Here is a 57,671-nt window from a genome sequence, read left to right on the forward strand (position 1 = left end):
TACCCTGTTTTAAAAGACGATAAATTAACGATTTCAACTATTTGGAAGGGACATATAATCTCTAACCAAAGTTTTGAATTCTATCAAGCAGCAAGGATTGGTGGTAAGAATGGATTAAGAGGTTTTAGAAATGAACGCTTTTCTGGGCAAACATCCTACTATCAAAACACCGATTTACGTTGGAATATTACACGTTTTAATGCAGGAATACTTCCAGCTAAGTTAGGTGCCTTTACAGGGTTTGACTATGGACGGGTTTGGTTAAAAAATGACAATTCTAACAAATGGCATACAGCTTATGGCGGCGGTTTATACGTAAACACTGCTGGACTTTTTACGTTTCAAACCTCCTACTTTTCATCAGATGATGGCGGTCGATTTATGTTTGGGTTAGGTTTTGGATTTTAATCTGCAGGATATTAAAACAGCAACTTTATATTAAAAAATAATTTATACTATATGAAACCGAGAGAAATTTTCATTGCATTTGCAACATTTACTTTACTCACAATCGGGATGGTTTCTATATTTTGGAGCTCCGTTTTATGGAGTTTAATTGTCTTTTTACCAATAATAATTATAGGCGTTTATGATATTATACAAAGAAAGCATGCCATAAAAAACAATTTTCCGGTAATAGGGCGTTTAAGATATCTTTTGGAAACGTTTCGACCAGAAATTCAACAGTATTTTGTAGAAACAGAGACGGAAGGTACTCCTATAAACCGAATGTTTCGTTCGTTAATTTACACTCGTGCCAAAAACCAAAACGATACTACACCTTTTGGGACTAAATCAGATGTTTATCGAGTTGGGTATGAATGTATGGCACATTCCATGTATCCAAAACATCACGATGAAGTAGAACAAAACCCAAGAGTTCTGTTTGGTGGAAAAGACTGCAAACAACCTTATAATGCGAGTCTTTTAAATATTTCTGCTATGAGCTTTGGCTCTTTAAGTAAAAATGCCATTTTAGCCTTGAGTAAAGGTGCTAAATTAGGTGGTTTTGCTCATAATACGGGAGAAGGAGGATTAAGTCCATACCATTTAGAAGGCGGTGGCGATTTAATTTGGCAAATTGGTACAGCATATTTTGGATGCAGAACGAAAGACGGAAATTTCTGTCCAGACACTTTTAAGAAAAAGTCTTTATTAGATAATGTGAAAATGATTGAAATCAAACTTTCACAAGGTGCCAAACCAGGTCATGGAGGTATTTTGCCAGCATCAAAAAATACGGAGGAAATAGCCAAGATAAGAGATGTAGAACCGCATACAGAGATACTTTCGCCTACTTATCATAAGGCTTTTAATAATGCTGAGGGCTTATTGCATTTTGTGCAGCAATTGCGAGAACTTTCAGGAGGAAAACCTGTCGGGTTTAAACTTTGTGTAGGTAGTAAAGAGGAGTTTATTGAAGTTTGTGAGGCCATGAAAAAAACACAAATATTGCCAGATTTTATAACCGTTGATGGTGGTGAAGGTGGTACAGGAGCCGCACCTATCGAGTTTACTAATTCAATAGGGTTGCCACTTCGCGAAGGTTTGTCATTTGTAGTGGATAGTCTTATTAGGTATAACTTTAAAGACAATGTTAGAGTCATTGCTTCAGGAAGAGTTTTTTCGGCTTTTCACATAATCCGATTAATTGCTTTGGGAGCAGATACGGTTAACAGCGCTCGCGCCATGATGATGGCTATTGGTTGTATTCAAGCCTTGCAGTGCAATACCAACACATGCCCTACAGGTGTAGCAACGCAAGATAAAAGTTTAATGAAAGGTCTAGACGTAAATGATAAATATGTTCGAGTAGCTAATTTTCATAAAAAGACTGTAGATAGTTATTCAGAAATGATTGCTGCCGCAGGATTGAGTAATGGCGACGAGATTCAACGAAAACACATTTTGCATCGTTTAGGACCAAATAAGATGGTTACTTATAACGAATTATATCCAGAACTTCAATATTAAAAAAATGAAAAATATACTATTAATTTTACTTGTAGTTATAGCCATAGCCATGGTGATAATTGGGATTATTGGAAAAATACTTCCTCCAATTTTTACTGGAATAGGGTTTATTATTATTTCAATTTTATTGCATAAACGAAACTAATGAAAACAACTGTAATTCCATCGGAACTTTCTTGGTTGTATTTTAATCAATGCATTATTGATGAAGCGGCCAATGTTAATAATCCGCTATACGAACGTATTAAGTTTCTGTCTATTTTTTCTTCAAATTTAGATGAGTTTTTTAGAGTAAAAGTAAATCATTTAGCAAGTCATAAAAGTATTAGAAAAAGTGAGCTTTTTAACACAATTTTGAACGAAATTAATCTGCAGCAAGAACAATTTGGTACAATATGGGGATCTCAAATTATTCCCGAGTTACTTCAAAATAATATTATTGTTTATCAAGGACAATCTATTGAAATCTGTCATTTAAAAGAAGTTGAACGCTATTTCAAAAGTGAGGTATTATCTTTTATTCAAGTTGTTTTTATTAAAAATGGAATCAATAAAGTTTATTTTTTAGATAATAGAACCTTATATTTTTTGGTTAAATTAAAAAATAACGATAATCAGTTTGAATATGCATATATCAATATCCCATCAGATAAATTAAACCGATTTAAACTACTTTCAAAAAAAGATAACGCACATTATATTATTTCTTTAGATGAAATTATAAAATCGTGCTTACACTTGATTTTTGCAAACGATACTATTGTTTCTTGCTTTGCTATTAAAATAAACCGCGATGAAGATTATGAAATTGAAGATGAGGATTCAGGTAATTTAATACTTAAAATTAAGCATAAAATTGAAGAACGAAAAACAGGCTTGCCAACGCGTTTTTTATATGATGCTACAATGCCTGTTGAAGATGTTAGAATATGTAAAGACACATTTCAACTTAAAAAGCGTGAGATGATTGCAGGTGGAACCTATCATAATTTATTTGATTTGTTCAAATTTCCAAACCCAATAAAGCCAAAACTTCAAAATCTCGATTATCCAGCTCTAGAACATGCAACTTTTGAAAATTCAAATTCAGTTTTTGATGTTATTGATTCAAAAAACCAACTCTTGCATTTTCCATATCATTCCTATCATTATGTACTTCAATTTTTTAATCAGGCGGCAATAGATAGTAGAGTTACAAAAATTATGGTTACTCTATATAGAATTTCTACTCGGTCCTTAATAGCAAATGCGTTGATAAGCGCTGCGAAAAACGGAAAAAAAATAACTGTTTTTGTAGAAGTAAAAGCCCGTTTTGACGAAAACAACAATTTGCATTGGGCAAATGAAATGAAAAAAGCGGGAATCAAAATTATTTATAGTATGCCCAATTTAAAAGTTCACGCCAAAATTGCACTAGTTACTATGAAAGTTGATGCTAAAATTACTAAAAACTACGCCTATTTAGCTACGGGTAATTTTAACGAAAATACGGCGACAATTTATGCAGATCATGGTTTTTTTACTGCTGAAAAGAAATACACTTCTGATATTGAAAAGGTATTTAAGTTTCTTAAAACGAAAGAAAAACATTGTGAAATGGATACGCTTTTAGTAGCTGGTTTTAATATGAAGGAGAAAATTATGAATATGATTGACAACGAAATCCAAAATCATAAAAGCGGTAAATCGTCAGGAATCTTTCTAAAAGTAAACGGGATTGATGAAAAGGATATCATTAGTAAACTCTATGAAGCAAGTCAAAAAGGAGTCGAAATTACAATAATAGTTAGAGGGATTTGCATGTTGTTACCAGGTATAAAGGGCGTAAGCGAAAATATAAAAGCCTATAAAATTGTGGATATGTTTTTAGAACATGCGAGAATATACAAATTCAATAATGCGGGAAATGAGAACATTTTTTTGGCCTCTGCAGATATGATGAACCGGAATTTGAACAGTAGAATTGAAGTTGGTTTCCCTATTGAAGATGATAACTTAAAAGCTGAAATTAATAAAATTATTCAATTTCAATTAGATGATAACACAAAAAAAAGGACAATTAATTCACATGGAAAAAACGGATTAGTTCCAAACATAAAAGCACCAAGAAGAGCACAAGTGGATAGTTATAATTGGATAAAAGAACGTATTACATGATAAAAAAAAATCTTTGTATCGCAATTCTTAGTGTCAGTCTCTCTTGCATTACCAATTCGCAAACATCATTTGATTTAAGTAAACATTACGATTTAAAAAAACCTTCAGAATATTTTGAAATGCCTTATGAACTAAGAGAAATATCTGGAATTGATACTATAAACGCACATCAACTTATAACTCACAATGATGAAAAAGGTGAAATATTTATTTATGATTTGAATAATGAATCTATCAAAAAAACAATTTCTTTTGGTAAAAAAGGTGATTATGAGAATATTACAATCGTAGGAAAAACGGCTTTTGTATTACGTTCAGATGGGACTATTTATGAAGTAAAAAATTATCTAGAAAATCCAATAACAACTATCCATAAAACTTTTTTATCAAAAAAAGATAACGTAGAAAGTCTATGCTATGACCAAGAAAATAATCAATTATTATTAGCAACCAAAGGAAATAAAGTGAAGAAAATATATGCTTTTTCTCTTGAAAATAATGAGCTGATCTCAAAGCCTATTTTTGAAATAAACCCTAAAATCATCAAAAAACATTATCACACTAAGAATGATTTTTCACCAAGTGCCATTGCCATTCAACCTATTACTAAAAATTATATTATACTTTCTTCCATAGGAAAAATGCTTGTTGAGTTTGATAATGAAGGACAATTGATACACGTATTTAATATAAACTACGCCTATTTTAGACAACCAGAGGGCTTGTGTTTTTCTAAAAACGGCGACATGTATATTTCCAATGAATCTAAAAACAGTAAAGCAAATATTCTAAAATTTGATTATTTACCATGAAAAAAATAATTTTCACCCTTTTAGTTCTAAATATATTCTGGGCTTATGCACAAAAAGATACAACTGCGGTGTACTGCGTTCCCGTTTTAAAAGACCTTCCTATTGGAAAAGGTCTTGTAATAGAATACCAAAACGTTTCAAATATTTCAATGGAAACCATTGATAAAACTGGCAATTTCACAAACACCAAAAGCAACATTAAATCAAATACTCATTTTCTGGCAAAACTTGAAATTCCTGTTGTAAATAAAGATTATTTAAGAATCATGGCAGGATTAAAATACAATAAAGAAGAATTTCATTTTAATGATGCAGAATTAAATCCATTTTATAAAAATTTAGAAGATAGAGGACTACAAAGTATAGGAATGAATGTTTCTATGGTAAAACCTACAAAATCTAATAAGTTTTGGATTTTAAGAGCAAGTGCCGATTTAAATGGTGATTTTGAGGCTTTAAATTCGTTTTCCGATTATTTAAAATTTTCAATATCTCCAGCATTAGGTTGGAAAGTCAATGATAATTTTTCGTATGCATTAGGGGCTAGTTATAATTTTCGTTTCGGAGATCCTCTTATTGTTCCTGTTGTTGCTTTAAATACTATTTTTAATAAAAAATGGGATATGGAAGCTATTTTACCTTTGTTTATAAGATTGAGATATCAATATAATAGTGGGCTAATTTGGAGAAACACAGTAGAACTTGATGGGGCATCGTATAAAATGAATAATTTTGGAGACGAATTTTCGCAATATACCAATTTACATTTGCATCGTTCCGATATACAATTTTCTACAAGAGTGGAAAAAAAATTAGTAGGCTGGCTTTGGGCAGCATCAGAAATAGGTTTTAGAGAAAATTTAACTTACAATTTAACCAATTCAAACAAATCAAGTAACGATGTAATCTTTGATAATACACTTAAAACTGCCTTATTGTTTAATGTATCTTTATTTATATCACCAAGAAAATAATTTGAGCTATGCAAAAAGCAATTTACTTTATGCCTGATATTAGTGGATTTACAAATTTTGTAAATAACACCGAAGTAGAGCATAGTATACATATTATTGCCGAATTACTTGAAATTTTACTCGATAATAACACTTTAGATTTGCAGTTGGTCGAAATTGAAGGAGATGCCTTGTTTATGTATGTCACTAATATTCCGAATTATGATGAACTGATGCAACAAGTAACTATAATGCATGAAGCATTTCATAAACATACTCAAAACTATGATTCTTTGCGTATCTGTAATTGCGGTTCGTGTAAAACAACTACCAATTTAGAGCTTAAATTTTTGGTTCATTATGGTGATTTAAATTTTATAAAGGTGAAGCATATAACCAAACCTTATGGAAGGGATGTTATTAAAATTCATAGACTATTAAAAAATAAAATTACCTATGATGAATATGTTCTTTTTACCAATTCTGTTTTTGAATTATTTGAAAATCAAATACATGATAGTTGGGAAAAAACGACCGAAGACTATGATTTGATTAGTTTGGATTACTTTTATAAAAATTTAGGATCTGTAAAATTTAAAATTCAAAAGTTAAATCCTTTATCAGAAGAACATATTGATAAACCTATTTTAACTATAGAAAAAACATTCAATGCCAATATTGAAACTATTTATAGTTATATAACAGAGTTAAAACATCGGCATCTTTGGGACAAAGAAGTCAAACGAATTGAATATGATGCTAGCAAAGTGAATCGCATTGGAACAGAACATAACTGCATTTTAAATTTGGGAAGTTTAAAGTTTGAAACGATTACTGAACCTTCTTCGGATAGTTTAACTTATGGAGAAAAAACGAAGGAAATGAAGTTTACCCGTGATTTTTCATATCTTATCAAGCTTAATAAAATTGATGCCAACAACACTAAAATCGTCTTAAACATCTATATAACATTTTCAACTATTGGGACTTTTATGAAAAATAATATTTTAAAATTAGTTACTAAAATGTGGAATAAAAAATTAGATGATTTACACGAAATAACGAAAAATGAAAATTCAATAATAAATAGTCACAATGAATAAAGTAGTTCAAAACGCATCACAATATGTGCTTGAGTATTTAAACAATCATTTAAATACAAGTTTTATTTATCATAATTATAAACACACGCATTATGTAGTTTCAAAAATAGAAGAATTACTTCAATCTATTGACTTTACAACTGAAGAAAAAGAAATTATACTTTTAGCAGGTTGGTTTCATGATATGGGATATACCGTAAATAAAGCCAAACATGAAGATCATAGTATGGCTATTGCAAAAAAATATTTAGAAGCGCAGAATTATGATGCTGCTAAAACGGCTCAAGTTTTAGCGTGTATTAATGCTACAAAACTTGGTGAAAAACCATCTAATTTATTAGAAGAAATTATTTCTGATGCAGATTTTGCCCATTTAGCAGATACCAATTATAAAAACATATCAGAAAATCTTCGATTAGAATTTGCCAACACCGATTGTGGTATGTATTCTAATGAAGAATGGCTTGAGGAAAACATAAAAGTTTTTACTAACCATAAATACTATACCAAAGAGGCTAATTTGAAATGGAGTTCTGTAAAAAATGAAAACCTAAAAGCATTACATAAGCAATTAAAGAAACAGGTTAAAAAGGCAAAAAGCAAAACAAATTCAGATAATCGTTCGGAGCGTAGTGTAGATACTTTGTTTAGAGTCACTTTAAAAAATCATATAACATTAAGCGATATTGCTGATACAAAAGCTAATATTTTACTATCAGTAAATGCAATCATTATTTCAATAGCTTTGTCCAATTTAATTCCAAAGTTTGATAATCCTAAAAATGCTTTTTTAATATATCCAACTATTATTTTTGTAGTGTTTAGTGTTGTTGCAATAATTTTATCCGTGATTGCTACAAGACCAAGTATAACTTCTGGAAAATTCACTAAAGAAGATGTGGCCAACAAAAAAGTAAATCTTTTATTCTTTGGAAATTTTCATAAAATGACCTTACCCGACTTTGAAGAAGGCATCACTCAAGTCATGAATGATAAAGATTATTTATATGGTTCCATGACTAAAGACTTATATTTTTTAGGTAAAGTTTTAGATAGGAAATATCGAATTTTAAGATGGACCTATTCAATTTTTATGATCGGAATTATTGTTTCTGTAATAGCATTTGCTGTTTCTTATAAATATTTATGTGTAGTAGTATGATTTCTAAAAAAGTAACATTCAAAAATAATAAAGGTCAAATTTTAGCTGCTCGACTAGAACTGCCTGAAAATGAAACACCAAGAGCATTTGCGCTTTTTGCGCATTGTTTTACATGTAATAAAAATTTAACGGCAGTTAGAACCATTGGAAAAACTTTAACACAAAAAAAAATTGCTGTTTTACGTTTCGATTTTACAGGTTTAGGCGAAAGCGAAGGTGATTTTGAACATACCAATTTTTCGTCAAATGTCGAAGATTTGTATAGTGCAGCTCAATTTTTGGAAGAAAATTATCAATCACCTTCGTTATTAATAGGTCATTCGCTTGGTGGTGCTGCGGTTTTGTTTGCTTCAGCAAAGATGCCATCAGTTAAAGCAATTGCAACGATAGGAGCGCCTTCAAACCCTGAGCATGTGGCACATCTTTTTAAAAATAGCGTTGACGAAATTAATGCCTCAGGAAAAGCGCTTGTATCCATTGGAGGAAGAGAATTCACCATTCAAAAACATTTTTTAGATGATATTCAAGATAAAAACATAAAGCATAGTTTAGACGAATTTAGAAATTCAATTCTCATTATGCACTCTCCTCAAGATACAACCGTAGGAATAGATAATGCAGCAGAAATTTATAAAGCTGCACGTCATCCAAAAAGTTTTGTGTCTTTAAATGGAGCTGATCATTTATTATCAGACAAAAGAGACTCTGAATATGTTGGCAATATTATATCAACTTGGGCAGATAGGTATTTGTAATGTGTTGGGCTAGTGAAGTTGAGTGTCGCAGTCGCAATAACTAATTAATTTTAAGAAGTAACCAATATATGATGGCGCTGCAAATTGCTGCAATAGGTAGTGTTAATAACCAAGACAACAGAATATTTTGTATAACCTTAAAATCGGCCTTTTTTGTAACTGTTCCTATACCAAAAATAGAACCAACAGATACATGGGTTGTTGAAACTGGTAGACCATGTATACTTGCCGTTGTAACTAAAAGCCCTGTGATTAAATTTGCAGTAAACCCTTGACCACTATTCATTGGAGTAATCTTTTTACTCATCATTTCTCCTACTTTTTTTGCGTTTAATAATCCTCCAATAGCCATTGCTACGGCCACAGTTAGCATGCCCCATTTAACGTCTAATGTGTTGATTACAAGCAATAATCCAACAATCTTTGGTGTGTCATTTAGCCCTCTTGCAAAACTTACAATTCCTGCACTTATATAATGAGCAAGGTCTAACATTTTTTGTGAATTGATGCCAATAAAATCACCTTGATACCTTTCAATGCACTCCTGTTCATTACTTATTCTAGAGACTGTATGAGTTTCAGTTTCTGCTGTAATCAATCCATTAAAGTTCATAGTGCTTGTTATAGGTATATATTCTTTGCCAACACAAATACAAGTTTTCTTTGTTACTCCTAATGAGACCCTCAATTTCCTAAAAATAGTATATGTTATTAGACTAACCATTGCTGCCATAAGCGGGCTTACAATTAAAGGCATTAAAAATGTTCCACCAAGTTTGGTAAAATTAAATGAAGCACCAACAGCAACCACTCCACTTCCAAATAAGGCACCTACTAAACTATGTGTTGTCGAAATTGGCATTCCAATTTTAGTTGCAAAAAAAACGGTTATAGCAGCACCCAAGGCAATAGATATGGCAAATTCTGGTGATTGGATTAATGTGTCAGGAACTAAACCTTTTCCCGAAAAGTTTTTGACTAAAGTGCTTGCAAAAAAAATAGCCGCAATGGAGCCTGAAATAGTGGTTAATGTTGCCCAAGTTATAGCTCCTTTATAGTTTGTAGTTCCACTACCAAATAGTGTTGCAACTCCTTTAAAATTATCATTTGCTCCATTACTAAAGGCTAGAAAACAAGCTGCTAAAAAAAGAAAAATTAAAATCATATGTTATTATAATGTATGAGTAGCCGTTTAGCCTGAACAGAATTAAAATAGTAGTCGAAGTAGAGCAAGATTAATTACATTTTTAAGAATTGTCAGTATTTAAGTTTTCACACGTCTGTTATTAAAAGAACAAACTAATGAAAGCACTCGTAATTTCTGGTGGTGCTAGTAAGGGCGCTTTTGCTGGAGGTGTGGCAGAGTACCTTATCGACGATTGTTGTCATCATTACGATTTGTTTGTTGGTTGTTCTACAGGTAGTTTGCTCATGTCTCATTTGGCAATTGGGAAAATAGACAAAATTAAAAAAGTTTATACTTCTGTTTCTCAAAATGATATTTTTAGCATTAATCCCTTCAAGATAAAAAAAACAAAAACAGGCTATAAAACCTCTATACATCATTTTAATACCATTAGAACATTTATAAAAGGATGTCCAACATTTGGTGAAAGTGATAACTTAAGACAGCTAATTAGAAACAGCATATCAAGCGAAGATTTTAACGCTATAAAAGAAAAAAATAAAAAAGTGATTTTTACGGTTTCAAATCTTTCGTTAGATACGATTGAATATTATAATTCAGACGATTGCACCTATGATGACTATTGTGATTGGGCTTGGGCTTCCTGTAATTTTACGCCTTTCATGAGTATCTTGGATAAAAATAATTATCAATATGCAGATGGTGGTTTCGGCAGTTATGTGCCAATTTTATGCGCAATTGAGAACGGAGCCTGTGATATCGATGTCATCATTTTAGAAAATGAAAATAGAAATACAAAATATCCTGTAATTACAAATCCATTCTCATTATTATTTAGAACCTTTAAATTTATGAACCATCAAAATAGTACAAAAGATATTATAATTGGGAAGCTCATTGGATTAAATAGAAAAGTGAATATCAATTTTTATTATACACCTTATCAGTTAACAGATAATCCTTTAATTTTTGATGCGGAACAAATGACACAATGGTGGAATGATGGGTTTGAATTCGCCAAATCAAGAAACCCCGTTAGTTTTTGCCACATCCCAAATATTAACTATTAAATATGATAAATAAAACTCCGAATCCTTTAGTAGCACTTTCAGGTGCATTATTGCTTCATGTAAAATTAAATAAGGATACTACTGCTTTAGAACAAAAATTAGGTGAATTCACTTTAGAAGAATTACAGCGCCAGTTAAGCAGTGATGAAGCCAAAAAGACCTTTTGGATTAACATATACAACGCCTATTTTCAGATGCTGTCTAATTCAAAAAAAGTTAAAAGGAAAACTATTTTCAAAGTAAAATCAATTGAAATTGCTCAAAAATCATTTAGTTTAGATGATATAGAACATGGCATTTTGAGAAGATACAGAATGAAACAGAGTTTTGGATATCTGCATAATCCTTTTGTGTCATCATTAATCAAAGTTTTAGCAGTAAAAAAATTAGATTACCGTATTCATTTCGCCCTAAATTGCGGTGCCAAAAGCTGTCCACCAATAGCTTTTTATACCCTCGAAAAGTTAGATGAAGAATTAAATTTTGTCATGGAATCATTCCTTGATTCTGAAACTTCTATTGACGAGAATAATAAAACCATATCCACATCAAAATTACTGTATTGGTATTGTGCGGATTTTGGTGGTTATTTCAAAATAAAAAATGTTCTGAAAGATGTTTTAAATCGAGATTTCACGAACTATAAACTCTCATTTAAGGAGTATAGTTGGGATACTCAACTTAACAATTATTTATAGCCAATAAAAATTCTTTTAACAAACTAAATGATGCAAAATAGTCTTCAAAGCAAAAACATATTAGTAACCGCGGGTCCAACTCGAGAATATCTAGATCCCGTGCGTTTTCTTACTAATGAATCTACCGGAAAAATGGGTTACGCCATTGCTGAAGCTTTACAAAATTTAAACGCCAATGTCTATTTAGTAAGTGGTCCTGTTTCGATTCAATCAAATTTCCCAAAAGAAAAAATTATTAATGTAAAAACAGGAAAACAAATGTACCATGCTTGTGAGCAACTATTTGGTACTATTGATATTGCCATTTTTTGTGCTGCGATTGCCGATTATACTCCAAAAGTTACCTGCGATTGTAAAATAAAGAAAATAGATAATGAAATTTCAATGGAATTTGTTAAGAATGTTGACATTGCTTTTGAATTTGGAAAAGTTAAAAGCAAGCATCAAAAATCAATAGGGTTTGCTTTAGAAACTAACAATGTTTTAGAAAATGCAGCAGCTAAATTAAAAAAGAAACACTTTGATTGTATTGTCGCAAATTCACCAAATAAAAATGAAGGATTTGGTTTTGATACCAATAAAATTGCCATAATTAAAACCGATTTATCAGTTACCGAATTCCCTTTAAAAAGCAAACAAGACGTGGCAAAAGATATTGTGAATACCATTATTGACATGTATAATCCCGTAGCTGCAACAGTAAATGGATAGATTTAATTAGGATGTCTTTTTCTTGTAAAATAGTATGTTCCATTTTTTATTTGTTTTTATTTCACAATGATTTAAAAGCGCAAGAAATTGTTGAGTCTTTTTATCAAGATAGCTTAACTAATGGCGAATTCTCAAATTTAAAATCAGAATTCGGGAATCATAAAACCGTGATTGCAGATTATGAAAAGCAAATGCTCATTGCGTTGTCTTATTTTCCTGAGCTTAAGGATGTTAAAATCGTATTTAGATTAAGAAATAGAAAAACGCCCTTAGCCACCAGACCTACTTTTTTTAGTATGTTTTGTTCGGCTAAAAAACGAACATATGTTATTACAATTAGTAAAAAAAGCACCAACTATCTCAATACTATTATTTTCAAAAACTTAAATTATAATGCCCAAATAGGTGTTTTAGGACATGAGTTGAGTCATATTTCAGATTACTTAAATAAAGGTTTTGGTAAAATGGTTGTCATCGCAAAAAACGAATTATTGTCTCCTACGGAAGTCGATAAGAGAGAATTTAACACGGATTTAGACTGTATTAATCATGGTCTGGGTTTTCAACTTTTAGATTGGAGTATCAATGTTAGAGAAAATCTCAAAAGAGCAAATTGGCTTGGCGCAGTTAATTTATCAAATGATGAAAAAAGTGAACGGTATATGAATCCATCCACCATAATGGAAGTACTTTCAAAACACCCTCTTTACCAGGAACATTAAAAAATGATTAGTGATTGTCAGGATTGAAACGTTTGTCAGTCTGTTTATAAAATAAGTTATTTTTTACAGATGCAACTCACTTTTCAGACCTTATGGCAAAAAATTAAACAACCTTTTAGACAAGGGTTAGGTAGAAATGAAATTGCAAAAGCCATAATTGTGAGTTTATTGGTCACGGTGCTTCCAATATTTGGCGTTACTACAATTATTTTAACTTTTTTAGCAGTTAAATTTAAACTTAACTTACCAATTATGGTTGCAGTCAGTTATATAGCAACCCCTTTGCAGTTTATATTTTTTATGCCATTTATTCATGTCGGAGAGGCTATTTTTAATACAAAGCATACATTATTAACAGTTATTGAAATTAAAAATGCTTTTGAATCCTCGTTTTTCCATACTATAAAACAACTTATTTTCGAATTAGTTTGTGGAGTTAGTGGATGGTTATTATTGGCTCTACCAATTGCTTTGGTGAGTATCCTGTTAATTAACAAAATAAATTATTCTAAAAATGAAACAATCTAAAGTTATAAGCATTTTCTTTTTCATAGTGTTATTACATGCTGTTTCAAGTTTTTCTCAGCAACAATTATCTGTTAAAGCGTTTGAAAAAGGAATTCAAAATGATGTTCAATTAATAGATGTTCGCACAAAAAACGAATATGATTCAGGGCATATAAAAAATGCGAGGTTAGCCAATTGGTATGATAAGGTTGAATTTTCAAAAAACACAAATTCATTAAATAAATCAATACCCATATATCTTTATTGTAAATCGGGAGTTAGAAGTGGAGAAGCTTCAAAGCTTTTAGCTTCAAAAGGATTTAAGGTTTTTGAACTTAAAGAAGGAATTGATCAATGGATTTCAGAATCAAAAAAAATAGTTTATTAATTTTTAAAATTACGGTATTCAATAAAATATAGCACATGCAACTCACAAAAAATTTAGGGTATCTAGGTCTTCTAGGAGCAATATTAGTAGGGATAGGCGAATTCTATTTACATTATTCCCCTCATATTTTAGATAGCGCAACAGATTATTATTTTTTCAAACTTGTATCACTTGAAAACTTAACAACAGGGCATTTTCTTGCCGTTATTGGTTTGCCTTTTTATTTTGCCGGTTACATTCATATTTACAGAATGCTTAAATCTGGTAACGAAACTTTGGCTAGAATAGTTTTAGGATTAGGGTTTGTGTCTTTTGCAATAGGGGGTATTTGGATTGGTTCTCGCGCTTCAATAGGGAATATTGTTCATTTAAAAGACGCCTTAGATGTAGTGAATTATCAAAATCTTATAGACCATTATACCAATCATATGGAGGTTCTAGTAAAAGCACTTCGCGTTGTTATTGCCGTACTTTCCATAGTTTTTGTTTTAACGGTTTTAAAAGGAGGCACATATTATAAAAAATGGATGGCCATTTTTAACCCTATAGCCATTCTCTTATTATTAGTTATCTTAGGGAAACTCATTCCTACTATTGGTAAATATTTGTTGCCAATATTAATGAATGTAACACATTTTATACTCTTTTCACTTTCACTTTATCAATTAAATAAACTAACTAAAACCAATATAAAAAATGTTTAGGAAAAACACAAAAAACTTAATTATCGTCTTTAAAAAAACCTTTATGGTTATAGGAATTATACTATTAGCACTTATTGCAGTGGTAATTTATTTTTTCTGGAATGATGCCGTTTCAGATAAATATGATATTACCATTAGTGAAGATAAAATACCCGTTTTTAGTCTAGTAGAATTGGGTTTTGTCCATCAATATAATGGAGATAAATCGCTTCCAATTGCACCTTCAGCGTTAATAGATATAGATAATGATAACGTTGATGAAGTGTTTTTTGGAGGAGGAATGAATCAGGAAGATGCCATTTTTGCTTATAGAAATAACAAATTTGTAAATATTTCTTCTGAAGTCAATTTACCTAAAAAAGGAACGGAAACCACGAGTACTGGTGTAGTTTCAGCCGATTTTGACAATAATGGATTTACAGATTTGCTATTGGGTCGTGAAGATGGTCTTAGAATTTACTACAACTTCGATGGCAAATTCATCGAAAAAATTATTGATACACCAATGAATGAAAAATCTATCCCAGCAGGGTTAACTGTTGGAGACATTGACAAAGATGGTGATTTAGATATTTTTATGTCCACATATCTAAAAAAGAACTTGATGGAAGGTCAAACCATTTTTGAAGATAAAACTTATGGTTCTACAAGTGAATTGTTGTTAAATGATGGCCATGAAAATTTTACCAGTATCACTAAACAAGCAGGACTTGAATATGTACATAACACATTTATGGCTGTTTTTGTAGATATAGATAATGATACCAATATAGACTTAGTTGTAGCACATGATACAGGAGAAGTAAGAACATATAAAAACAATGGAAATCTGACGTTTACAATGAAAGAGAACCCAACAACAAACAAATTTGCGTATCCTATGGGGATTGCTGTTGGGGATTACAATAATGATGGATTGGTAGATTTTATGTTCTCTAACACAGGAAGCACCTTGCCAAGGGCATTGGCAAAAGGAGATATTAAAGATGCCTCAAAATTTAATGAAAAATGGATTTTATTTCGCAATGATGGTAATTTTAAATTTACCGATGTTGCTGCTGAAACTAAAATAGCCGATTACGAATTTTCTTGGGGCTGTACATTTGCCGACATGAACAATGATGGTCTTCAGGATTTAATGGTGGCCGAAAATTACGTGGACTTGGCTCCAAATAAAATATTTCGATTAAAAAGTCGGTTTTTAGTGCAAAAAGAAGATGGCACATTTGCACCTACTGAGGAGAAAAGTGGCGTTGTAAATCCACATTTTGGAATTACGGCTTTGGTGAGTGATTTTAATAAAGATGGTTATTTAGATATGATTTGGACCAATATTGATTCACCATCATTAGCCTACATTAATAAAGGAGGTGTCAATAATTTTATTCAAATAGATTTAGAAGATGCTGCTAAAGACCAAGGAGCGAAAGTCACCATAACAACAGCGACAAAAACATTAACCGAGTGGTTAGTAACTGGTGAAGGTTTAGCAAGTGACCAAACAGCCTTGTTACATTTTGGTTTAGGACAAGATACCGAAGTAAAAAGGGTTCTGGTACAATATTTAAATGGAAAAACTGACGAAGTAATTAATCCTAAAATCAATACGATTTTAAATATAAAATCTGAAAGAGAAAAACTGAAAATTAAAGATTCGATTAATCTAAATTGAAATTAATTATTAAGAAATGACTACAAAAAAAGTATTATCGTTTGCTATAACAATTCTACTGCTCATAGGTATTTGGGGAACAGGTGGTTTGGTATGGAATGAAATCCAAACTGGAAATGGATGCCCTAAAATCTGGATTATCCCTGCCTGTGTTATTGTGTTTATTTGCTTTTTAATTCCTCTTGTTGTACATAATTTAAATAAATGGAATCGATTATATTTTGTTTTTACAGGACTTGCGGTAACTATTGCCATTGTTGCATCTATCATGCAATTTACAGGCAATGGAGAATGCCCAAAATTAGATAATGGAACACCAATGTGTTACTTGTCATTACTTATATTTTCTGCGTTAATCGGATTAAAAGTAACCTTGTTGAATAAAGAAAACCACTAATATGAAATCGTTTAAATTATTCAAGAAACTATAATAATATTAAAAACTTACTAAATGAATACAATACAATTTTTTGGAGCCGATTGGTGTCCAGATTGCCAAAGAGCAAAGGCATATTTAAAAGAAAATAATATTAATTTTAATTTCGTTGATGTTGATTTAGATAAAGATGCAACAGCTAGGGTTGAAGCAATAAACAAAGGAAAACGGATAATTCCTACCATAATTATTAATGATAAACCATTCACAAATCCTGATAACGCTATACTTGCTAATACATTAGGAATCAATAAAAATGGAAGAGTGTTACTATATGGGGCCAACTGGTGTCCGGATTGTCAACGTGCAAAAGCATATTTACAGGACAACCATATTAATTTTCAATTTATTGAAGTAGATAAACACGATTGGGCTGCAAAATTGGTTGAAGAAACCAATAAAGGAAAACGCATTATTCCAACAATTTTCATAGATGATGTTGCGTATACCAATCCAGACAATGCTGTTTTGAAAGACGTTTTATCAATTGGTCATGAAACAGAAAAAAGGGTGTATGATAGTATTATTGTGGGCGCCGGAGCTGCTGGTTTAACGGCATCTATTTATATTCAAAGAGATCGATTTAATTCATTGATCCTTGAAAAGAAGAACATTGGCGGGAATGCTTTTCTAACTGAAAAAATTGAAAACTATCCAGGTTTCACAACTATTTCTGGACCGGAGCTTACACAAAAAATGGCCGAACAGGCTAAAACCTACGGTGCAAAAATTGAAACAGGAGTTTCAGTAAACGCTATTAAAAAAACAGGAACAACCTTTTCTGTAACAACAAATATGGGGCAATACGAAAGTAAAACCGTTGTATTGGCATTGGGTTCAACATATCGCAAATTAGGAATTCCAAATGAGGAAGATCTAATTGGTGCGGGCATTCATTTTTGTGCAACTTGTGATGGTGCATTTTATAGAGATAGGGAGATTATCGTAATTGGCGGTGGAAATAGCGCTTTAGAAGAAGGGGTGTTTTTAGCTAAATTTTGTAAAAAAGTCACTATTGTAAACCGAGGTACTGAATTTACTGCGTCACAGACTTATATCGAAAAGCTGACTTCAATTAAAAATATCGAAACCTATATGAACAAGGAGTCTGTGGAGTTTATTAAAAATGATAAAGGCAATTTCAAAGGGTTAAAGGTAAAAGACAGAACAACTGGAGAAACACAAGAATTATATGCCGACGGCACTTTTATATTCATTGGGCTTATTCCAAATACTGACAGTATAAAAGATTTAATCCAACTTAGCGAACGAGGTTTTATCACCACAACAGGATTGGCAGAGACCAATGTAAAAGGCATATTTGCCGCTGGAGATTGTCGGGAAGGTGCCATTGCACAAGTAGCAGCTGCTACGGGAGAAGGTGTTTTGGCAAGTTATGGTGTACGCCAATATTTTAACTAGAATGTTGCCTCCTTTGAGTTAATTCATGTTGAAATAATTACAACGAGTATTCCTTTAATAATTGAAATAAAATAAAGGGAGAAAGTGATTTTTTAACAATAGATATAGACTAAAGAAAAATAACTTAGAATTTAATAATACTAAAAATAAACAAGATGATACAAAACTTAAAAAGCGGTGTAGCCATACGAGGTTACGATGTGGTATCTTTTTTTAATGGAACACCAGAAAAAGGAAATTTAAGCCATGTTATAGACTATAATGATGCTAAATATCTTTTTTTTTCAGAATTAAATAAGGTAAAATTTAAGGCTTCACCAGAAAAATTCATACCACAATATGGTGGTTTTTGTGCATTTGCAATGTCTGAAGGAAAAGAAGTAATTCCAAATCCCAAAAGTTGGAAAATACAAGATGGAAAACTTTATTTTTTTACACGAATGCTTTTTGGAGTTATAGATGCGAAAAGACAATGGATAAAGGATCCTGCCAGCAAACTAAACCTTGCGAATGAAGCATGGAAAAAAATGAATACCTAAATTATAAATTACAGATGAATTAGCAGTTAAATGAAACTTATAATGCCATATGCTTAAAATAATAGTATTGCTTCAAAAATTAATGAAATAAGACAATATGTTTAATTCGAATTTTAAAGACTTGATATATGAAAACACTATCATTAGTATTGACATTGATCCTTTGTTCCTATGTAAATGCACAGGATGTTTCGACTTTATTTGAACAATTGGACCCTACGGTTGTAACGATTGAAGTAACCGAATATAAGATTAAAAACCAAAAACTTTCAGCTTCTGAAGGTTTAGGTTCCGGAGTGATCATTAGTTCAGACGGATTGATTCTAACAGCAGCCCATGTTGTTGAATCGGCAAATGAGGTGCTCGTCAAACTTCAAAATGAGACTTCGTTTGGGGCTGATGTATTATCAAGTTCTTCTGCTGCCGATGTAGCACTTATTAAGCTACGAAATCCACCAAAAAATTTAATGTTTGCAAAACCCGGAAATTCAGATACAGCCAAAATAGGAGAACAAATTTTGATTATTGGTGCACCACTTGGATTGGAACATTCTCTATCTGTAGGATACATAAGTAGAAAGATGAAAAAAAACATGATTACCAATGGCGAGATGGCTGGGTTTATTCAAACAGATGCTTCTATAAATCACGGCAACTCAGGTGGCCCAATGTTTATTTAATATGAATGGAGAGCTAATAGGGATCGTTAGTTTTATTTTGTCTCAAAGTGGTGGTTTTGAGGGCTTGGGGTTTGCGACAGATATCAACACCGCAAAAAAAACCTTATTTGATATCAATAGTTTTTGGACAGGTTTTGATGGCATCTTTTTAAGTGAAGCATTAGCAGGAATATTTAATACACCACAAAAATCTGGGGTTTTAATACAACATGTAACCCCTAATTCATTTGCAGATGCTATTGGAACTAAAGGCGGTTACTTACAAAGCGAAATTTTAGGTCAGAAATTGTGGCTTGGTGGAGATATTATATTAAGTATTCAAGGCTTGAGTTGTAATGAGCCTCACGATTTAGGAAACATAAAACAGCAAATAGAAAACCTTAAAGTTGGAGATCGAGTATTAATTGAGGTTTTTCGAAAAGATCAAATTGTAGTATTAGAAGGGAATTTCACAAATTAAATTATTAAAAAGGAGATTAAAAATAAAAACAGATTACTTGGAGCAGGATTACTCACAGCATTTACTGCTTCCTTATGTTGTATAACGCCAGTTTTGGCTCTTATAGCAGGTACAAGGGGAATTGCATCAACTTTTACTTGGATTGAACCCATCAGACCCTTTTTACTTGGCATTACAGTTTTTGTATTAGGTTTTGCTTGGTATCAAAAGTTAAAACCAAGAACTGCTGAAGAAATTCAATGTGCTTGTGAAGAAAATGAGAAACAACCTTTTATGCAAACCAAAACATTTTTAGGGGGTGTAACTGTATTTGCATTTCTAATGATGGCTTTTCCTTATTATGCACAGATCTTTTATCCGCTGTAGGTGGCTCACCTTGTCCGCCCTATCCATTGTAGCCACTTTTCAGACTCAAAATTTTGCGAGAGTGTATGCTACTTATGGTGGGGTTTTTATTGTAATGTCGCTATTATGGTCAATGAAATTTGACGATTACACACCTGACAAATACGATATTATCGGAGCATTAATTGCTTTATTGGGAGTTGGCATTATTTATTACGCACCTAGAAATTGAAAAAAAATATAAAATCTTAAATATATAAGCTATTCAAATCAACAGATAGAGGTCAGTAGTTAGTTGCATATAATTTGTTTGTGATATACTTTCTCTTTGTTGACCATTTTGGTTATTAGATTATTGAAGATAAATGGAAGTACTACGCTGTTTGAATTGCAAATCTTGTATCTGATTATTTCAGCTCTCATTCTAAAAATATTCGTAATATTGTATATGTTCAATTTTCGCTTAAAAGTTTTTTATACCGTCGCCAGAAGACTTAATTTCACTAAGGCTTCTGAAGAATTGCTCATATCTCAACCTGCTGTAACCAAACATGTCAAGGAATTGGAAAGCCAGTTCAACCTTGCTCTATTTGATAGGAAAGGAAACAAAGTTACATTATCTCCTGCTGGAAAAGTGTTACTTAAACATACCGAGGAAATACAAGAAATTTATCGCCAAATAGAATTTGATTTAAATCAGTTTAATCAGACCTTAAAAGGAACATTACATGTAGGTTCAAGTACCTCTATCACACAATACGTCCTACCTCCACTACTTGCGAAATTTCATAGCATTCATCAAGATATAAAGGTAGAGTTGCTCAATGGTAATTCAGAACAGATAGAACAAGCACTGCTGAATAAGAACATAGAACTAGGTATAATAGAAAGCAAATCCAAAAGACGCGAAATCCATTATACACCATTTTTAAAAGATGAGATTGTTCTTGTCTGTAGTAGTAAAAATCAATTGATCAAAAAGGACGAAATAAATCCTAAAGATTTAAAAAACATCCAACTACTTATGAGAGAGCCAGGATCAGGTACTTTGGAGGTTATAGCCGCTGCGTTAAAACAAAAAGGAATTAGCCTGTCTGACCTCAAGGTGGAAATGCAACTGGGAAGTACAGAAGCTATCAAATCATACTTACAACATTCCGACTGCATGGCTTTTATCTCTTTACACGCCATATTTAAAGAACTAAAAAATAATACACTTAAAATAATTGAAATTAAAAAATTACCAATTCATAGACATTTTTACTTTATCACCCCTCAAGGTCCAGAAGGGGGGTTGTCAGCCTTATTAGTCCAGTTTTTAATACGGAATCATAAATTTTGATTATATAAGTGACCATTATTTTAAAATACTTTCTTACCTTTTTTCTATTACTTTCATTACAAAAATCATATTTAAGCTATAACTTAAGGTTATACTAAATAAAAATTAGCTATTGGCGATTCGTTTTCTTGCTGCATATCTTTGAAGTACTAAAAAATTAGTACAATATTTTTATTGTTTAACTTAAAATTTAAAAAAATGAGTTTACGAATTGGAGACGACGCACCAAATTTTACTGCCCAAACAACACTGGGAGTAATCGATTTTCATCAATGGTTAGGAGATACTTGGGGAATCATTTATTCACATCCTGCCGATTTCACCCCCGTTTGCACAACCGAACTTGGACGTACCGCACAGTTAAAGGATGAATTTTCAAAAAGAGACACTAAGGTAGTTGCCGTTAGTACAGACGATCTTGAAGCCCATAAGGGTTGGATTAACGACATCAACGAAACACAAAATACCAAAGTGGAATTCCCTATTATCGCTGATACGGATAAAAATGTAGCCACACTTTATAATATGATTCATCCTAATTTCTCTACAACAGCAACAGTACGATCTGTGTATTTTATCAACCCTGCCAAAAAAATTCAGGCAATTATTACCTATCCAGCTTCTACAGGAAGGAACTTTACAGAAATATTACGCGTACTGGACTCCTTGCAACTAACTGCTGGACATAGTGTTGCCACACCTGTGGATTGGGAAGTGGGACAAGATGTAATCATTTCTCCTTCAGTAAAGCAGGAAGATGTTGAGGTTAAATTTCCTAAAGGACACCGTGTTATAAAACCATATTTAAGATATACACCACAGCCAAATAAATAATTTCAATTCATTCTTAAAATAATGGAATTAAAAAAGGGATTAGAAAGAGGTCCGTTTAATGATAAGCAGGCTGAAGAACTCAATAATGCATTGTCTGGACTTGATTCTGAACAGCTTCATTGGTTAAGCGGTTATTTTTCGGGTTTCACACAGACTGTTTCAGCAGTAATGGCAACAACTGGTAACGAATCGACTGTATCTTTAAACGCTATCGCCGATGTCAAATCAGAAAAAATAAACATTCTATTCGGTAGCCATACAGGAAACAGTGAAGTTCTGGCTATGAACCTTGCTACACAGGCAAAGGAAAGGGGGCTTGAAGTAAACGTTTCAGACATGGCCTCTTTTAAAACAAGAGATCTGAAAACAATCAAAAATTTAGCGATTGTTGTAAGTACTCATGGTTTGGGAGAACCGCCAGTACAGGCCGAAGACCTTCATAAATATCTTCATGGTAAAAAAGCCCCAAATCTTTCCCATGTCAATTTTTCTGTTCTGGGTCTTGGTGATAGTAGTTATGTCGATTTTTGCCAGACCGGCAAGGATTTTGATGCCGTTCTTGAAAAATTAGGTGCTAAACGACTTGCTCCACGTCAGGATTGTGATGTGGACTATGAGGAGGAAGCAGAAGTTTGGCAAAAGGTATTTTTGGATGCTATCGCACAAACATCTGGGGAAGTTTCCACTTCAGAGAATCAGAATGGTGTAACCGTCCCAGTTAACGGAATAAAATACGACAAGAAAAACCTTTTTGAAGCCACCATTCTGGAAAAGATCAATCTTAATGCTACGGGGTCTTCCAAGGAAACTATACACTTGGAATTAGACTTAGCAGGATCTGGCATAACATACGAACCAGGTGACGCTTTGGGTGTGTATGGCAGTAATTCCTCTAAACTTGTCCAAGCGGTTTTGGAAGCTACAAATTTGGAAGGAAGAGAAATTGTAATAACGGACAAAGGCGAAAAAACCTTGCTTGATGCCCTTACTTATGATTACGAGTTGACTCCCTTATCCAAAACCACATTGTCTAAATATGCCGAGTTAACGAACAGTACACGGTTGAAAAAAATATTGACAGACAATAAAGTTCTTACTCAATTTCTTCCTGGGCGTGACATTCTGGATTTGGTAGAAGAGGAGCCTTATAGGTTTTTGCCCAATGAATTGATTTCGGTCTTAAGAAAAAATACGCCACGCATGTATTCCATTGCCTCCTCTCAGGAGGCGGTGGAAGACGAGGTACATCTGCTGGTATCGGTAGTTCGTTATAATGCCTTTGGCAGGGATAAGGAAGGACTTTGTTCTGCTAGCCTTGCAGACCAGTTTGAAGTTGACGATAAAGTGAAAGTTTTTGTAGATAAAAATACTCGTTTTAAACTTCCAAAGAATCCTGACGCGCCAATCATTATGGTAGGCCCAGGAACTGGTATCGCCCCTTTCAGAGCATTTATGCAGCACCTCGAAGTGTCTGAAAAAAGAGCACCTTCATGGCTTTTCTTTGGTGATCGGAATTTCACAACGGATTTCCTATATCAAACCGAGTGGCAACAGTACCTTAAAGAAGGGGTTCTGACGAAAGTCGACGTTGCTTTTTCCAGAGACCAGGCAAACAAACAGTATGTACAGCACAGAATGTTGGAAAATAGTAAAGAGTTGTACTACTGGTTAGAAAATGGTGCTCATTTTTATGTTTGCGGGGATGCCAAAAAAATGGCCAAGGACGTGGATCTGGCATTAAAACAAATCATTCAGCAACAGGGAGGTGTAACACTCGAAAAGGCCGAAGAATATATTAAAAACCTCCAATTGTCAAATCGATATCAAGCGGATATTTATTAATTTGGTTCAGTATCGGTTCTGATACCCTAAAAACTTACTTATGGACAAACAAATTGCGCAAGATAATTTATCGGAAGACGAACATATCAAAGATAAAAGTGATTTCCTTCGGGGAACGATCAAGGAAAGCCTACTGAATCCCTTGACTGGCGGCTTGGATCCAGATGATGTAAAGCTTATAAAATACCATGGTTCATATCAGCAATATGATAGGGATCAGGAAAGCGAAAGGAAGCAGAAAAAACTAGAGCCCTTATACCAGTTTATGGTAAGGGTAAGAGTTGCTGGAGGTATTACCACTCCTAAGCAATGGCTTGCTCTCGATGAGCTTTCAGACTTACATGGAAATGGCACCATGAAATTAACTACTAGACAATCGTTTCAGTTTCATGGTATACTAAAGCGAGGTTTAAAGTCTACTATTCAAACAGTGAACGAAGTATTGTTAAGTACGCTTGCAACTTGTGGCGATGTGAACAGGAACGTGATGTGCAATCCCAATCCTTATCAGTCGCAGATCCATGAAGAATTGTATGGCCTTGCTGGCGAGATAAGTGATTATTTTCTTCCTAAAACCACTGCATATCATGAAATCTGGTTGAATAAAGAAAAAGTGGCGGGAACTCCTGATTTTGAACCTTTATACCATCATACGTATTTGCCGCGAAAATTCAAAATAGCATTGGTTATTCCACCGAACAACGATATTGATGTTTTTGCCAATGACCTCGGTCTTATAGCCATCGAAGAAAACAATAAAATCAAGGGATTTAATATTTGTGTTGGTGGAGGATTAGGGAATACTTTTGGTAATGATGCTACGTATCCGCGACTGGCGGATGTGATAGGTTTTGCACCAAAGGAAAAAGTAATCGAAGTTGCTGAAACGGTTATTGGAATTCAGAGAGATTATGGAAACCGATCGGATAGAAAATTATCGAGATTGAAACACACCATCGATGATAGAGGGTTGGGATGGTTTGTGAAGGAACTAAATACCCGTCTTGGATGGAATCTTGCCAGTCCTCTACCTTATAAATTCATATCAAATGGAGATAAGTATGGCTGGGTGAAAGGAATAAACAATAAATGGTTCTATACGCTATTTGTAGAACATGGAAGAGTGAAAAATGAAGATGGTTATGCCCTAAAAAAGGCTTTAAGGGAAATAGCCCATATTCATAAAGGCGAGTTTCGATTAACAGGAAACCAAAATCTTATTATTGGAAATGTAGAAGAAAAAGACAAAAAGGGAATTGAAACTATTTTAGATAAAAATGGAGTTAAAGACCATTCCAAACTAACAGGGCTTCGGAAAAGTTCTATGGCATGTGTGGCATTGGGTACTTGCCCGCTTGCTTTTGCAGAATCTGAACGTTATTTGCCTTCATTAATTGATAAGCTGGATGTAATAATGCAAAAAAATAATCTTGAAGAAGATGAAATTACTATCAGAATGACTGGCTGTCCCAATAACTGTGCGCGTTCGTCCCTTGGAGAGATCGGTTTTGTGGGTCGTGCCATTGGGCGGTATAATCTTTATTTGGGAGCCAGCCATAACGGTGACAGATTAAATACACTTTACAAGGAAATGTTATCTGAGGAAGATATTCTCAAAGAGTTAGAGCCCCTAATAGCAGCTTATGCACAGGAAAGAGAAGAAAGAGAGTATTTTGGAGACTTTGTCATAAGGAAAAAAATAGTTAAAGCCACGGACCGCCCTATACAGATACTCTCCTAATAAATATATAGGTATGGGCACTTAATTCATATCCAGTTTCTCTATATACTCCATTTTGTCATGACAAAAAGCTGAAGAGGAATTAGTATTAATGTGAGAGAACACTAGACCGTTTCAATATCTATAGGGAAATTCGTGTGTTTAAGTCATATAAGGAAAAACTTGGACTTATGTAAAACTATTACAATGGGATAGCGTAGGAATGTTTAATTACTCCCAAAACAAACGTACTGTGAGCACTTCCTATATTCTTAATTGAACCAAGATCATTTATGACAAAATTTTGATAATGCTTCATGTCCTGCACAACTATTTTGAGAAGAAAATCATAGTCTCCCGAAATATTGTAACGCCTTATGTTTTTCAAAATGAAACTGAGAAAAAGATTTTATATTTCGTGGGTTGGGTTGCGGGGTGCAGTCCCTATTGTGTTTGCCACTTATCCGCTTTTGGCGGGAATTGACAAAGCTCACATGATTTTTAATATTGTGTTTTTCATTTCAGTTACTTCCATATTAATTCAAGGGACTACCCTTCCGTCGTAGCTAAATGGTTACATGTAGGATTACCGGAAAAACAAAAGAGATTGACCACTACTGATTTGCTATTGGCAGAAAATCCCAAAGCTGAAATGAAAGAACTCTTAATAACTTCAGACTGCTTTGCAGTAGATAAGAAAATCGTGGAATTAGGCTTTCCGAAAAATGCGATAATAGCAATGATTAAAAGAGATGACAGCTATATAATTCCAAACGGATTAACAAAAATTGAAGAACAAGACATACTGATTGTCCTTGCTGACAGACCTAAAATTTTTGATGAAGTTTACAAAACACTTAAAACACAGAAAATATAAGAGGCCTAGGCTTAAATATTTATCGTCTGGTATTTACACTTGTTACCAATTGGGTGGTTTTTTTATCTTTGATTGTTTTAGTTAGTGTTTATCATTATTGAAACTGCTAAGATGCGACGATTTTAAAAGTATTTGTCAGGTAGGGATTGCCTATGAGTTGGCAATTTTCCCTACCTAACGTTTATACTTATACGGTTGCGGTTTCAAGCTCAGGAACGATTGGGAAATCAATTTCAACTTGAGTTAAATTGTGTATGTAATTAGTGACACTAACGGCGTTAACAGCTAAGATAATATCTACCAAACTTCCTTTTGTATAGCCTGTATTAAAAAAGGTTTCCAAAGTTGCGTCGTCAACTTTTCCATTGTTTAAAGTAATTTGTTTCGCAGTTTTAACGAGTGCGTCGTATTTTTTATCCGAAGAGTAAAATCCTTGTCTTAATTCTAAAACCTGTTCGTCTGTAAAACCGTTTAATTTTCCAATGGCAGTGTGAGCCGATTGACAATATCTACAGCCATTTACTTGACTGGTAATTAAATTAATCACTTCTTTTTCTTTATTAGAAAGTGAAGATTTTGCACTTTCGAATGGTAAGTAATTGCCTAAAGCGGTTTCTGAATATGCAACAGTTGCATAAATATTAGGCACAAAACCTACTGCTTTTTTTAGGTTGTCAAAAATTGCTTGATTATTTGAAGAAACATCTTCTCTTGTTGGTACTTTAAAAGTTGTCATAATATTCTGTTTTTATTATTGTTTATCATTATTGATAGTGCAAAGATGCGAACAGAATAGAGTACTTTGTTAGGTAGGTTTTCCTTGTTAGTTGGCAATTTATCCCGAATGGGTTTTTTCGCGATATTTTGAAGGAGAGCTACCTTCTTGATTCTTAAAAAACCTACTGAACGATTGGATATCTTCATAGCCAATTTCATAAGCAATTTCTTTTATTGGCTTATCCGAATAGTACAGCAAACGTTTTGCTTCCAACATAATTCGCTCTTGAATATATTTTAAGGGCGATTTAGGACTTATTTTTGAAAAAATGTTAGATATCGTTTTTGGTGATTTATGAAGTAAATCGGCATATTCAGCAACAGTGTGTTTTGTTTTAAAATGTTGTTCCACCAAGAAATTAAATTCCCTGATCACATCCGTTTCATTTTTTTCATTGGGGAATTGTTTTTGAAGTTTATATAGTCGGGTACAAAGAATCAAATATCTTTTTAACATCATTTGCAACATACTTATTTGGAGGTTGTCTTTTGATTTCATTTCTATAGTAAACATTTTCCAAAGGGTTTCAAAATGCTCTATTTCTTCATCTGGAATTTGAATGATAGGTAATTGAGATGAACCAAAAAATAAGACTCCCTTACAGCTTACTTCTGTATCGTGGTCGATAATACAATAAAAAGGTCTATTAAATCTCAAATAGTTTGTTTCTCCCTTTTTATTAACGGTAACCTTATGAAATTCAGTTAAAAAAATAATTTGATTTTTAGAAAAGGCATACGTTTGACCGTCAATAATGAATTCATTATGATCTGCTCGAAACCAAAGTATGGTTAAGCTACTTGGTTCTGGGTTTTTAAAAATTGAGCGAGAATCATAACTGAGTTCTGTCATCTCAATAAATTCGTCTGTATTTCCTGTTATTTTCATGTTATCGTTATCGGAATGACAATCTGCTAATGGTTAAACGTAGTTCTGATTTGTGAATGAAAAGATAATAAATTATTGGTTGTCAATTAAACCCACAATGCGGGACGTTGATTGTCGAGAATATTGGATTTGAAATTCGAGAACAGGATCAAGTTACATTTTTTTTTAATGAATAATAGCACTTAAGAATACCTAACTAAAATATCTGTTACCTTTTGTAAATCAGATGCTACAATTTCGGTTTTTGGTGCCAATGGAAATAATTGTTGCCCGGGTCTGTTGATAAACGCAGCACGCCAACCTGCCCAAAGAGCACCTGCAACATCCCATCCGTGAGCTGCAATAAGCATGCATTCTTCAGGCGTTACACCCATTTTTCGAGCTCCCCAATCATAGGTGTCTCTAAATGGTTTGAATTTTCCAACATCTTCTATGCTCAATCGTTCATCAAAATACGTTGTCAAGCCAGCACTTTCAAACTGTTTTTTTACGCCTTCATTGGAGGAGTTTGTAAACGATACCAATTTGTAACCATCATTTTTCAATTCAGACAATGCATTTTTAACTTCTGGATGTGCCGGCAAACCTCTTAAAGATTGAACAATGGTTTTTCGCGCTTCTGATTCCGAAATGGAAATACCATTATTGGCTGCTACCATTTGTAGTGTAGCTGCACCTATATTGCCAAAATGCTCGTATTGTCCACTTGCTGAAGTGACTAAAGAGTATTGTAACATCGTGGTAAACCATAATGACATTAAGTCTTCTCTTCCTCCCAATGCCTCACCCACTTGTTTTTTCATTTGAGCGAGGTCAAGTAGCGTTTCGTTTACATCAAAGAATAAAACTTTAGGTCTTATTTTTTGGATGTTCATATTTTTGTTTTCTTGTGTACTTCCCAAAATATCATTTGGTAATAGTATTCCTGCTGTTCCCATAATTCCTATATTTTTTATAAAGTTTCTTCTGTTGTTTTTCATTATATTGTTTAGTTAAAAGCTTGCTTAATGGTTCTTAATCTATAAATAGCTAACGTTGCTAGTATTACAGCTATAACTACTAATGTTATTATAGGTTTTGGTCTCACAAAAAATTCCAATGTTAACGCTGTTATCATAGTAATTAATAAAAAAGAAAAGGCTATTTTTCCAATTATTTTGTTCTTATTGATTGCAAAAACTAGCACAAGAATGGCTAGCCCTAATTCTGAAAAACCCGTAAACATTCGAAAAAAATCAGCATCTAAATGAATGACATTTTCAAATTGCTTAAAACCAGCAATACTTTGTGGTTTTCCCAATAATTTAGGTATTGCAAAAAAAGTCATTACAAGTATTGTAATACTATTGATAATTTGATCTTTGATGTTTTTCATTTTATTTATTATTTTTAATTGCTTCAGTTAAAACTCGTTTAAATACATCAACAGGTTGTGCGCCTGTAACGGCACTTTTTTTGTTAAAAACTATAGTTGGAACAGATCTTACCCCTAAACTTTGCCAATAACTTTCTTTGCTTTTTACCTCGTAACGTGCGTCTTCATCATCTAGTTTTGCTAAAGCTTCTTCGGCATTTAAACCCACATCCAGTAAAGCTTGTTTTAAAATAGCTCTATTTGATACATCTTTTCGTTCACCAAAAAAGGCTGTTGTTAAACGCATATTTAATTCGGTTTGCTTTCCAAAATCTTTAGCATATTCCAGTAATACGTGTGCGTCAAAGGTGTTTCCCATACGCATATCGTCAAAATAGTCGAATGTAAAACCTAGTTCAGCACCGGTTTCTATCATGAACTGTTGTGATTCTTTTTGCTGTTCTATGCTCGAACCATATTTTTCTGCTAGATGCTCTTGTACATTTTGTCCTTCAGAAGACATGTTTGGATTCAACTCAAAAGGTTGCCACTCAATTTCTACTTGATCTTCAATGCCTAGTTCTGAAATGGCTTTTTCCAATCGTTTGTAACCGATGGTACACCAAGGGCATACCACATCAGAAACGATATCTATTTTTAATTTCTCTTTCATTTTTTAATAATTTTTAAATAAACCTTCCCAAATTTTTGTAGAAGGTTTAAAGCTATCAATAATATCAGTATTTATTAAAATTTTAAAAACGATTTAGACGTGAGCCTGTCGTTTTCTAGTTTCGTAATTAGCAATAACAATTGCGGCTACTATAGCTACCACCATTACAATTAAAGAAGCAGATGAATATATAATAGAAGCACTGTATTTTTCTATAAGTTGCCCATTAATTTGTGTACCTAATGCTGCACCTAAAAACAAATTAAATGATGCTAATGACATCACTGTTCCTTTCATTTCTGCCAATTCTTCCTGGACTGCAGCAAGAATTGTTGATTGAAAAAATATAAAAGTCATACCCAATCCGAATAGTCCAATTCCCAAAATAATGATATTGCTTGAATATGCTAGTAAACTCAAAGCTGTAAATCCTATAAATCCAGTAGCAACTAAAAACCCATTTTTTAATCGTTTTTTTAATTGTGGTGCTACTCGTCCTCCATATACAGTTCCAACGCCGTAAAGCGATAATAGTAAGCCAACAATAAATACATTATAACCAGTTCTTTCCATTGTGGTTATTCCTGTGTACGTAAAACATCCAAGTATAGCAAATCCCATAAAAAATATAAGACTAATCTTAGTCAAGAACCGACCATTTGAAAGTGCGATTTTATAAGAAGAAAAAGTCTTTAATTCATTGGTTACGGGTTTATCTTTTACCAAGGTTTTTAGCATCACTATTGCCAATATAAACTCGGCTACACCATAAATTAAGTATACCATTCTCCACGACCCAAAATATGCTATTGTGCCTCCTATAGCAGTAGCCGTTGCGCCTCCTAAAAAGGCTACTCCAAGTACTTTTCCAATAGCCTTTTGTCTGTTTTCGTTATCGTGTATTTCTCCAACAAGTGCAATCGCAACAGGAATAATACCCGCTCCAAATAAACCATTCATAGCTCTAAAAAACACTAAGGATGGGAGGTCGTAAGACAATGCTCCGAGCATACTGAATATTGATGTCCCAACAATTGCTATATTTATTACCCTAACTTTTCCATAACGGTCGGCTAGTGGACCAAATAATAATGTAAATATCCCAAATGCCATCATATATGATGTAACAGAAATGGCAGCAGTACTTACAGTTAACCCTAAATCTTTTGCTATATCACTAATTAATGTTGCAGCTGCGAGATTGTCACCATTTGCAAGGAAAGCAGCCGCTGCAAGCAATACCATTGTAAGCTTCTTATTTTTATCACTCATTCTATATTTTTCAATAATTTGTTTAGAATAAAAGTGATTTAAAAAACTTCATTAATTTGTACTTGTGGCTGCACGTTGGTAAAATTTTTAAGGTCTGCTAATATTTGTTCTGCATGGGCTCCAAAAGATTGCTGAAATAATTCTAAAGTTTCAAACGTTAGGTTGGAAATTACTACATAAGGTGCTGGTACTTCTGGTGTTGCACCAGATATTCCGAAATTGATATCAGAAGAAACGATAGCGTTCCCTAATAATTTTGTAAGTAATTGACTGTGTTGATTCGTATAATATTTCTTATCGAATTTTACATCGGGAGTATTTGGATACATTACTGTTAATTTGATCATGTTTTAATTTTTAGTTTTTTATAATATTTGTAATCCCCTTTTTAATTATCATGGCATTAAACCGGCCATGGTAGAAATTAAAAGAATTCCTCATTTTATTTAATTTTTTATATTTTAATAAACCTTCCGTATTTAAACGGAAGGTTTAAAGCTATCAATCAATCTGTGGTTTTATGATACCACATTTTCTTTAGTCCAAGCAAACTTTTTAAATGCTGCATCAACAGGTGTATTAGCAATATGGTTCACATAATTGCTAATTGTTTTTTGAGATAACCCCAAAAGGATTTCCAATACTTGTCTTTCACCATAACCCGCAGCATAGAAGGTGTTTAAATCTTCCTGTGTTACATGCCCACGATTACGGACAATGGTTAACGTCATAGTGCGTAACGCTTCTAATTTCGGATTTTCAAGTGGTGTTTCGTTACGTAATGCTTCAGTAATGTTGTCATTTACTTTCATCATTTTTGCAATACCTGTATGGGCCGGAACACAGTAATGACAGGCATGTTCTACATTTATTGATTGCCATACTACGGTTAATTCTTCCTCGTTAAATGAAGAGTTAACAAATAACTCGTGTAATGTCTTGTAGGCTTCAAGAGCTCCAGGTGCACCTGCCAATACACCATGTAAACCAGGAATCATACCGAATGCTTTTTTAGATTGTTCTAATAATGCTTTGCTACCTTCTGGAGCAGTTTCGATGTTGTGAACTTTTAATGTTGTCATAATTTCAATTTTAAATTTATTATAAATATAATATATCTAAACAATCGTTTAGATATAGATTAAAAAAATATTTTTAAATATTTTTAAATGTCATTTCTATATAATCTTCAATTTCTTTTGGCGTATTCACTCTGGTAGCAGCCACCAAACCATGCTTTGCCAATACCAAATAGTTAGCCTGTTTTAAAATGGTATCTTCATCTTTTGAGGTATCCATTTTTAATTTTTCAATAAATATTTTTTTTACATTATCCATAAAAGCAGTCATCTGCTCTTTTACTAATGAGTCGTCACTTACTGAAAATTCATTATACGTATTAGTCAATAAACAACCTTTTTCATTACCTTCTTGAAGACAAATATTTACTGAATCATAAAAAAACTGTTTGATATCATCAACACCACTTGAAGCGTTTTTAAATTTCTCAAACATAGCGTTTGTTTTAACTTTGTAACATTTTAGGCTTTCAAGGAAAACTCCGTGTTTGTTTCCAAAACTAGAATATATAGAAAACTTATTGATGCCCATTTCATTTTCAAGCATGTGCATTGAGGTGTTTTCATAACCATTACGCCAAAATACGCGCATTGCTTTTTCGATAACCTCTTCTTCTTTATATTCTTTTTTTCTTGCCATTGGTTTTAATTGCAAGACAAAACTAAACAATCGGTTAGTAATAAAAAAACATTTAACATAATTTTAAAATAGATGAAATTGGGAATGAACTATAAATACTTATTAAAAGTGAGCCGATATGATTCTGCTACGTCTTTATGGCTTTCAGATATTTTTCTTTAGAAACAGCTCCTAAAACATCCTCTGTTTTAATTTTTTATAAGCTAAAACTAATTTAACTCTAACTGTTTTCTTAATTCGCTGTTTTCTACTTTATTTTTTGTCCAATAATCCAATTTTATTCTTTTAAGCTTAGTTGCTTTAGTAGTTAATTTTTGAGCTTTATCACCCCAACCACTTATATAAGTTTCCTCCCAACTTTCTATTGGATAAGGAAATGAGTTTTTATAATTGATGGTTAATTCTCTGTCCAACTCTTTATAAGAAATTTTGTAAGCAATAAGGTCATCTTCAATTTTTGTTTTGGTAATTTCGGCTTGATAAGCCTTAAGTTCCTTATGCATTAGTCTCACATAAAATGAAGAAGGAATCATTCGTATTTTTCCAGTAGGAAGCAAATCGGGATTTAGTCTAATTTTAGACCATATTTCATCTTCTAACCAAGCTTCTTTTAGCTCAAATTTCTGATCGCCTTCATCTTCAAAATAAGAGAAAACAGAAATAGTATATTTTTTGTTTTTATTATTGATTTGCGTATAAGTATGACCACACCATTCTTGTGAACTTGTAGTTGTTTTTGATGCATGAGCGTCAGGGTAATTTACTGGAGTAAAACTCGATGTCATCATGGAATAAGGATAAATACCGGTAATAAAATTTTTAGTAAAATTTAATTTTAATACGGAATAGTCCTCTTTTATAGGATTATCTGCTTTCACCTGTTTTTGTCGGGAAAAAGGCTCCGTTACAAATATCAATGTAGCTTTTCCAGGATGGATTTCACCATACCGTGCTTGCTCTAATTTATAACTTGTAATTTCAGCTTCATTGTTGTACCAATAGGCATTAAATTTTTCTGATTGTTGAATACTCTTTTCAGCAATATTATTCTTTTCTGGTGAATTATTGGAACACCCCACAATGAACAGTAATAATATTGAGTTAAGCACTAAAATGTTTTGTAATTTCATTCTACAAAGATATTAAAAAATTGATAGGTGAATGGGGTTAAATTTATACTGTTAATGCTTATTCAAACAAGATTTATATAAATTGATGAGAACAAATACCGCTTGATTTTGATCTTACTGAACCATATGAGATGGAAACAAGAGTGCTAAAACAGGATGAAAGATGGAAATGATGATTTCTCAAAAACACACCATTTTTAATAGCCGTATAAGGTCTGCATTAGGTTACAAAGTAGAAACCAAAACCAAAGACATAAACAGACTGACTAAGGATCAAAAATTGATACAATTATAAATGGAATTGGAAGAATCCCTTGAACAGATTATTACTAATAAAATTCTAAAAAATAGTTCGCCACTAAAGTTCATTAAAAGTTAATTATTGGTTAAAATATTTAAGTATTTGCTTAAATACGTAATTAATTATATATTTGTCCGACAAAACAAAATAATATGAAACTTCCATTACGAGTTTTTGATACTCAAAGTGATGATTATATGGAAGCTACATGTAACCACTAAAAACAATAATATAGACACATGAAATTAGAAATAACCTGTACACGAGCGGAAGCCAACCATAAGCAACTGTTAAACTGTATGTCCACATTAAATAGTATGGACGTTAGTTTGGAAAAAACATCTAAACTTTTATCCATTGCAGGCAATGAGGTACGCTTAAAAATCCTGTTCTTATTAAATATGGAAAATGAACTCTGCCCTTGTGATTTAGCTGATATTCTTAAAATGAGTGTTCCTGCAATTTCACAGCATATACGTAAAATTAAAGATGCTGGCATTATTACAGCAAGACGAGAAGGACAAACACTTTATTATTCTTTAAACGAAGACAAAACAGATATTTTAAACAGCATCTTTAAGTCTATAAAACCTAAAATAAAAATAGCATAAATTAAAAAAAATGAAAACAGAAAAAACATCAAAAAATGCAGCATACACAGGTTTATTTGCTGCTTTAGCAGCATCATCTTGTTGCATACCACCTGTTATAGCATTAATTGCTGGCGTTGGAGGAAGTGCGTCTGCACTATCTTGGATGGAACCATTTAGACCCTATTTAATTGGTTTAGCTATAGTCGCAATTGGCTATGCCTGGTATAATTATTTAAAACCAAAAAATGCCGATGATTGTGGTTGTGAAGTGGATGCCAAACCAAAATGGTTTCAAACCAAGGGGTTTTTAGTTGGTATTACATTGTTTGCAACGGTTTCAATTGCTTTTCCTTATTATGCTCATATTTTTTATCCTGATAATAAGAAAGAAGTGGTTATAGTCAATCAATCCAATATTCAAACATTAAATTTTGATGTTAAAGGGATGACTTGTGCATCTTGTGAAGAACACGTTAAACACGCAGTTAATGAGTTAGAAGGTATTGTAAATATCAATGCTTCCTATGAAAAGGCAAACGCAGAAGTGGAGTTTGATAATACAAAAACGACTAAAGAGGATATAGAAAAAGCAATAAACTCAACAGGATATAAAGTAATTTATAAAGAAAAAGATGAGTAATAAAATAATAAATTTAAACATCAACGGAATGACTTGTTCTGGGTGTTCATCACATATTGAAAAAGATTTAAATGTTAAAGACGGAATTGTAAGTAGCACTGTAAATCACGAAACAGGAGAAGGGAAATTTGTATATGACACGAATAAGATAAGCAATCAAGATGTTATTAATGCAGTAAACAATGTGGGTAATTATTCAGTTATTGAAGATATTGAAAAGGAAGATTGCTGTATTACAAATGCCAAAGATTATGATGGAAAGAATAAATTCGATTTAATTGTTATTGGTGGTGGTTCAGCAGCATTTTCAGCAGCCATAAAAGCCGAAAGCATTGGCTTAACAACATTAATGGTAAATGATGGATTAGATTTTGGAGGGACCTGTGTCAATGTTGGCTGTGTACCTTCTAAAAATTTGATTAGAGCTGCCGAAACAGTGTATCACGCAACACATTCTAATTTTAAAGGAATTAAACCCAAAGGTGTTGAAATTGATTTTACTCAAATTATAAAAGACAAAAAAGCATTAGTATCCACATTACAACAACATAAATATATGGATGTGGTAAGTGATTTCAAAAACTTAACAATGCTTAAAGGTTGGGCAGAATTTGTAGATAATAAAACAATTCTTGTAGATGGAAAAGATACATACACCGCAACTAACATCATTATAGCAACAGGAGCAACAACAAACATTCCAAACATTGAAGGACTAAATAAAGTAGGCTACTTAACGAATGTATCTTTATTCGATTTAGAAGAAAAACCAAAAAGCTTAACCATAATGGGAGCTGGCTATATCGGTTTGGAAATTGCAATGGCATATAACCGTTTGGGAGTAAAGGTTCGTATCATAGAATTTACAGATAGACCATTACGTAGTCAAACCAACGATATTACAGATGTTTTAGAAACACAAATGAAAAGTGAAGGGATTGAAATCCTTCCAAATTTTAGAGCCATTAAATTTGAAAAAGATGGCGACAACACTATTATTCATTGCAAATGTCCTGATGGCTCTACCACTCAAATAATTGAAGAAGGCCATATTGTCGTAGCTACAGGAACAAAACCAAATACATCTAAATTAGGTCTCGAAAATATTGACTTAAACCTGACCGAAAAAGGACATATTTTAGTTAACGAAAAAATGGAAACTAATATTTCCAATATTTATGCAGCAGGTGACGTAACAAACACACCACCTTTTGTTTATACAGCAGCAAAAGAAGGAAGTACAGCAGTAAATAACGCCTTTTCATTATCAAAAAATAGTGTAGATTATACATCGTTACCTTGGGTAGTATTTACAGATCCACAAATTGCAGGAGCAGGTATGGATGAAGTAGAAGCAGAAAAAGCAGGCATCCCTTTTGAAGTGAGTAAGTTGGATTTAATTCACGTTCCAAGAGCACTGGCAGCACAAGATACCAGAGGGTTTATAAAGTTAATCCGCAATACGGAAACAGATAAATTAATAGGAGCAAGAGTGATTGCCCCAGAAGGAGGCGAACTCATTCAACAATTAAGTATGGCAATTAAATTTGGTATCACTGTAAAAGATTTAGCTGAAAGTTTTTACCCCTATTTAACTTTGGGAGAAGCTGTTAAACTGGCTGCAATTACATTTGGAAAAGATGTGTCCAAATTAAGTTGTTGTGCAAGTTAAAATTGATATTATGAAAAAGGAGTCACATAAACTTCCTTCAGATTTAGTTTTAGATATTAAAACTAGATTAAAAACATTAAGCGGTCAGATTAACGGAATAGTTAAAATGCTTGATGATGGTAAAGACCCGAAGCAAATAAACATTCAATTCAAATCAATCGATAAGGGCATACAAAAAGCCCATTATTTGTTATTGGATGAAGTGTACAGAAAAGCGCTTGCCATAGGAATCGTAAAAGCCTTTGACTCTTGCCCTGGAAATTGCGGAAATGAAGATAAAATAGCCTATTTGAAAGACGAATTTCCGAATATAGAATTATCAGATTTAACCAATAAACTAAAAGAAATTCAAACTATAGAGACCCGACTGAAAGCATACAACGAAAAAAAAGCTTAAAAAGTTTGGTTGCCCCCTCACTTCCGTTCTCATCTTTGTTCTATTATAAATTTAAACTTAAAATAAGATGAAACGTCAAATCGAGATTTTTACAGCAGGTTGCCCAGTATGCGATCCTTTGGTTCAATTAGTAAAAGAGACAGCAGGAAAGGACTGTGAAATCACACTTCATAATCTGTCCGAGCAATGTGAAAGTAAAATCTGTGTTTCAAAAATGAAGGAATATGGGGTTAAAAGAGTTCCTGCCATTGCCGTTAACGGAAAACTATTGAATTGCTGTACAAACATCGAATTCACAAAAGATGATTTGGTAAATGCAGGAATAGGTAGCTGTTAAGTTATGCCAATAATAAAATTGAACAAAAAAACATCTATGGGAACTGCTGTATGTTCAGCAGTTTCCTTAAAACTGTGCTGCTGGGGTCCGTTATTTTTAACAGGTGTCGCAGGAGTAAGCGGGAGTTCTGTTTATTTCTCTTGGCTTATGGTTTTAAAACCATATTTATTGGCCATAGCTATTTTGTCATTGGGATTTGCTTTTTATCAAGTTTATAAAAAAAAGAAGGTGAATGCCTGTGGTCACTGTGAAATCAAAAAACCATCTTTTTTCAAATCGAAGTTTTATGTTTGGTTAGTTGCCACTTTTGTGGTCGTAATGACCTTGGTCTCTTACTATTCTCAAATATTTCATCCAACAGCCACAAAAGGGATTGTTGCAACAAACAATACACATATTCAATCTGTAAAGTTGAATGTTGAAGGGATGGTATGCTCTGGTTGTGAAGATAATATCAATCATTCCGTGAACAAATTGGACGGAATTTTAGGAATTAAGACTTCTCACATCAAAGGAACTTCTGAAATAAAATTTGATACGACTAAAACGACTGTCAGTGAAATAGAAAAAGTGATAAAATCAAAAGGATACATAATTAAAAATAATACAAATGAATAGATTGATTATATTAACAATAAGTGTTTTTTCTGCCTTAAATGTCTTTGCCCAAGGACCACCAATTTTTACAGAAACACCAATTTTACTGGGTTTAGATGGCGGAGGAATGAGAACTTTTGCCAGGTTTATAGTAAAAGAAAATGCTACAGTTTACGTTCAACCTCTAGCGATACCTTATAATTTAGGAAGCAAAACTCAAATAGGAATTGTAGGAAGATTTGTAAATATTAATCCAAACAATTTTGAGTCTGTTTCTGGCTTTGGCGACCTTACTTTGTTCCTCAAACAACAGCTTTATCAAAAAGATGGAAAAGGCAAGACATTTAGAATTATCGCAAAATTAGACCAAGTATTTCCCACAGGAAAAACAAATAGTATGCCATCCATTGGAAGTGATTCTTGGCAATCACAATTAAGTTTAGTAACTGGTTATGTAACCTTAAAATATGGCATTTACGGTCAGGTTGGTTATAATATAACGTCAAATGGATTGCCAGATAATTTGATTTACAATGCTGCTTTTGTGTATCCGCTTTTGCCGCAAAAATATCCACCAAATCAATTGAACTTGAATATTGGAATAAATGGAAATTTTTTTACTGATGTAAATAGTAATACTATTTTGGCTTCGGGTGGAATACAATGGATTACCAGTAAAACAGCTTTGTTTGAAGCTGGTTTACAAATCCCAATAGTTGAAGAAGTACCAGAAGCTCAAAAAACAAACTATGTACTAACTTTTGGTACACGAATATTAATTTTTTAAAACCTTTATTATGAGAATTTTATTAAAAACAGGAATAATTACGCTACTTACATTTGCAACTTTTATATTATCTACTACAAATGTAAATGCACAAACTAAAAGCGAAACAGACAAGACCTATATTAAAATCGAAGTTGATGGACTTTCCTGTCCTTTTTGTGCCTATGGTTTAGAAAAGAAACTTAAACAAGCAGGATCCAAAGATGTGCTCATAAATTTAGAAGAAGGAGAAGCAACGATGAGTGTTCCAAAAGATCAGCAACCAACAGAAGAAGAATTACGAAAAATCGTTAAAGTCGCTGGATTTACCCCGAAAGAAATAACCTTTTCTAAAACACCATTTAAAATAAAACAAGATGAAAAATAAGGTTGTATTCGTACTAATAGCAGCTTTTTTAGGAACGTTGTTTCTTTTCTCTTGTAGAGGAGAGCAAGAGAAAAAAACAGAAATTAATTCGCAGTGGAAATTTGTAAAAAATATTGATTTAAATAACGTTAATCCTATAGGAATTGTAGCACAGGAAAATTTCTTGTGGCTTTCAGATGTGACCAATAACCGTATTGTGAAAATTGACCTTGACGGAAAAATTATTGAATCGTTTGATGGTTTTAAACGTCCAATGCATATGGCGATTCAAAAAGATAAAATCTATATTCCCGAATACACATCAGACAGCTTAAAAATTCTTGAAGATGGAAAGGTTTCAACCTATAAATTAAAAGAAAAACCAGATGCTATTGCTGGTGTTAGCATTGATGGAAATACTGTTGCTGTTGCTGACTTTTATAATAATCGAATCATTTTACAACAAGACAATAAAGTAACAATTATTGGCAAAGAAGGACACAATGATGGCGAACTATATTACCCAACAGATGTTGCTATAAAAAATGATTTAATTTACGTCGCTGATGCCTATAACAATCGTGTGCAAGTATTTGATTTTAGTGGAAAATATGTTAGAATGATTGGTTGGAATGAAGGAGTAAAGGTAGCCGCAGGACTAAAAGTCACTGACAGCCAAGTTATTGTAGCCGACTTTGATGGAAATAGAATTTTAGTGTATAACCTTTATGGTAAATTATTACAAACCCTTAACGGTAAGTTTAACCAACCAACAGATATTGAAATTGTAAGCAATAAAATGTATGTGGTAAATTATAAAGGAAAGTCATTAGCTGTTTATCAAAAATAATGTTTTTTCTATTTATTGGAGGGTATGCCAATCATTTTTAAATACAATCGGCAGCACTATTTTTAATAATCCCTGAGCAGGTAATGCCTCTTAAGGGTTATTTTTTAAAACGCCCTCATAAAATTTTGGTAAAAAATAGGAGAAAAGAGCGTCCTTATTTTAGACTATACAAATGCAATTATCTAGTAGGTGATTGTAATATGATACAACATTTTATCAAAATCTTGCTTCAAATCATATTTAGCTAAAAATTTACTTTGTACATTTTATTAACACCAAATAGGTTAAAATATAGCGAATGAGCCGTTAATTGTTTCATCAAATAAACTTCTGAAAACCTGTTCTTTTTTAGCCAATTATTCTTGAATCTAACATGAGAGATAACGATCATTGGTATTCTTAACTCAAATGTTAAAAAAATATTTGACTGTCAGGATTTCTGAATGTAACGTCTGTTTAGAAAATTACGTAATCAGGCAATCTAATAGAAATCTAAATGAAAGCACTCCTTTTTCTCTTTTTTATATTTACCCTGAATGCGTTTTCTCAAACCTGTTGCTCAGGAGGTGTACCATTATCAAACAACCTAGGATTGCCAAATGAAGGAAAAGGTGTATTTGTAATGGGTTTAAATTATGACTATAACAACCTAAATACATTAAATGCAGGATCGGAGAAATTAAACGATAACTCCCGGAAACGGATAACAAATTCTATATTGCTAAATTTTGGATATTCTTTCACAGATAGGGTGTCCGTTGAGATGCTTTTTTCCTGGGTAAATCAAACTAGAACTATTACTCAATTCGGGAATGAAAATTTTACAGGGACATCAGGGATTGGCGATGCTGTTTTTTTGGTTAAATACACTGTCCCCGATGTATTGGGTAAAAGAACCATTTTGAATATTGGAGTAGGAACTAAAGTCCCTTTAGGAAAATCCGATATACGTAGTGATCAAGGCATTCAACTTACTGCAGATTTGCAGCCAGGCAGTGGTGCTTGGGATGGGTTGGGGTGGTTATCTGTATCCAAAGGATTGGATTTCAGACCTTCGGCAACGGTATCTGCTACTGCCACATATAGATATACTGGTGTAAATAGCTCTTATTTAAACAATGCGGCAACATATGAATTTGGAAATGAAATACAAACAAATTTAGGGTACACAGATCAGTTCTTTATGTTTAATACGCTATTCAATTCAGGATTGATTTTTAAGTACCGTAAAGCATTTGAAGATAAAATAGATAATACAGGCATTCCAAATACAGGAGGGGAATGGGTTTTTATTCGTCCAGAACTAAGCGTGCAAATAGCTCCTCAAATGAACATGGTTTCAAGAGTTGAGTTGCCATTATACAGTAACGTAGTAGGTACTCAGCTCACACCAACCGTTAGATTTACTATTGGAATTATGGTTAAGTTGAAACCAAAACAAACATTTTAAATATAACACCATGAAAAGGAAAATTATGACACTCGTTTGTGCCGGATTACTAATCTCATGTAGTCCTTCAAGCACCCAAGAATCTAGTCAACCCTAAGGAAACAATACGAATACAGGAACTGGTTCATAATCAGCAACATGGAGTATTCCTAAATCTGAAGTTTTAGACGGAGGTCCAGGAAAGGACGGCATACCAGCTTTAGTAAACCCAAAGTTTAACACTGCACAAAATACAGATTATTTGTTGGATGCCGATTTAGTTATCGGGTTTAAGCAAGGTGATGACGTTAGGGCGTATCCTCATGTTATTTTGGATTGGCATGAGATTGTTAACGATAATATAGGAACTGTTTCGGTTGCTGTTACTTATTGCCCACTTACAGGTACTGGTATTGGATGGAATAGAGTTATAAAAGGGAAGGAAACCACCTTTGGTGTATCAGGATTATTGTATAATACCAATTTAATTCCTTACGATAGAGAAACAAATAGCAATTGGTCTCAAATTTTAAGTGAATGTGTTAATGGGCCATTGTTGAGCCAAAAGGCCAATTTGATAAAATTGTTTGAAACCAACTGGAAAACTTGGAAGACGATATATCCAAATTCTAAGGTGTTGAGTACCAATACTGGTTTTTCAAGAACCTATGGCAGATCACCTTACGGGGACTATAATACAAATAATGATTTCTTTTTGTTTCCGGTTCCAAAAGACATAAGGTTGCCGTCAAAAGAGAGAGTACTTGCCATTGTAGATGGTAGTGATGCAAAGGTGTACAGATTTGAAAATTTCACATCGAACAATATAATTAAAGATTCATTTAAAGGTAAAAATTATATACTAGTAGGAAACCAAAATTTCATTCTTCCTTTTGAATTAGAGAGTAATACAGTTGAATTACAATTTGAATATGTTTATTCAGGAACTGAAGTGGTATTAAAAGACAATGAAGGTACAGAATGGAATATATTTGGAGAAGCTATATCTGGGCCAAGAACAGGTCAATTTTTGAAATCTGCTCCTGCATTTATGGCATTTTGGTTTTCAATACCTGCATTTTATATTACCGATATTTACAGTAATTAAAAAATTAATAAACAACGCAATTTATAAAATGTATTAGAGGTCAGTAGTTAGCTGCATATAATTTGTTTTTGATGAATTTTATCCGCTTTGACCATTTTGGTTATTAAGTTATTGAATATTGTTGCTTTATTTTGAGAACGGTTTATCCTGAAACAGAATTCATTAAAATATCTATTGATGTTAAAATCGCTTACCCAAGAATAAGTTGTTCTTATCCACGATTTAATCTGATGGATCATGGTGTGCAAAGCTTTAAAATTCAATCCTTTATTACTTTCAATCTGGTTGATATTGTAAGCTTTGGCAATAGGTCTGTACCCTTTCCATTTATCAGTGGTCACATTTGCATCACGGCTTATGTGCTTTATAAACATGTACTGTAAAGACCTTGCTGAGAAATCTTCAATTTTCATTGCATACATACGCTTTACTTTACCTTCCTTGGTAAGCTCAACAGCAGTAATGGCTTTCTTTTTGTTGCCTTTATAGCTACGCCCGATTTTCCCTTGTTCTTTGCCTCCCAAAACAAACTCGTCAACATTGACAATGCCATCCATTGGGCTGCTTTCACTAGAGCTCATGGCTTCTCGAACAACAGTCGAGCTGTCTTCTCTGTAATGCCATAGCGAACTCCCATTTGGCTGGCTGACAGGCTTTTTGTGCTTGTCGCCATTTCAAAACAAATGAAAAAAGCAGTTCTGACTCCGAAACGAACACGATGAAATATCGTGTTGGAGGTAGGGGACTCGGTGTCACTGCATGAATTACAGGTTCTTGAAAAATCTTTGCGTATTTGGTAACTGCTATTGCCACATTTACGGCAAGCATAACCACCTTTCCATTTAATTTCTGCCAAATATTCTTTGCAGTTTAAATCCGTTTTGAACTGTTCAGCAAACTCCAGAAGGTTTTGCCCTTTAAAAATATTCATCTTTTTACTAATTTTATTGACCTTCAAGTTATGAAATTATCTACTGACCTCTAAAATGTATTATCTGTAACTGTGAAATTAGTCAAATTTTTTCAAATGAAGATAGTGTGATTATCTATCACCCTTTTTAAAGACTTCTATTCTAAATTCTAAAATAATTTTCTCCTAATTTATGTTTTCTTCAGCATTTAAAAATTTATTATAACAGAAAATGCCCTATCCTATGAATTTAATTTCGTTGCTAAAATAGGTCCTGCGATCAAAGCCACCGTAACCCCAAAAACAATGTGACCTACAACACTGCCCATTATTACCATAACCATGTTTCCTTCTTGTATTGGCATCGGAAAAATAGTCCCCATTATAGCCAACATAATTTGGGCAAATACAAAAGCCGCAATCCCAAAAGTGATTCCTTTGAAATAAATATTATTTATTTTTACCCTGGGTCCAAACAAATAAGAGTAGGATAATGCAAAAATGATTCCTATCATAAAATGCATGCTCCACCCCAAAGTGAGAGATATTCCCAACATACTCGATAACATATCCGGAGGGGATATTTTAGGCATTCCCATCTTGGCACCCAAAACCATAAAAAGGGTCATAACAATTGTACCAATAATTCCAGCAAATACTGCTCTTGTAAATGTATTCATAATTTTTAGTTTTAATTTATTACTAATTTAGTGATATTTAGATATTTGTTTTAAAAATCGTTAAAATATTAACATAAATTACTTATTTCGTCGCACTTAAAGTTTCTAATATCTTCTCTTCAAAACCTTGCAAAGCTCTTCGGGCATATTTTACTTTTTTCTTGGTTTTAAATTTATAGGACACTTCGAGGAAATTTTTATACGGTTTGTCAGGTTGAATTTCTAAAGCATCGTTTTTTTTATAATTTACTTTTATGGGAATGTTTTCATAATAAGTAAAATATTCGGGATGTGTAACAATTCCCAACGTAGAGCAATCAAAAGGAATAAATCCACGAACACCAAAATACTTCTTGTTCAATTCCATCCAAGGTTGCACAATGTCAAATAACCATTTATCGGCTTCATTGGTCATATCCAAACTGGCTAACAAATTAATGTTGTCAATATGTGTGTAAGAACTCGGTTCATAACCTGCAAATTCTAACGGAATAGGTGAATTCAACAAGACATTCATTGACGCTTCATCAAACTCATAATTATAGTCAAACACATTTAGTTTTCCGTTACCAGGATTAAATGGCAAATCGGGTGTTCTGGCAGCACAAATGGCCACTCGTTCTATTTGCGGAATAATATCAGGATGATTTTTTACCAAAGTCGCTATATTGGTCATTGGTCCAAGTGCCAAAATGGTCAGTTTTTCTTTTTTTAAAGCTTTATACATAGCTCTGGTTGCATCATTTTCTGTGCCCAAATCATCGGCATTTGGAGAACCCTTATATATAGGAATAGTTTCTCCCTTATTGTGCCAATTCAGAATTTTTTGAATAACACCATATCCGTAATCTACATAAGTAATATTGCTGATGCCTACAATTTCAATTTGTGGTTGCTTGAGTGCCATTATCAATGTAATGCCATCGTCTACTTCACGGGCTTCTTTGTCTGGCATTCCTATCATAATGTCGGTATCAAACCATACTTTGGTTTGTGCTTGTATTTGACTTACAAATGATAAAGACAAAAGGAATAATTTAAGTTTCATTTTCAATTATTTTAAAATTAAAGTCCTTGCAAACTTCAACAATTGTTTTTTTGTTTTCAAATCCATTTTCAGCGGTAATTGGGCCAATCCAATCAAGCGTCTCATAATTTCAACTCCTGTAAATCCATCCATGATATCTAAATTCAATTCAGGATAATCTTCATATTCAGTAACTACAATCGAATGTAAAGTTGCATCTTGTTGTGTTAAATATAAGTGTGCCGTTAAAATGCCCAGATCAAATTCTCTCGAACCGTAATAACAAAATTCCGGATCGATAATTTTTATGCCATCAGCTGTTTTTAACCAACTTCCAGGATAAAAATCACCATGCAACAAATACTTTCCTCTCGATAGATAAAGTGCTCCTAAAACCGAAATCTGTTGTTTTAAACGGACATCTTTTTTATATGGCAAAGCCAGTTCCTGCAAACCCTCTTGAACCGTATTCAAATCAAAACCATTATCTCCTAAAAACGGATAATGAAAAATATGTTCGTGGTTAAGCTTTCGCAATTCCAGATTTGCCAATTCATTATCAATAATTATTTTTTGAAAAGATGCGTGTAAACCGTTCAAATACGCAATTAATTGAATAAGTTCCTCCGGTTTTAATTGATATTTTAAATCATACAAAACCGTAAAATCATTGGCTTTACTTAAATCTTCTAATGCGATGACATTATTTTCAACATCAATTCCAATCAAATTTGGCATATAATGTTGAACTGTTTTTTTACTCGAAATCTTTTCGTAAAAAGCACCTTCAGTAATCACACGTTTTTCTGGAGCAGCCACTTGTGGATATTTTTCAACATAAGCCCGTGATTGTTTTAAAATGAAAGTTCTCGTTCCAGTATCCACACGCAACACATAATTCATATTGCCTTCACCCGGTTTTGTTAACGAAAGTATCGTTTCTTCAGCACCAAGCCATTGTTGTTTTTGTAAATAAGTAGCCAATTCCTTTGGCTCACTTGCATTGAGTATAAACATTTTTCTTATTTTTTTTGCAGTTTCATAAAATATTTTAAAACAAATATCTCACACTAAATTGAAACTGTCTTGGGGGTGATGCATTGCGCTGTGTAAATAAACCACTCGCTTTTGAACCGCCTTGAATTTGGTTACTCTGTGTTGCATTATTGCTATAACCACTCAAGTTTTCAGCATTGAAAACATTAAAAATATCGGCTCTAAATTCCAATTTATTGTTTCCTGAAATCTTCAATTGGTGTTGCAAACCAATATCAAAAGTAGTACTCCAAGGCAAACGGTCGTTGTTTCTGCTTTCGCCAGGATAGCGGTCGCTATTGCCTACATAAGCATCACCAAAACCGGAACCATCACCATTCAAATCGGTAGTACCAAAACCAAGTGGAATCCTGTTTATAGGTTGCCCACTTTGCAACAATCCCGCCAACGTAATCGTAGTTCCTGCAAATGGATAATAACTGTAAATGCCATTGATATTGTGCGTTCTATCATTAATGGAATAACCCCATTCGTTGCCGTAATTATTCCCATCCATTGCTCTAAAGTTGATATCTTCTGTATCATTTTTCAAGGAGGACAAGGTATAATTTAATCTGTACGAATAATTATCGTTTCCTTTTGCTTTTTGATAATTTAAACTCAAAGCATAATATCTTGATTTCCCTTTAGTTTCAGTCATCACAACATTTCTGGCAACACCAGTTACAGTTTGTCCTTCAATAATTGCACTCCCGTTTGCGATTGGTATTGGTCGAGTGGCATCTGCTTCGTCTGTTGTTCTAATAATAACGTTGTTTGGGTCAATATTATATTCAGCAGCAGCATTCAAATTTCGCAAACGGAATAAATTTTCACCTCTAATATGAACCAAATCTACATAAAACAATTTGTTTTCATCAGCTTGAAGTTGATAACCCAACATAAATTGATGAGAATACGGATTGTCATAACCATTCGGGTTTAATATTCTTCTTTCGTTGGAAAAAGCGCCTTCACGTTGATCTTGTAATACATCTCCTGATGGTCCTTGCAAATAAGGAATATCCGATAAATTAGCCGAAATATTTCCGTTAAAGGTAATGGCATCAAGATTCGTATGGGCAGGCAAAATCCCCAAATTGATAAATTCCTGCAATTGAGTTCTATAATCTGCCGATTTGGTGTTTTGTTGCAAAGCATCACTGTAAACGGCATAATTAATTTTATCATAAGCAATGCCATATCCACCTCGAATACTGCTGTTATTCGTTAGTTTGTAATTGAAATTAAAACGTGGGGCTAAGTTGTTATAATCACCTTTGTTACTACCACCTTTTGATAAATTATCATAATCATATCGCAAACCCAACGTAATATTTAGTTTATCATTCACCGACCATAAATCTTCTATATAAGCTGAATAAATATCTTGATGGGTACCAAAAGATGCTGGACGCAACTCCACATTATAATTTTCAATGATAGCATCAGCCGGTATGTCGTTGATGTCTAAAGCACTGCCAACACCACTAGCCTTAATGGCATCTATTTGGGATTGACTTAATTTAACCGTGTAATTTCCGTTTGGATTGCCACCACCGAACAATTCATGACTTCCTCTTATATAATTAAACCCAGCTTTAAGAGTATGATTGGCTAAATAGTATTTGAATTTTTGTTGCACTTGCACCGTATTTTCAACAGCTTTAAACAAATAACCTGGATGACCTAAAATAGCTAATGTTTCATCATTGGTACCTAAAACAACCACTTGAGAAGAATTTGACTGTAATGAATTGGCATAATCCCAGTTAAAACGACTGTATTGAACATTGGTTTCGCCACTTATTTTTCCAAAATTATAAGAGTTTTTCAAAGCCAATAAAACACTATTTCTTTTTTGCGTACTAGCCGAAGACGGAAAGGCAGCTCCACCATCTAATCCACCACCTTGACGTTCAATATTAATTAAACCAACATTAGCTCGAAACGAACTTCTAAAATTTTTATTCCAATTTTGGTCTATTTTAGAAGAGAAATAATTAAAGGTGTTATTGCCTCTAACGGTTTCAGTAATGCCAAAAGCGGGAACATTCAATAAATTGTCTTTTACATCGGTAGTATGTTCAAAATTGAAATAATAAAAAGTCTTATCTTTTACAAAAGCGCCACCAATACCAGCACCAGCTTGATAACGGGCAAAACCATCTTTTACTTGATTCCCAGATAAATCGCGTTGTGCAAACGGAGAGCTACCATCAATTGATGGCCCAGGTCTTGTAATAAAAAAGGCTTCACCAGTCGTTTTATTGGATCCTGAACGGGGCGTGATATCAACAACTCCACTTCCTGTCAGTCCATATTCTGCCGAAAAATTACTGGTCAATACCGTAATATCTTTTACAAAACCAGATGGAATCTCGAATTTTTGTCCGCCAAGAAACCGTTCGTTGTTGTCCATGCCGTCAATTAAATAAGAAGTAAAAAGGCCGTTAACGCCATTAATACTTACATTGGGAGCTTCAGGATAAAAACCTGTGGCTTGCGTAACATTGGGTAAACGATACAAAACTCTGGTAATATCACGACCCTCGACAGGAATTTCCTGAATTTCGGTAGCTCTCAATTCCGAAGACACTTCGGCATCACGACGATTGATTTTTGTGGTTGAATTGGCAGAAATAACAACTTCTTGTAATTGTTGGGGTGTGTTTTTTTGTAGAACCAAAATCACATTTGGGTTTTGATTAGAACGGACACTTAAAATATCTGAATTTTTGGCCGCATAATCAGTTGTTTCTTCAAACAAAACCTGATAACCATCAAGAGCAGGAATGTTTCTAAAAATTGCTTTTCCTTGCACATTAGTTGATTGTTCAATTGATATATTTCGAGATGAGTTTAATAATTGTATCGTAAGATTTGAAATTGGTTTTTGAGTTTCAAAATCAATAACAGAGACCGTAAGGTCTTGTTGGGCACTTGCTATAGTTGAAACACATAGCAACAAAGCCCAAAATAAAAATTGCTTCATTGGATATAATAATTAGTTTTAAAAAAAATGTAATCTAAACAAGAATTTGGACAGAAAAAGGAGAACCTTTGTTGAAATTAAAAAAATACTTTTCATAAGAAACAAAAGTAGTTTCACAATGATGAATAAAGAATTTATCTTGAAGTAGTGAAAAAATTAGATGTCTAAAAGGATTAGAATAAGACAATCTATGGATTACTTTTTTAAAATCGGGAGTCGAATTGCAATCATTCAAACCGGGTAGAAAAGCAGTATTATGGTTGCAATAAAGTTCTTTTAATTCATTAAAAACAGTACAAGTTTGCCACGAAATAGCGGCAAATTTTTCAATATCAAAACTTGATTTTGAAACTCCAATTAAATAAGCTCCTCCATTAAAATCAGGACCAAAAATAACATCATTTGTTTTTAGCTTATTACTTGCTTCAAGTAAATACTTTGATTGCAGTTCAATACAATCATTACCAATAACAATAACGTTATCAAAACCTTTGTAAATGACTTTCTGTATAGCAAATGATATTTTTTGACCAAAAGTGTTACCAATTTGGTTGGTTTCATCAGAAATAAAATAGGGAAGCTTTGTTTTTTGGATGGTTTTTAAAACACGTTCATTCATGTTTTTCCATAACAAAACCTTTTGCTTTTTTTGGCAAGCAATTGGTTTTGAAACACTCTGTGCATTTTCGTTTAGTGCGAAAAGGAGTATAGCGGTAGTTTTGAAATAGTTATTTGTATACTTCATTGCGATGATAGACGGAAAAATTTATAATCCTGACAAACAATTTCAGTTTTAAATGCAAATTTTGATTTAAACTTGTCAGGGAATCAGTTTCACTGCGTCTATATTTTAAAAATGGAATATTTTAAACCAAAAAAAACCAAGAACTCGACAATGATTAAACTTAAAAACCAAGCAGCAGGACAGCAAACTATCTTCAGTAAAGGGACAGATTTGGGATATTTACCAACTTTTTTTTAAAAACTGACATAATTATAAAATATCTTACCATGAAAACAGTATTATTTTTAGGATTAATGTTTTTTGTAGCTGTAGGATTGTACAGCTTTAAAGAACCTAAAACAGGCGAAGGGCATGATGCAAAGGGTATTCAATTTTTTGAAGGCACTTTTAAAGAGGCTTTGTTAAAAGCTAAAGATTTAAATAAACCCATTTTTTTAGATGTGTATGCTAAGTGGTGTGGACCCTGTAAATTATTAAAGAGAACAACTTTTAAAGATGAAGAGGCAGGTGCATATTTTAATGCCAATTTTATAAATATTGCTATCGATGGTGAAACTAAGGAAGGAAATGAATTAATGAAGAAATATAATATTCGTGCTTATCCGTCATTATTTATAATAGATATTAATGGTGAGATAAAAACCCGAGAAACAGGATATCTTAAACCTAAAATTTTAATCAATTTTGGAAAACGTATAATTCCTTAATAGTTAATAATTTTTAATTTAAACCTCCAATTAAATGAATTTTAAGCACACATTACATATTGCAATTCTTTTAGTTTCAATTCAATTGTTTTCACAATCAGATGAAAGTAATATTAAGAGAAAAATAGAAATAGGAACCGAATTACAATTATACCCAGTTGGTTATATGCCCATGATAACTTCTAATATTTTCATAAAGGAAGATTGGGCACTTCGATTTAGGCTAGGAGGTAATTTTGCTAATCGTGAAGATTTTAGTGGGTTTAATGATGATGAAGTTGCTAAGGGATTTGGAGGAAGTTTTGGTATAGTGAAATACCTTCCATATTGGAAAGGCAACTTTGTTTTTGGAGCTTCTTTAGATGCTTGGAATATGTGGACAAAATGGAAGGATGGTATAAACACACCATTTCCAACATCTGGAACTACTTATAATTTAGTCATACAACCTTGGGTAAATGCGGGCTATTTATATAATCTATCAAATCAATGGAATACAGGAATTTCATTGGGATTCGGAAGAGAAATAAATGTCATAACTCGCGGAGAGAATGTAGGGGAAGGTTGGATGGGAATTGCAACATTTTCATTGAATTATGTGTTAAATTAGCTCCTAATATTCTATTTTTAAAGATATCTTTTTTATATGTTTTTTACTTTAAAGTTGTTTAAATATATAGTAAAAACTTTATGAGTCTGGTTATGTTACATTTAAATTAGAAAAGACTAAGCATTTATGTTTAGCTTCAAAAACGAGTTCAAAGCTCATACTTTAAGATACAGGCAATTATCTATATCCATATTATAACAGTAAGATAGTAAATTATTCCATGAGTAATCTATTGGGATTTATGTGTACATATTTCTGTTATAATAGTAGAACTATTTCCCAACAAAAGTGAATATGAATAATATCAGTTGAAGTCAATATCAAGAAATCATACTAAGAATATATCTTAAGTTTTGATGTTTTTTAACCTTATTTGTTCATTAAAATTTTGTATATTTATTTCAGATTGAAGGACAATTTTAAGTAAACTAATTCAATTAAAAAGGTAGTTATTGTAACACCTTACATTAATTAACATCGCAAAACCCTTATAAACATTAAGAATTGTGGGACTGGTTTGAATCCAGTCGAGGTCACTAAAGGGGATTTTCTGCAAATTGCGTGGGAAGTCCCCTTTTTTATATCGTCCGAACCCCTTGAAAATAAACAGATTGCACCGAAAATTTCATTGACCCTGAAAGTTCGAACCACCTTGTTTTTGAAGTCGTACCCAATTCCGTCGGGGAACACCATATATTGTATGGCCCTTTTGGTTTTCAGATCGCCTAACTCCCACAACAAAGGTAGGTTACAGGCAAAATCAAGTGCGATTTTTATGGATTTTTTAAGGTTCGAACTATTTATTCCCCCATTTCCCAGTTTTTTCTCCAATTCTCTTTTTTCGGTTTTAAGTTCCGGCATAAAAAGGTCGTACTGAGGTTTTGTGATTTCGTTCAGCACAACGAACCTTCTTTCCAATGTATCTATCCGTTCTTGGAGCTGGTCAAGTTCTTTGGCCGATCGCTTTTGGTCGTTAAGTGCCTCTTGGTTTTTATCAATTAAGGTGCCGTGTATGATATCGGTCAAGGGTGCGATATATTTTTTATCGGCTATTGCAAACCTGCCCAATACATTTAAAAATTCTTCATGGAGCTTTTTGGCACTTCTGTTTTCTTTGCTGCCCTTACGCCTGTTCTTGTAATAATACAGGCCTTTTTTCTTTACGACATATCCAGTGTAGGGTGTTCCGCAAACCGAAGATCTGATAAACATTTTCAATGGCAGATTTTCATCATCGAACGAATATTTCTTAGGTGGGTCCCCGGCATGAAGTAAATTATGGATCTTAAGGAAAACTTCTTTCGATATCAGGGCTTCGTGTTTTCCCTGGATTACCTCCCCGGGAATCAGGCCATTGACCATAAGCCCACAATAGAAAGGATTTCTAAAAAGGTCGGTCAATTTTTTTGCTTTTATGTTCAACCCCTTTTCTTTCAGGCGTGCGGCAATTTCAACATGGGACATATTGGCGTTTGCTTTCCATAAAAAGGCTCGCTTTAGCAACCTTCCTTCTTCTGAAATCACGAAATTCGGAATCTTCCCTTTTCCCGGATTTGTATTGGTGTATCCAAATGGGTAGGCTCCCGTCCAGTATCCCCTTCGTAATTTTTCCCGCATTCCCGTAATGGATTTATCCCTTCGGATTTGGTTGTCAAAGTGGGAAAACATGTGGTACAGGTTTTCCTGGAACGTACCGGCACTTGTGGTTACATCAATTTCCTGAGTGGCCGAAATCACGGCCACTCCCTGCTTTTTTAGTTGCCCGCTTATATACGCCCCGTTCGCACCTGTTCTTGAAAATCTGTCGTAGGAATAGACAATGATATAGCCAATGTTCTTTCTCCTTTTGACATAGTCCAGCATCTTTTGGAATTCCTTACGTTCATCGCTCTTTGCCGATTCATAAGTTCCCCCAAAATATTCCATTACTTCCAATTCTTTCTTAAGTGCATACTCTTGGCAATACTTAAGCTGGGTTGTTAGACTGGCATTGTTGTCAAATTGCTCTTTACTGGAAACACGGGTGTAAATAACGGCCGTATTGCTTTTTCCAATAATCCTTCCCTTTTCCTTTTTAGCAAATTGTTCAAATACATCTAAGTTCATGTGCTCCCTTTTTGGACATGGCCGCAAACTATATTGGCGAGTTCTTGAAGTTGTTCTACGGTCTTTTCCGCATCTTCTTCCAAGTAATCCTCAAAACCTTTATAAGTTTTAAGCCATGCGCTGTTGAATATTCTATTTTTCTGCTTTAGCTCAATTATTGAGTTTGACATTTCCCGTAAATATTGGCAGCTCCTTTGTCTTATAGGTCACTACCGTATTTGTAAAAGCAGGCTTTAATTTACCTTTTTTAATTGATTGAATCCCTCTTGGGACTACTATTTTATCACATACTTATGAATTGCTTGTTAACAACTTTTGGTGTTGGGGTTGATTTTTTTCTTGAATATCCTGTTTACACAGACAATCTTGCCATTGCTCTGTTTGATTTCCAAATTTTGATAATCGTGCTGTTTCAAAACGTCAATGATACGTTCTCCAGTATTTATTCTTTCCAAACCTTCAATTGCATCAACCTCCCCATTTTTGATTATTAATTTGATGGATAGGAACCTTTTGTTGCGTATCATCTCCAATACTTGGATTTCAGAGGAAGATAATCCTGTAGATTGTAGCTTATCGATTTTTTTCATAGGTTCTGTTTTTAAGTTGTATCCAAATGGATTTTGGTTGACACAACCCCTGGATTCGGGCGTGCGTCCATCCGTTCAGTAAACCTTATGCGTTTTTAATTTTGTTGAATTTTGGCTTGTTTGACATTTGTCAAACTTACTACCGTTTAAATCTATATAAAGGCTTTGCCGTACATGATGAAGTGTACGTTAAATTGATTGATAGAGGTTAGCGTCATTAACCAAGCGGGGTTCCTGCTTCTGTCATTTGGGGATGTTTAGAGTGTTTATTTGCAAAAGGTGATAAGCATCTTTTTTGGTAGTTTTTATATACCCTTTGTTTTATATATATTAAAATTGAATGCGAACTCTACTGTAAGCCCTGTCATCGATTAGTTGTGTTGCTTGATTATTTGAAGAATAGTTTGGATGCTTTATGGGGCTTCCCCAAGTCTTTTGGCAAGCCTGCTTCATTACGGTTTCAAGTTCCGAAATGACTTCGCTTCGCTCATCATCCCGGATCTTTTACCTCCATTCCACAGACCTGCCCAAGACCGCTCATAAAGACTAAGAGAACTTAGAAAAAAAGTTCCCTTAGACTTTATTCTTCCATGCCGAGCCCCATTAGCATATGGTTGGTTAAGTAAAATTGAAAACAGGTTTGTAAAGAATATTTGATGGGAAAGGATTTATGCTTGAATGAGGGCGTACGAGATTTTCTTCTCAAATTCGAAAATTTTCATTCTCTATTTTGTGCCCCTGATTTTTAAATTTCATTATTCATTCTTGTTTCAGATTAATATTGATCCGCTTCATCCAGCACCCTAACGGGTGCTTTTTTGTGGCTAGGGAGAAAGAAGAAAAAGATGATATTCACTTGGTTTTTAGCTATTTCATCTAATTGTATGTATATATGCACATATATATACATATATAAATATATATGACAGGTAATCATGATTTTTTCCATATTTGCAAAATGGTGGACTAACAGTCTGATTCCTTCTACCCTTATTTTTTTTCTCCCTCTCCATTTGTTTTCACACCCTTTTTTCAAAATAGTTTTAAAGTTAACTTGTCAAAAATTGGAAATACATGAGGACAACGCCCATGGAAAAGCCCGCTACAAAACCACTTTACAATTTTTGGTAAATGACCCCTATACATACTTCCAAGTGCCTGAGGCGGAAACTTCACTTAAAATAACGTTAGAGGACGTAAAACTCTGTTAACCATTTTACCGTACCATACAGCATGTACGTTAAAGCCATTTCATGATGTCAAATGTTGGTAGGTTTGCTATATATCAAACAAACCAAAATCTAACAAAATGAAAAGAATATATGTAATGAACGGTGACGGTACCCAAGAGTACATTCCCATTCACAGTCAAGAGAAGCAAATTTTCAAAATCGGCTCAGAACCATCTACAAATTCTTCAAATTCCAAACCTGAAGATACATTATTGACTATTTCAGACCTTACCGAAAAATTCTCGGTTTCAAGACTAACCATTTATTTCTGGATCAGAAAATATCTTTTAAAAAGAATCTCCATTCAAGGCAGGGTTCTTTTTTACCCTAACGACATAAGAACGCTTATTGACAACAAAAAGTTAGTAGGATAAAAAGCCAAAGTCTGTTGGTAGTCACGAAGCAAGCCATGTTTTTGCAAGCAAAAACTGCTCACTTCGTTCGCAGGTACAATAAGATATTACCTCAAAATTTCCAATTATGGCAAGACCAAAAAAAGATATTCAATCACTAAAGGCGATTCGCATTAATGTTAGAATGACGGTCAATGATTTTTTGATTGTATCGGATAGTGCAAATTGTTTGGGTATCGGAATACCGGAATATATAAGAAGAAAGACAACCGGTAAGGCGATGCCAAGAACGAAAGTCACGCCTCACGATAGACAGTTGTTTGTGGCATTGAGCCGTATCGGGAACAACTTGAACCAATTGACGAAAAAGGCACATTTGGGGATGCACACCCCAAAATTGCTCCAAAAAGAATTGTTAGAGTTGAAAGAAACCATTGACCAGTTAAAGTTAAATATTGTAAATAAATGATAGCGGACCAGATTAAAGGAAAGGACTTTTATGGACTGCTAGCTTACCGCGAAAGGAAGGCAGAAAAAGGAAAGGTTATTTCTAGGATGCAATATTTCATATGGAAAAACCGCTACCATTACGAAGGAATTCAATCTTGTCAGGCAATTAGATCTAAGTCTAAACAAGCGGTATATCATGTTTCATTAAATCTTCCACATGAAGATAATTTAGCGGATAAAGAATTTATATAACAGGGTTGGAACCATCTACAGGGTATGGGGTTTGATGACAACCAATACATTGAACACAGGCATATCGAACAACAGC

At 33.3% G+C, this 57,671-nt stretch carries 62 protein-coding genes and 4 pseudogenes (1 of these 66 running past the window's edge); 46 read left to right on the forward strand and 20 right to left on the reverse strand.

The genetic code is table 11. The features are described 5' to 3' along the window. The 9 genes from EV196_RS19970 to EV196_RS18815 form a co-directional block, all read left to right on the forward strand. Positions 1–408 (forward strand): ShlB/FhaC/HecB family hemolysin secretion/activation protein (locus EV196_RS19970; RefSeq protein WP_317128027.1); only part of this gene is annotated, 408 nt, incomplete at its 5' end. Positions 409–459: 51 nt separating this feature from the next. Next, positions 460–1,974, forward strand: coding sequence for an FMN-binding glutamate synthase family protein (locus EV196_RS18785; protein WP_132219328.1), 1,515 nt, complete (start codon positions 460–462; stop codon positions 1,972–1,974). Between the two features lie 4 nt (positions 1,975–1,978). Next, complete coding sequence (locus tag EV196_RS19975; protein ID WP_165876206.1) at positions 1,979–2,119, forward strand: hypothetical protein; 141 nt, start codon at positions 1,979–1,981, stop codon at positions 2,117–2,119. Continuing rightward, positions 2,119–4,131, forward strand: coding sequence for a polyphosphate kinase 1 (ppk1, locus tag EV196_RS18790; RefSeq protein ID WP_132219329.1), 2,013 nt, complete (start codon positions 2,119–2,121; stop codon positions 4,129–4,131). Before EV196_RS19975 ends, ppk1 begins: the two co-directional genes overlap by 1 nt. Then, complete coding sequence (locus EV196_RS18795) at positions 4,128–4,943, forward strand: SdiA-regulated domain-containing protein (RefSeq protein WP_132219330.1); 816 nt, start codon at positions 4,128–4,130, stop codon at positions 4,941–4,943. The genes ppk1 and EV196_RS18795 overlap by 4 nt, the downstream gene beginning before the upstream one ends. Beyond that, the gene (locus EV196_RS18800) at positions 4,940–5,917 is read left to right on the forward strand and encodes a DUF6268 family outer membrane beta-barrel protein (RefSeq protein ID WP_132219331.1); all 978 of its coding nucleotides are present in this window, start codon (positions 4,940–4,942) and stop codon (positions 5,915–5,917) included. The genes EV196_RS18795 and EV196_RS18800 overlap by 4 nt, the downstream gene beginning before the upstream one ends. An 8-nt stretch (positions 5,918–5,925) precedes the next feature. After that, positions 5,926–6,999 (forward strand): DUF2652 domain-containing protein, encoded by a 1,074-nt coding sequence (locus EV196_RS18805; protein ID WP_132219332.1) that lies wholly within the window; start codon positions 5,926–5,928, stop codon positions 6,997–6,999. Beyond that, on the forward strand, positions 6,992–8,161 hold the full coding sequence (locus EV196_RS18810) for a Pycsar system effector family protein (protein WP_132219333.1): 1,170 nt from the start codon (positions 6,992–6,994) through the stop codon (positions 8,159–8,161). The genes EV196_RS18805 and EV196_RS18810 overlap by 8 nt, the downstream gene beginning before the upstream one ends. Further along, positions 8,158–8,916: an alpha/beta hydrolase family protein gene (locus EV196_RS18815; protein WP_132219334.1), complete on the forward strand. Its 759-nt coding sequence runs from the start codon at positions 8,158–8,160 to the stop codon at positions 8,914–8,916. The genes EV196_RS18810 and EV196_RS18815 overlap by 4 nt, the downstream gene beginning before the upstream one ends. 40 nt (positions 8,917–8,956) lie before the next feature. Here the strand turns inward: EV196_RS18815 and EV196_RS18820 are convergent, their stop codons facing one another. Further along, positions 8,957–10,081: an inorganic phosphate transporter gene (locus EV196_RS18820; RefSeq protein ID WP_132219335.1), complete on the reverse strand. Its 1,125-nt coding sequence runs from the start codon at positions 10,079–10,081 to the stop codon at positions 8,957–8,959. Between the two features lie 137 nt (positions 10,082–10,218). Between EV196_RS18820 and EV196_RS18825 the strand changes: the two genes are divergently transcribed. The 19 genes and pseudogenes from EV196_RS18825 (at position 10,219) to cysI (ending at position 26,176) form a co-directional block, all read left to right on the forward strand. Next, positions 10,219–11,133, forward strand: a complete 915-nt coding sequence (locus tag EV196_RS18825) for a patatin-like phospholipase family protein (protein ID WP_132219336.1) — start codon at positions 10,219–10,221, stop codon at positions 11,131–11,133. A 2-nt stretch (positions 11,134–11,135) separates the two neighbouring features. Next, the gene (locus EV196_RS18830) at positions 11,136–11,831 is read left to right on the forward strand and encodes a DUF547 domain-containing protein (protein ID WP_132219337.1); all 696 of its coding nucleotides are present in this window, start codon (positions 11,136–11,138) and stop codon (positions 11,829–11,831) included. Positions 11,832–11,858: 27 nt separating this feature from the next. Further along, positions 11,859–12,542: a phosphopantothenoylcysteine decarboxylase domain-containing protein gene (locus tag EV196_RS18835; RefSeq protein WP_207902880.1), complete on the forward strand. Its 684-nt coding sequence runs from the start codon at positions 11,859–11,861 to the stop codon at positions 12,540–12,542. A gap of 50 nt (positions 12,543–12,592) precedes the next feature. Further along, positions 12,593–13,264: a hypothetical protein gene (locus EV196_RS18840; RefSeq protein WP_132219338.1), complete on the forward strand. Its 672-nt coding sequence runs from the start codon at positions 12,593–12,595 to the stop codon at positions 13,262–13,264. 69 nt (positions 13,265–13,333) lie between these two features. Then, positions 13,334–13,792, forward strand: a complete 459-nt coding sequence (locus EV196_RS18845; RefSeq protein WP_132219339.1) for a DUF2062 domain-containing protein — start codon at positions 13,334–13,336, stop codon at positions 13,790–13,792. Further along, positions 13,779–14,159, forward strand: a complete 381-nt coding sequence (locus EV196_RS18850) for a rhodanese-like domain-containing protein (protein ID WP_132219340.1) — start codon at positions 13,779–13,781, stop codon at positions 14,157–14,159. The genes EV196_RS18845 and EV196_RS18850 overlap by 14 nt, the downstream gene beginning before the upstream one ends. A gap of 35 nt (positions 14,160–14,194) precedes the next feature. After that, positions 14,195–14,863 carry a DUF6796 family protein gene (locus tag EV196_RS18855; RefSeq protein WP_132219341.1) on the forward strand — a complete coding sequence of 223 codons (669 nt, stop codon included), beginning with the start codon at positions 14,195–14,197 and terminating at the stop codon, positions 14,861–14,863. A gap of 43 nt (positions 14,864–14,906) precedes the next feature. Beyond that, positions 14,907–16,535, forward strand: a complete 1,629-nt coding sequence (locus EV196_RS18860; RefSeq protein ID WP_243652289.1) for a CRTAC1 family protein — start codon at positions 14,907–14,909, stop codon at positions 16,533–16,535. A 16-nt stretch (positions 16,536–16,551) separates the two neighbouring features. After that, positions 16,552–16,932, forward strand: coding sequence for a hypothetical protein (locus EV196_RS18865; RefSeq protein ID WP_132219343.1), 381 nt, complete (start codon positions 16,552–16,554; stop codon positions 16,930–16,932). A gap of 54 nt (positions 16,933–16,986) precedes the next feature. After that, positions 16,987–18,393, forward strand: coding sequence for an FAD-dependent oxidoreductase (locus EV196_RS18870; RefSeq protein WP_132219344.1), 1,407 nt, complete (start codon positions 16,987–16,989; stop codon positions 18,391–18,393). Between the two features lie 155 nt (positions 18,394–18,548). Then, the gene (locus tag EV196_RS18875; RefSeq protein WP_132219345.1) at positions 18,549–18,932 is read left to right on the forward strand and encodes a YHS domain-containing (seleno)protein; all 384 of its coding nucleotides are present in this window, start codon (positions 18,549–18,551) and stop codon (positions 18,930–18,932) included. Between the two features lie 149 nt (positions 18,933–19,081). Then, positions 19,082–19,612 carry a S1C family serine protease gene (locus EV196_RS18880; RefSeq protein WP_165876207.1) on the forward strand — a complete coding sequence of 177 codons (531 nt, stop codon included), beginning with the start codon at positions 19,082–19,084 and terminating at the stop codon, positions 19,610–19,612. Between the two features lies 1 nt (position 19,613). After that, positions 19,614–20,072: a S1C family serine protease gene (locus EV196_RS18885; protein ID WP_132219347.1), complete on the forward strand. Its 459-nt coding sequence runs from the start codon at positions 19,614–19,616 to the stop codon at positions 20,070–20,072. A 15-nt stretch (positions 20,073–20,087) separates the two neighbouring features. Then, positions 20,088–20,432, forward strand: a pseudogene (locus tag EV196_RS18890) (mercuric transporter MerT family protein); the annotation flags it as partial. Next, positions 20,413–20,649, forward strand: a complete 237-nt coding sequence (locus EV196_RS18895; RefSeq protein ID WP_132219349.1) for a YnfA family protein — start codon at positions 20,413–20,415, stop codon at positions 20,647–20,649. The pseudogene EV196_RS18890 and the gene EV196_RS18895, both read left to right, overlap by 20 nt. A gap of 216 nt (positions 20,650–20,865) precedes the next feature. Then, positions 20,866–21,759 (forward strand): LysR family transcriptional regulator, encoded by an 894-nt coding sequence (locus EV196_RS18900; protein WP_132219350.1) that lies wholly within the window; start codon positions 20,866–20,868, stop codon positions 21,757–21,759. A 198-nt stretch (positions 21,760–21,957) separates the two neighbouring features. Next, complete coding sequence (locus EV196_RS18905) at positions 21,958–22,593, forward strand: peroxiredoxin (RefSeq protein ID WP_132219351.1); 636 nt, start codon at positions 21,958–21,960, stop codon at positions 22,591–22,593. 21 nt (positions 22,594–22,614) lie between these two features. Next, the gene (locus EV196_RS18910) at positions 22,615–24,435 is read left to right on the forward strand and encodes an assimilatory sulfite reductase (NADPH) flavoprotein subunit (protein WP_132219352.1); all 1,821 of its coding nucleotides are present in this window, start codon (positions 22,615–22,617) and stop codon (positions 24,433–24,435) included. A 40-nt stretch (positions 24,436–24,475) separates the two neighbouring features. Beyond that, on the forward strand, positions 24,476–26,176 hold the full coding sequence (cysI, locus tag EV196_RS18915; protein WP_132219353.1) for an assimilatory sulfite reductase (NADPH) hemoprotein subunit: 1,701 nt from the start codon (positions 24,476–24,478) through the stop codon (positions 26,174–26,176). Between the two features lie 181 nt (positions 26,177–26,357). Here cysI and EV196_RS18920 read toward each other — a convergent pair. Continuing rightward, positions 26,358–26,525: pseudogene (locus EV196_RS18920) on the reverse strand (Lrp/AsnC ligand binding domain-containing protein); the annotation flags it as partial. Between the two features lie 4 nt (positions 26,526–26,529). On the opposite strand from EV196_RS18920, the pseudogene EV196_RS18925 reads away from it, so the two are divergent. Next, a pseudogene (locus EV196_RS18925) lies at positions 26,530–27,032 on the forward strand (TrkA C-terminal domain-containing protein); the annotation flags it as partial. Between the two features lie 187 nt (positions 27,033–27,219). Here EV196_RS18925 and EV196_RS18930 read toward each other — a convergent pair. The 10 genes from EV196_RS18930 to EV196_RS18975 all read right to left on the reverse strand — a co-directional run bounded on the left by EV196_RS18930 (position 27,220) and on the right by EV196_RS18975 (position 34,846). Continuing rightward, the gene (locus EV196_RS18930; RefSeq protein WP_132219354.1) at positions 27,220–27,768 is read right to left on the reverse strand and encodes a carboxymuconolactone decarboxylase family protein; all 549 of its coding nucleotides are present in this window, start codon (positions 27,766–27,768) and stop codon (positions 27,220–27,222) included. Positions 27,769–27,867: 99 nt separating this feature from the next. Next, positions 27,868–28,698: a helix-turn-helix domain-containing protein gene (locus EV196_RS18935; RefSeq protein WP_132219355.1), complete on the reverse strand. Its 831-nt coding sequence runs from the start codon at positions 28,696–28,698 to the stop codon at positions 27,868–27,870. Between the two features lie 182 nt (positions 28,699–28,880). Beyond that, positions 28,881–29,678: a haloacid dehalogenase type II gene (locus tag EV196_RS18940; RefSeq protein ID WP_132219356.1), complete on the reverse strand. Its 798-nt coding sequence runs from the start codon at positions 29,676–29,678 to the stop codon at positions 28,881–28,883. Positions 29,679–29,686: 8 nt separating this feature from the next. Then, the gene (locus EV196_RS18945; protein ID WP_132219357.1) at positions 29,687–30,073 is read right to left on the reverse strand and encodes a hypothetical protein; all 387 of its coding nucleotides are present in this window, start codon (positions 30,071–30,073) and stop codon (positions 29,687–29,689) included. 1 nt (position 30,074) lies between these two features. After that, a complete protein-coding gene (locus EV196_RS18950; RefSeq protein ID WP_132219358.1) occupies positions 30,075–30,725 on the reverse strand; it encodes a DsbA family oxidoreductase in 651 nt (216 codons plus the stop codon). A 93-nt stretch (positions 30,726–30,818) separates the two neighbouring features. After that, entirely contained in the window at positions 30,819–31,997 is a 1,179-nt protein-coding gene (locus EV196_RS18955; RefSeq protein WP_132219359.1) for an MFS transporter, read from the reverse strand. Positions 31,998–32,035: 38 nt separating this feature from the next. Then, positions 32,036–32,344, reverse strand: coding sequence for an EthD family reductase (locus tag EV196_RS18960; protein ID WP_132219360.1), 309 nt, complete (start codon positions 32,342–32,344; stop codon positions 32,036–32,038). Positions 32,345–32,515: 171 nt separating this feature from the next. Beyond that, entirely contained in the window at positions 32,516–33,079 is a 564-nt protein-coding gene (locus EV196_RS18965; RefSeq protein WP_132219361.1) for a carboxymuconolactone decarboxylase family protein, read from the reverse strand. Positions 33,080–33,152: 73 nt separating this feature from the next. Next, entirely contained in the window at positions 33,153–33,716 is a 564-nt protein-coding gene (locus EV196_RS18970; RefSeq protein WP_132219362.1) for a TetR/AcrR family transcriptional regulator, read from the reverse strand. Between the two features lie 209 nt (positions 33,717–33,925). Continuing rightward, the gene (locus EV196_RS18975) at positions 33,926–34,846 is read right to left on the reverse strand and encodes a septum formation inhibitor Maf (protein ID WP_132219363.1); all 921 of its coding nucleotides are present in this window, start codon (positions 34,844–34,846) and stop codon (positions 33,926–33,928) included. A 540-nt stretch (positions 34,847–35,386) separates the two neighbouring features. Between EV196_RS18975 and EV196_RS18980 the strand changes: the two genes are divergently transcribed. The 11 genes from EV196_RS18980 (at position 35,387) to EV196_RS19030 (ending at position 43,903) form a co-directional block, all read left to right on the forward strand. Then, positions 35,387–35,758 (forward strand): ArsR/SmtB family transcription factor, encoded by a 372-nt coding sequence (locus tag EV196_RS18980; RefSeq protein WP_132219364.1) that lies wholly within the window; start codon positions 35,387–35,389, stop codon positions 35,756–35,758. A 10-nt stretch (positions 35,759–35,768) separates the two neighbouring features. After that, positions 35,769–36,380, forward strand: coding sequence for a mercuric transport protein MerTP (gene merTP, locus EV196_RS18985; protein WP_132219365.1), 612 nt, complete (start codon positions 35,769–35,771; stop codon positions 36,378–36,380). Further along, positions 36,373–38,052, forward strand: a complete 1,680-nt coding sequence (gene merA, locus EV196_RS18990) for a mercury(II) reductase (RefSeq protein ID WP_132219366.1) — start codon at positions 36,373–36,375, stop codon at positions 38,050–38,052. The genes merTP and merA overlap by 8 nt, the downstream gene beginning before the upstream one ends. A gap of 10 nt (positions 38,053–38,062) precedes the next feature. Then, the gene (locus tag EV196_RS18995; RefSeq protein ID WP_132219367.1) at positions 38,063–38,449 is read left to right on the forward strand and encodes a metal-sensing transcriptional repressor; all 387 of its coding nucleotides are present in this window, start codon (positions 38,063–38,065) and stop codon (positions 38,447–38,449) included. A gap of 67 nt (positions 38,450–38,516) precedes the next feature. Continuing rightward, positions 38,517–38,786: a thioredoxin family protein gene (locus EV196_RS19000; protein WP_132219368.1), complete on the forward strand. Its 270-nt coding sequence runs from the start codon at positions 38,517–38,519 to the stop codon at positions 38,784–38,786. A gap of 3 nt (positions 38,787–38,789) precedes the next feature. Then, positions 38,790–39,404 (forward strand): mercuric transporter MerT family protein, encoded by a 615-nt coding sequence (locus EV196_RS19005; protein ID WP_132219369.1) that lies wholly within the window; start codon positions 38,790–38,792, stop codon positions 39,402–39,404. Beyond that, positions 39,397–40,170: a transporter gene (locus EV196_RS19010; RefSeq protein ID WP_132219370.1), complete on the forward strand. Its 774-nt coding sequence runs from the start codon at positions 39,397–39,399 to the stop codon at positions 40,168–40,170. The genes EV196_RS19005 and EV196_RS19010 overlap by 8 nt, the downstream gene beginning before the upstream one ends. Positions 40,171–40,180: 10 nt before the next feature. Next, positions 40,181–40,537 (forward strand): heavy-metal-associated domain-containing protein, encoded by a 357-nt coding sequence (locus EV196_RS19015; RefSeq protein WP_132219371.1) that lies wholly within the window; start codon positions 40,181–40,183, stop codon positions 40,535–40,537. After that, on the forward strand, positions 40,527–41,366 hold the full coding sequence (locus EV196_RS19020) for an NHL repeat-containing protein (RefSeq protein WP_132219372.1): 840 nt from the start codon (positions 40,527–40,529) through the stop codon (positions 41,364–41,366). The genes EV196_RS19015 and EV196_RS19020 overlap by 11 nt, the downstream gene beginning before the upstream one ends. Positions 41,367–41,862: 496 nt before the next feature. Next, positions 41,863–42,816, forward strand: a complete 954-nt coding sequence (locus tag EV196_RS19025) for a hypothetical protein (RefSeq protein ID WP_132219373.1) — start codon at positions 41,863–41,865, stop codon at positions 42,814–42,816. A 190-nt stretch (positions 42,817–43,006) separates the two neighbouring features. Next, a complete protein-coding gene (locus tag EV196_RS19030) occupies positions 43,007–43,903 on the forward strand; it encodes a DUF3179 domain-containing protein (protein WP_262711352.1) in 897 nt (298 codons plus the stop codon). 47 nt (positions 43,904–43,950) lie between these two features. Here EV196_RS19030 and EV196_RS19035 read toward each other — a convergent pair. The 6 genes and pseudogenes from EV196_RS19035 to EV196_RS19060 form a co-directional block, all read right to left on the reverse strand. Then, positions 43,951–44,834: pseudogene (locus tag EV196_RS19035) on the reverse strand (IS1595 family transposase). Between the two features lie 221 nt (positions 44,835–45,055). Continuing rightward, the gene (locus EV196_RS19040) at positions 45,056–45,493 is read right to left on the reverse strand and encodes a DUF6789 family protein (RefSeq protein WP_132219375.1); all 438 of its coding nucleotides are present in this window, start codon (positions 45,491–45,493) and stop codon (positions 45,056–45,058) included. Between the two features lie 82 nt (positions 45,494–45,575). After that, positions 45,576–46,541, reverse strand: coding sequence for a nucleoside hydrolase (locus EV196_RS19045; RefSeq protein WP_132219376.1), 966 nt, complete (start codon positions 46,539–46,541; stop codon positions 45,576–45,578). Positions 46,542–46,547: 6 nt separating this feature from the next. Further along, a complete protein-coding gene (locus EV196_RS19050) occupies positions 46,548–47,537 on the reverse strand; it encodes a phosphotransferase (protein WP_132219377.1) in 990 nt (329 codons plus the stop codon). A 34-nt stretch (positions 47,538–47,571) separates the two neighbouring features. After that, positions 47,572–50,550, reverse strand: a complete 2,979-nt coding sequence (locus tag EV196_RS19055; protein WP_132219378.1) for a TonB-dependent receptor domain-containing protein — start codon at positions 50,548–50,550, stop codon at positions 47,572–47,574. A 34-nt stretch (positions 50,551–50,584) separates the two neighbouring features. Next, positions 50,585–51,295 carry a DUF2064 domain-containing protein gene (locus EV196_RS19060; RefSeq protein ID WP_132219379.1) on the reverse strand — a complete coding sequence of 237 codons (711 nt, stop codon included), beginning with the start codon at positions 51,293–51,295 and terminating at the stop codon, positions 50,585–50,587. A 266-nt stretch (positions 51,296–51,561) separates the two neighbouring features. Here EV196_RS19060 and EV196_RS19065 point away from each other — a divergent pair, with 266 nt between their 5' ends. Both EV196_RS19065 and EV196_RS19070 read left to right on the forward strand, forming a co-directional pair. Beyond that, complete coding sequence (locus tag EV196_RS19065) at positions 51,562–52,002, forward strand: thioredoxin family protein (RefSeq protein ID WP_132219380.1); 441 nt, start codon at positions 51,562–51,564, stop codon at positions 52,000–52,002. Between the two features lie 34 nt (positions 52,003–52,036). Next, on the forward strand, positions 52,037–52,612 hold the full coding sequence (locus EV196_RS19070) for a hypothetical protein (protein ID WP_132219381.1): 576 nt from the start codon (positions 52,037–52,039) through the stop codon (positions 52,610–52,612). 471 nt (positions 52,613–53,083) lie between these two features. On the opposite strand, the gene EV196_RS19075 is transcribed toward EV196_RS19070, so the two are convergent. After that, on the reverse strand, positions 53,084–54,718 hold the full coding sequence (locus tag EV196_RS19075) for a recombinase family protein (RefSeq protein ID WP_132219382.1): 1,635 nt from the start codon (positions 54,716–54,718) through the stop codon (positions 53,084–53,086). Between the two features lie 305 nt (positions 54,719–55,023). Then, positions 55,024–55,308, reverse strand: a complete 285-nt coding sequence (locus EV196_RS19080) for a hypothetical protein (RefSeq protein WP_132219383.1) — start codon at positions 55,306–55,308, stop codon at positions 55,024–55,026. Positions 55,309–56,617: 1,309 nt separating this feature from the next. Between EV196_RS19080 and EV196_RS19085 the strand changes: the two genes are divergently transcribed. From EV196_RS19085 to EV196_RS20335, 4 genes are all read left to right on the forward strand, one after another. Beyond that, on the forward strand, positions 56,618–56,914 hold the full coding sequence (locus EV196_RS19085) for a helix-turn-helix transcriptional regulator (protein ID WP_132219384.1): 297 nt from the start codon (positions 56,618–56,620) through the stop codon (positions 56,912–56,914). A gap of 106 nt (positions 56,915–57,020) precedes the next feature. Beyond that, positions 57,021–57,362 (forward strand): plasmid mobilization protein, encoded by a 342-nt coding sequence (locus EV196_RS19090; protein ID WP_132217513.1) that lies wholly within the window; start codon positions 57,021–57,023, stop codon positions 57,360–57,362. After that, positions 57,359–57,595: a hypothetical protein gene (locus tag EV196_RS19095; protein ID WP_132219385.1), complete on the forward strand. Its 237-nt coding sequence runs from the start codon at positions 57,359–57,361 to the stop codon at positions 57,593–57,595. The genes EV196_RS19090 and EV196_RS19095 overlap by 4 nt, the downstream gene beginning before the upstream one ends. Before the next feature lie 24 nt (positions 57,596–57,619). Next, positions 57,620–57,671, forward strand: the beginning of a protein-coding gene (locus EV196_RS20335) for a relaxase/mobilization nuclease domain-containing protein (protein ID WP_132219386.1). Its footprint extends 152 nt past the window's final position; the window shows 52 of its 204 coding nt (coding positions 1–52); its start codon is at positions 57,620–57,622; the stop codon falls past the right edge of the window.

The sequence above is a fragment of the Mariniflexile fucanivorans genome, assembly GCF_004341235.1.
Classification (GTDB): domain Bacteria; phylum Bacteroidota; class Bacteroidia; order Flavobacteriales; family Flavobacteriaceae; genus Mariniflexile; species Mariniflexile fucanivorans.

Bases quoted from the DNA above. Each gene is read 5' to 3' on its own strand.
- EV196_RS18785 (WP_132219328.1), top strand. From the start codon at position 460: ATGAAACCGAGAGAAATTTTCATTGCATTTGCAACATTTACTTTACTC.
- EV196_RS19975 (WP_165876206.1), top strand. From the start codon at position 1,979: ATGAAAAATATACTATTAATTTTACTTGTAGTTATAGCCATAGCCATG.
- ppk1 (WP_132219329.1), top strand. From the start codon at position 2,119: ATGAAAACAACTGTAATTCCATCGGAACTTTCTTGGTTGTATTTTAAT.
- EV196_RS18795 (WP_132219330.1), top strand. From the start codon at position 4,128: ATGATAAAAAAAAATCTTTGTATCGCAATTCTTAGTGTCAGTCTCTCT.
- EV196_RS18800 (WP_132219331.1), top strand. From the start codon at position 4,940: ATGAAAAAAATAATTTTCACCCTTTTAGTTCTAAATATATTCTGGGCT.
- EV196_RS18805 (WP_132219332.1), top strand. From the start codon at position 5,926: ATGCAAAAAGCAATTTACTTTATGCCTGATATTAGTGGATTTACAAAT.
- EV196_RS18810 (WP_132219333.1), top strand. From the start codon at position 6,992: ATGAATAAAGTAGTTCAAAACGCATCACAATATGTGCTTGAGTATTTA.
- EV196_RS18815 (WP_132219334.1), top strand. From the start codon at position 8,158: ATGATTTCTAAAAAAGTAACATTCAAAAATAATAAAGGTCAAATTTTA.
- EV196_RS18820 (WP_132219335.1), bottom strand. From the start codon at position 10,081: ATGATTTTAATTTTTCTTTTTTTAGCAGCTTGTTTTCTAGCCTTTAGT.
- EV196_RS18825 (WP_132219336.1), top strand. From the start codon at position 10,219: ATGAAAGCACTCGTAATTTCTGGTGGTGCTAGTAAGGGCGCTTTTGCT.
- EV196_RS18830 (WP_132219337.1), top strand. From the start codon at position 11,136: ATGATAAATAAAACTCCGAATCCTTTAGTAGCACTTTCAGGTGCATTA.
- EV196_RS18835 (WP_207902880.1), top strand. From the start codon at position 11,859: ATGATGCAAAATAGTCTTCAAAGCAAAAACATATTAGTAACCGCGGGT.
- EV196_RS18845 (WP_132219339.1), top strand. From the start codon at position 13,334: ATGCAACTCACTTTTCAGACCTTATGGCAAAAAATTAAACAACCTTTT.
- EV196_RS18850 (WP_132219340.1), top strand. From the start codon at position 13,779: ATGAAACAATCTAAAGTTATAAGCATTTTCTTTTTCATAGTGTTATTA.
- EV196_RS18855 (WP_132219341.1), top strand. From the start codon at position 14,195: ATGCAACTCACAAAAAATTTAGGGTATCTAGGTCTTCTAGGAGCAATA.
- EV196_RS18860 (WP_243652289.1), top strand. From the start codon at position 14,907: ATGGTTATAGGAATTATACTATTAGCACTTATTGCAGTGGTAATTTAT.
- EV196_RS18865 (WP_132219343.1), top strand. From the start codon at position 16,552: ATGACTACAAAAAAAGTATTATCGTTTGCTATAACAATTCTACTGCTC.
- EV196_RS18870 (WP_132219344.1), top strand. From the start codon at position 16,987: ATGAATACAATACAATTTTTTGGAGCCGATTGGTGTCCAGATTGCCAA.
- EV196_RS18875 (WP_132219345.1), top strand. From the start codon at position 18,549: ATGATACAAAACTTAAAAAGCGGTGTAGCCATACGAGGTTACGATGTG.
- EV196_RS18885 (WP_132219347.1), top strand. From the start codon at position 19,614: ATGAATGGAGAGCTAATAGGGATCGTTAGTTTTATTTTGTCTCAAAGT.
- EV196_RS18895 (WP_132219349.1), top strand. From the start codon at position 20,413: ATGCACAGATCTTTTATCCGCTGTAGGTGGCTCACCTTGTCCGCCCTA.
- EV196_RS18900 (WP_132219350.1), top strand. From the start codon at position 20,866: ATGTTCAATTTTCGCTTAAAAGTTTTTTATACCGTCGCCAGAAGACTT.
- EV196_RS18905 (WP_132219351.1), top strand. From the start codon at position 21,958: ATGAGTTTACGAATTGGAGACGACGCACCAAATTTTACTGCCCAAACA.
- EV196_RS18910 (WP_132219352.1), top strand. From the start codon at position 22,615: ATGGAATTAAAAAAGGGATTAGAAAGAGGTCCGTTTAATGATAAGCAG.
- cysI (WP_132219353.1), top strand. From the start codon at position 24,476: ATGGACAAACAAATTGCGCAAGATAATTTATCGGAAGACGAACATATC.
- EV196_RS18930 (WP_132219354.1), bottom strand. From the start codon at position 27,768: ATGACAACTTTTAAAGTACCAACAAGAGAAGATGTTTCTTCAAATAAT.
- EV196_RS18935 (WP_132219355.1), bottom strand. From the start codon at position 28,698: ATGAAAATAACAGGAAATACAGACGAATTTATTGAGATGACAGAACTC.
- EV196_RS18940 (WP_132219356.1), bottom strand. From the start codon at position 29,678: ATGAAAAACAACAGAAGAAACTTTATAAAAAATATAGGAATTATGGGA.
- EV196_RS18945 (WP_132219357.1), bottom strand. From the start codon at position 30,073: ATGAAAAACATCAAAGATCAAATTATCAATAGTATTACAATACTTGTA.
- EV196_RS18950 (WP_132219358.1), bottom strand. From the start codon at position 30,725: ATGAAAGAGAAATTAAAAATAGATATCGTTTCTGATGTGGTATGCCCT.
- EV196_RS18955 (WP_132219359.1), bottom strand. From the start codon at position 31,997: ATGAGTGATAAAAATAAGAAGCTTACAATGGTATTGCTTGCAGCGGCT.
- EV196_RS18960 (WP_132219360.1), bottom strand. From the start codon at position 32,344: ATGATCAAATTAACAGTAATGTATCCAAATACTCCCGATGTAAAATTC.
- EV196_RS18965 (WP_132219361.1), bottom strand. From the start codon at position 33,079: ATGACAACATTAAAAGTTCACAACATCGAAACTGCTCCAGAAGGTAGC.
- EV196_RS18970 (WP_132219362.1), bottom strand. From the start codon at position 33,716: ATGGCAAGAAAAAAAGAATATAAAGAAGAAGAGGTTATCGAAAAAGCA.
- EV196_RS18975 (WP_132219363.1), bottom strand. From the start codon at position 34,846: ATGAAATTACAAAACATTTTAGTGCTTAACTCAATATTATTACTGTTC.
- EV196_RS18980 (WP_132219364.1), top strand. From the start codon at position 35,387: ATGAAATTAGAAATAACCTGTACACGAGCGGAAGCCAACCATAAGCAA.
- merTP (WP_132219365.1), top strand. From the start codon at position 35,769: ATGAAAACAGAAAAAACATCAAAAAATGCAGCATACACAGGTTTATTT.
- merA (WP_132219366.1), top strand. From the start codon at position 36,373: ATGAGTAATAAAATAATAAATTTAAACATCAACGGAATGACTTGTTCT.
- EV196_RS18995 (WP_132219367.1), top strand. From the start codon at position 38,063: ATGAAAAAGGAGTCACATAAACTTCCTTCAGATTTAGTTTTAGATATT.
- EV196_RS19000 (WP_132219368.1), top strand. From the start codon at position 38,517: ATGAAACGTCAAATCGAGATTTTTACAGCAGGTTGCCCAGTATGCGAT.
- EV196_RS19005 (WP_132219369.1), top strand. From the start codon at position 38,790: ATGCCAATAATAAAATTGAACAAAAAAACATCTATGGGAACTGCTGTA.
- EV196_RS19010 (WP_132219370.1), top strand. From the start codon at position 39,397: ATGAATAGATTGATTATATTAACAATAAGTGTTTTTTCTGCCTTAAAT.
- EV196_RS19015 (WP_132219371.1), top strand. From the start codon at position 40,181: ATGAGAATTTTATTAAAAACAGGAATAATTACGCTACTTACATTTGCA.
- EV196_RS19020 (WP_132219372.1), top strand. From the start codon at position 40,527: ATGAAAAATAAGGTTGTATTCGTACTAATAGCAGCTTTTTTAGGAACG.
- EV196_RS19025 (WP_132219373.1), top strand. From the start codon at position 41,863: ATGAAAGCACTCCTTTTTCTCTTTTTTATATTTACCCTGAATGCGTTT.
- EV196_RS19040 (WP_132219375.1), bottom strand. From the start codon at position 45,493: ATGAATACATTTACAAGAGCAGTATTTGCTGGAATTATTGGTACAATT.
- EV196_RS19045 (WP_132219376.1), bottom strand. From the start codon at position 46,541: ATGAAACTTAAATTATTCCTTTTGTCTTTATCATTTGTAAGTCAAATA.
- EV196_RS19050 (WP_132219377.1), bottom strand. From the start codon at position 47,537: ATGTTTATACTCAATGCAAGTGAGCCAAAGGAATTGGCTACTTATTTA.
- EV196_RS19055 (WP_132219378.1), bottom strand. From the start codon at position 50,550: ATGAAGCAATTTTTATTTTGGGCTTTGTTGCTATGTGTTTCAACTATA.
- EV196_RS19060 (WP_132219379.1), bottom strand. From the start codon at position 51,295: ATGAAGTATACAAATAACTATTTCAAAACTACCGCTATACTCCTTTTC.
- EV196_RS19065 (WP_132219380.1), top strand. From the start codon at position 51,562: ATGAAAACAGTATTATTTTTAGGATTAATGTTTTTTGTAGCTGTAGGA.
- EV196_RS19070 (WP_132219381.1), top strand. From the start codon at position 52,037: ATGAATTTTAAGCACACATTACATATTGCAATTCTTTTAGTTTCAATT.
- EV196_RS19075 (WP_132219382.1), bottom strand. From the start codon at position 54,718: ATGAACTTAGATGTATTTGAACAATTTGCTAAAAAGGAAAAGGGAAGG.
- EV196_RS19080 (WP_132219383.1), bottom strand. From the start codon at position 55,308: ATGAAAAAAATCGATAAGCTACAATCTACAGGATTATCTTCCTCTGAA.
- EV196_RS19085 (WP_132219384.1), top strand. From the start codon at position 56,618: ATGAAAAGAATATATGTAATGAACGGTGACGGTACCCAAGAGTACATT.
- EV196_RS19090 (WP_132217513.1), top strand. From the start codon at position 57,021: ATGGCAAGACCAAAAAAAGATATTCAATCACTAAAGGCGATTCGCATT.
- EV196_RS19095 (WP_132219385.1), top strand. From the start codon at position 57,359: ATGATAGCGGACCAGATTAAAGGAAAGGACTTTTATGGACTGCTAGCT.